Genomic DNA, 57671 nt, shown 5'->3' on the forward strand with positions numbered 1-57671 from the left:
TGTAGCTCTGTAGCTCTGTAGCTCTGTAGCTCTGTAGCTCTGTAGCTCTGTAGCTCTGTAGCTCTGTAGCTCTGTAGCTCTGTAGCTCTGTAGCTCTTATAAAAACGTAAATAAAAAATGATTTCTCCTGATTTTGGATACTCTATGGCTGTTCTCCAGCTTAGGCTTCTGAAGCATAATTTGATTTGAAAATATGTGGATTGATTAAATTTTTAAAAATAGTTCAAGCCTACTTAAAATGATGAAATTTTATTTCACTATTTTTATATACCCTAATACTTAAGATAAAAATAAAAGTTATTTTGTTCTTAAATTTTGAATCCTGTTAAATTTAGAATAGTAATGTATCTTATATTTACTTAAATAATGGTGATATGAGTCACAATTTAACTGTATTAAGTGTCTTTTTAAAAGCTATGCAAGTGAATAGATATAAATTACATATCAATTAATTATTTTATAATATTATATTTCAAATGTTTTTATTTTAGTATATTTTAAAATGTATATAAATATCAGTAGCTTGTATATTTTTTGGGTTTTTAAGGAATATACATCTTTTATTTACAATATAATTTAAAAAATTTTAACTATTACATTATTTAAAATAATTAATGTGATTTATATCACATGAAAATAGATAAATTCTTGATAATTTTAAATTAATAATTGTTTTTAAAGAAAAAATATTGTATCAAATAGATATAAACTATTTTATAAATAGGTATATAAAATGAAAAATAATATTTTTAAACTTCTAGTTATGATGGTGCTTTCCACTTCCCCATTATTTTGTTATGCAAATAGCACAATAATGATAAGAGGAAATATTGTTGAAGATACGTGTTCAAGAGAACATAGCGAGATAGAATGTACAGAGGTAAATAATTTAAATATTAAACTTGATAGTGAATATTTAAATAAAGATAGTCTTTTTAAATTAGCTCAACATACTGAGAAAATGGATACTAGCATTGAAAGCATAGGTTCCAATCATAAGGTTGTGCTTATCAATTATCACTAACCACACTGAAGTATTTGAGCTTATTTCAATCATAAGTTTAAATCAAAAGAGCAATTTGACGAGTTCATCACGACTTTTGATGAATTAATAAGAAAATTGCTCTTTTTTCATCAAAAATGCCCATTTGTATATTTTTTCTGTATACATATACACAATTTATTCTATATAATTGTATTCTAAGAATTTAAGCTTATTTTTTCACATAAATGGTTTAATTTTAGTCTATTTACCTCGTGTTCTTATGTAACTAGGTCATCTCTTTAGCTTCTCTTTTTCTGAAACAAAAAAATTATTTATAAACAGCTATATAGGCTGTTTACAGTAGCTTTTAACTACAAAACAATAGTGTGAACCAATTACTACTATGAAAAAATAATGTGATCTAGTTTGCATTTTGTTTGAAATGTGTTTAGGATTGTTACATTACTTTTCAAGATGTCAAACACTGGAAAAGTAAGGAATTAAACTTTTATCCAGACTTTTGAGAAAACACTATGAAAAAACTTGCTTTGATCGCTGCTCTTTCGGTTGTAGGGATTGCGAATGCTCAAGCTGCTGATGGTACAATTACAATTAATGGTTTAGTTACAGACAAAACTTGTGACATCGTTACCCCTGCTGGTAAAGACTTCACAGTTACTCTTCCAACTGTTTCTAAACAAACTTTAGCTGTTGCTGGGGATGTTGCTGGTCGTACTCCTTTCCAAATCAACTTAGCTAACTGTTCACAAGGTAAAGTAGCTACTTACTTCGAACCAGGTGCAACTGTTGACTTCAATACTGGTCGTTTACTTAACCAAGACGCTACTGGTGCTAAAAACGTTAACGTTCAACTTTTAGGTAGCAACAACAATTTCATCCCAGTACTTGCTGCGGGTGCAAACGGTGCTCAAGCTAACTCTCAATGGGTTGACGTAGCTGAAGGCGCAAGTGCTGACCTTAACTACTATGCTGAATACTATGCAACTGGCGCTTCTACTGCTGGTAAAGTAACTACTTCTGTTCAATACACAATTATCTATCAATAATTAATTGATAGCGGGGTTTCTGTGTCCGCATGGAAACCCTGTTTTGTGTAACACTTTCCTGAATCTTTCTTGGTTGAGAACTCGAAAAATGAAATTGAACAGTTATAATTTTTTGTTAGGTTTGGCATTTGCTTCGACAGTAGTCGCACCTGCTACTCAAGCAGAAATTGTAATTCATGGCACCCGTGTAATCTATCCATCGGATGCTCGCGAAGTTACGCTACAAGTTAGCAATAACGGTTCAAAGCCAGCACTTGTCCAAGCTTGGATTGACGAAGGTGACCCTAAGAGTACACCGGACCAATCAAAAGTTCCTTTTATGATTGCTCCTCCAATTTCTCGTGTTGAAGCAACGAAAAGTCAGACTCTTCGTATTACCGCTTTGCCAAATGCTTCTCAATTAAATCAGAAGCAAGAAACGGTTTTGTGGTTGAATATTTTGGATATCCCACCAAGACCTACTTCAAAAAGTGAAGATACGACACCTGATAACTTCTTACAACTTGCAATTCGTTCACGTATTAAATTCTTCTATCGTCCTTCATCGATTAAAGAAGATGCGAATTTAGCATCAGATAAACTTCAATGGGTTAAATCTGGTCAAAGTTTAATGGTAAAAAATCCTACCCCTTTTCATATCACTATGACTTCTATTTACCAAAAGGCAGGTGATAAAAAAGTTGATTTATTACCTCAAGGGCTAATGATTAAGCCTTTTTCTGAAGCGTCAGTTCAACTTAAGAATGGCAACCTTCAAGATATGAGTTTTATTAATGTCAATGACTACGGTGGTCGCGTTGAGCACCCAATAAAGCTCCAGTAATCAGATTTATCTTTTTAATAAATTTAAGCACCTATATGTGTAGGCGGACTTAGCTATGCCAAAAAAAAGGCAAGAATCTTATAAATTATTAAAACGCCATATTTGTTACTACTTGGCTTCTGGTGTTGTCACAATGACAATGCCTGTATTCGTGCATGCTGAAGAAACAACTACGAGTGCTCCAGTAGAGGCTGAATTTGATTCTGCTTTTTTAATTGGAGATGCGCAAAAAGTTGATATTTCTCGTTTTAAATATGGTAACCCCGTTTTACCAGGCGAATACAACGTTGATCTATATGTAAATGGGCAATGGTTTGGTAAACGTCGTATGGTCTTCAAAGCATTAGACCCTAATAAAAATGCAGAAACGTGTTTTACAGGTATGAACCTGCTTGAGTACGGCGTTAAACAAGACGTTTTGTCTAAGCACACTACCCTTCAAAAAGAAAATAATAGTTGTTATAAAATTGAAGAGTGGGTTGAAAATGCATTTTATGAATTTGATACCTCTCGTTTACGTGTAGATATTTCTATTCCACAAGTCGCTTTGCAAAAAAATGCGCAAGGCTATGTTGACCCAAGTGTATGGGACCGTGGTATTAATGCTGGTTTTTTATCTTATAGTGGTAGTGCCTATAAAACATTTAATCAGTCTGGTGACCGAAGCGAAACAACAAATGCATTTATGGGGGTTACAGCTGGTTTAAATATTGCTGGTTGGCAATTACGTCATAATGGCCAGTGGCAATGGCAAGATACACCTGCTGAAAATCAATCTAAATCAGACTATCAAGAAACAAGTACATACTTACAAAGAGCCTTCCCTAAGTACCGTGGGGTTTTAACACTAGGTGATAGTTTTACCAACGGCGAAGTATTTGATTCTATTGGTTATCGTGGTATTGATTTCTCAAGTGATGACCGCATGCTACCCAATAGTATGTTGGGCTACGCCCCTCGTATTCGTGGTAACGCAAAAACCAATGCAAAGGTTGAAGTTCGTCAACAGGGCCAACTTATCTATCAAACAACTGTTGCACCAGGTAACTTTGAGATTAATGACCTTTACCCTACTGGTTTTGGTGGGGAAATTGAAGTTTCTATTATTGAAGCAAATGGCCAAGTACAAAAATTTTCGGTTCCATATGCTTCAGTTGTACAGATGCTCCGTCCAGGCGTAAACCGTTATTCTTTAACTGTAGGTCAGTTCCGAGATCAGGATATCGACCTTAACCCTTGGGTAATTCAAGGTAAATACCAACAAGGTATTAACAACTATCTAACAGGCTATACGGGCATACAAGCTACAGAAAATTATGCTGCTGTATTGTTGGGTGCTGCTTTTGCTACACCAATTGGCGCTGTTGCGTTAGATGTTACCCATTCAGAAGCTGACTTTGAAAAACAGTCTTCACAATCTGGGCAAAGTTTCCGTTTAAGTTATAGTAAGTTAATTACTCCAACTAACACCAACTTAACACTAGCAGCTTATCGTTATTCGACAGAAAACTTCTATAAATTACGTGATGCTTTACTTATTCGCGATTTAGAAGAAAAAGGCGTAAATACCTATGCTGCTGCTGGCCATCAGCGCAGTGAATTTCAAATTACTTTAAACCAAGGACTTCCTGAAGGTTGGGGTAATTTCTATGTGGTTGGCTCATGGGTTGATTATTGGAATCGTAGTGAAAGTACTAAACAGTACCAAATTGGTTATAGCAATAACTACCATGGTTTAACCTATGGTTTATCTGCAATTAACCGTAAGGTTGAGTACGGTTCAAATGATGCGACGCATGATACTGAATATTTAATGACGCTTTCATTCCCAATTAACTTTAAGAAGAATTCAGTCAACGTCAACGTTACTGCTTCTGAAGACAGCCGTACTGTTGGTGCAAGTGGAATGGTGGGTGATCGCTTTAGTTATGGTGCCTCTGTTTCACATCAAGACTATGCAAATCCAACATTTAACGCTAATGGTCGTTATCGTACGAACTATGCAACTGTTGGCGGTTCTTACAGTATTGCTGATTCTTACCAACAAGCAATGGTTAGCTTAAGTGGTAGTGTGGTTGCACATTCAGATGGTATTTTATTTGGACCTGAGCAAGGCCAAACGATGGTACTTGTACATGCACCTGATGCAGCTGGGGCAAAAGTTAATAATACCGTTGGTTTAAGCGTAAATAAGGCTGGTTATGCGGTTATCCCATATGTAACGCCTTATCGCCTAAATAATATTACGCTTGACCCACAAGAGATGTCGAGCCAAGTAGAGCTTGAAGAAACAAGTCAACGTATCGCACCTTTTGCTGGTGCAATTGCGAAAGTAGATTTTGCGACTAAGACAGGTTATGCAGTCTACATTAATAGTAAAACTGCTGATGGCAACAGTTTACCGTTTGGTGCTCAAGTCTTTAACCAAAAAGATGAAGCTGTAGGTATTGTTGCGCAAGGTAGTATGATTTACTTACGTACCCCACTTGCTCAAGATCGTCTCTATGTAAAATGGGGCGACGAAAGCAATGAGCGTTGTTCGGTTGAGTACAACATCAGTAATCAGTTGCAAAGTAAGCAACAAAGCATGGTAATGACTGAGGCTGTCTGCAAATGAAAAGAATATTATTAACGGGTGCTCTATTTACGGCTGGCCTTGGCATGTATAGCGAAGCTAATGCTTACTGTACTTTAGACAATAAGAATGGAGGCTCATTTAGCACGGTTGGCATTTCCATGGCCGTAGGTCGCGTTGTGGTAAGACCAAGTGATCCTGTTGGAATGGTTTTAAGAAAAGCAACTTTTCCAATTACCGACAATGGTTCAAGAGCTAAATGTACGTCTTATAGTGATACTATTACTGCCGCACTTACTCAAGGTTATGCATTAAGCCCACTAGGGAATAATATCTATTCTACCAACATTCCTGGGATTGGTATTCGTCTTTACCGTGAAGCGGAAAATGCAACTAACTTTTCAGGGTATTATCCATATACTCGTAGTTTAACACCAAGCACTTATTATACTCTTGCTTCGGGATATTTTGTTGTCGAAATTGTGAAAACTGCTGCACAGACTGGTTCTGGTGCATTAGTGCCTGGTTTATATAGTCGATACTATGTAAGTGGTTATATGAATCGCCCTTTTTTAACTAGTACAGTTAACGGTGATGCAATTACCATTGCCTCTTCTTCATGTGAAATTCAAGGTAACATCAATAAAGTTGTACAGCTCCCGACAGTTACAAAGGCTGGTTTCAAAGGCGTTGGTTCCACTCAAGGCGAACAAACTTTTGATATGAATATTCTCTGTAATGGGGGTATCAATCCAACAGGTTATGAAGAGAAGAACCTTATTAGTTTAACTTACGACTTTATCCAAGACGGAACAAACAATCAGGTACTTGCAAATACTGCTCCGACATCTGAAAAAGCAAACGGCGTAGGTGTACAGTTACTCTGGAACTATCAAAATAAAAATCAGGTCATTAAAAAAGGTGACAAATTAGCATTAGGTACATTGTCTTCTAATCAGACACTTCAATATAACGTACCGATGACTGCCCGCTACTATCAAACTGCAACAAATGTGACTGCTGGTAAAGTGCGTGCAATGGCTACTGTAACTATTGAATATGATTAATCATATTCAATAGTTTTTAAACCTAATAATTTCAAATATTTAAATATTAATAATAAATTTTACTTTAACACTACTTTCTAAGAATTTCATACTTAACTAGATAGGAATGTTTATGAAAAAAATAGGTATATTTGCTGTTAGTGCAATTACATTATGCTGGGCCATGTATGAAGTATCTTCTGATAATACCAATACAGTAACGCATAGCGAGTCAAGCCAAAAAGTAGCATCTAAAAACTTTTCATCATCTGCAAAGGATGAAAAATTAACGTCTCAAACCCTTTTGGCCCAAACTAACTCACTTAATTCTTCTGCTCCAGTCTGCAAATATAATTTTGACTCGACTCAAGAAGATTATGAACTTTGGAATAATGAATACCCTGATTTTCCTAAAAAAATATTCCCTTCGATAAATGGTCAAAAATTTGGTTTTACAGTGGAGCCTAGGTTAGAAAGTGAGTATGGTTACGTAGATTATATAGCTAGAAGTAAAGTTAGTCTTAATTCTACTAACGATATTGGTGATTTAACGATACCCCACACAGGTATTATCGCATTAGAAATGGAGCTTAAAGTGCCAACATCAGCTCTTGGCAACTCATCATTTGGTAACTCTTCTTATATTTCTAATATTGGTTTTATGGGTGTAACAAATAATGGTTACACAGTTAGATCCAACTATTGGTTTGATATGGGGACTTATGATCCAGATTTTGGTGAGAATCCCCCTAGATTAAGCTATTCTGTAGATTACCGACTTAGTGATAATAGCGGACCTGATAATCCTTACATCAAAAGTCAGAATATGACAAATAATACAAAGGAATACCAACGTTTAGGTATCTATATTAATCAGAATACTGGGCAGGTCGGTTTCATTTTTAATGGGGTTGATCAAGGTTATAAAACTACATTACCTGCTCCACTTGAAAATATAAGTTTTTCTGTTTTAAGTGGTATATCAATTTATTCTCAACAATTATTTGGGAAAGAGTTTTCTAATGAACTCATTACTGACCGTAATGCGCTACAATTTAGCTATCCTCAGGGTACAACTGACATGTGCGGTAATGCCATTTAACATATAAAATCACAAGTTGTAAAAAAGGGCTGAATCACAGCCCTTTTTTTTATTTCGTTTAGAAATGAATGACTGTACGGATTGATTTACCTTCATGCATTAAATCAAAAGCTGTATTAATGTCTTGTAAAGGCATAGTATGCGTTACAAAAGGTTCAAGCTGAATCTCACCTTTCATGGCATCTTCGACCATTTTAGGAAGTTGTGAGCGCCCTTTTACTCCACCAAACGCAGTACCTAACCATTTACGGCCTGTAACTAACTGGAATGGACGAGTCGAAATTTCTTGACCTGCACCGGCAACACCAATAATAACGGATTGTCCCCAACCACGATGTGCACACTCTAGAGCCGAACGCATAACATTGACGTTACCAATACATTCAAATGAGTGGTCAACACCCCAACCTGTCATTTCTACAATGACTTGTTGAATTGGTTTATCGTAATCTTTTGGATTTAAGAAATCTGTAGCACCAAACTGCTTAGCAAGTTCAAACTTATCTGGGTTTGTATCTACGACAATAATACGTCCTGCTTTTGCTTGACGTGCACCTTGTACAACTGCTAAACCAATACCGCCTAGACCAAATACAGCAACCGAATCACCTTCTTGAACTTTTGCTGTGTTATGTACGGCGCCAATACCAGTCGTCACACCACATCCAAGTAAACAAACTTGTTCGTGATTGGCTTCAGGATTGATTTTAGCTAAAGAGACTTCTGCAACTACCGTATATTCACTAAATGTTGAACAACCCATGTAATGGTAAATCGGTTCACCATTATATGAAAAACGTGTGGTTCCATCCGGCATTACACCTTTACCTTGAGTCGCGCGTACTGCAACGCACAAGTTAGTTTTTCCGGATTTACAGAATAAGCATTCTTTACATTCAGCCGTATAAAGCGGAATCACGTGATCACCCGGTTGAACACTTGTTACGCCCTCACCCACTTCAACTACAACACCTGCTCCTTCATGTCCTAAGATGGCAGGAAAAACACCTTCTGGGTCATCGCCGGATAATGTAAAAGCATCAGTATGACAAACGCCTGTATGGGTAATTTTTATTAAAACTTCACCCGCTTGAGGTGGTGCAACATCAACTTCAACAATTTCTAAAGGTTTTCCTGGGGCAAAGGCGACAGCTGCACGAGATTTCATCTTTGGGTTTCCTTTAAATCATTCGGTATTTATAGTCGAGCAAAATAGATTATGTAACAGTAATACAAGAGCTTAATTTTGCTTAAATTAAAATTGGCTTTCATGACAATCCATCACAGCATAGCCAGTCATGTACCTCTAAGCAAGCCTACATTTAAAAAAGAAGAAAACCCCTTACTTAAAGAGGTTTCTTATTAAATCACTTATCTTATAAATGGTTTATGTTTACTTAGAGGTAAATATCCGGTGGATATGGTGTGTTATCACTAATTGGCGAGTAAAGTGTATTTTCAACGAAGAAGCCATTTGGAGCTTGAGTAGTATCAATCGTAATTGAATCAAACATAACTTGTGGATAGGCCCAAATAAATTGCTTCATTAAACCGAGAGGAACATTGTTTTTCATATCACCAAAAATTCGTTGCCAGATAGGTGTGCGATAAGGTTTGTTTTTGTCGAACCCATAGATATAAGCAATAGATTCATCAGGAACAAATCCAGATAAGTAAATGACTTTATTGGCAGGATAGCCTAGCCCTTGTATAGGTATTTGGGAAACTGCCTGATGGGCCAAGTCTAGGCGAGCTTCTAATAACCAGTCATAAGCTTCTGTCATCATGTAATCAAAATTAGGATATGAATAGTGTTGGCTTGGATAGTTAATATAAGTGGCTAATGTCTGAATTGGGGATTGAATAGAAGGAAAGAAAATAAGTGGGCTAACTTTGGCACTAGAATATTTTGCTTTGATAACGGTACGAATATTTTGACAGGTTTGTCCTAATTTATTTCTAAGCCATGTTTTAAACTCATCATACGGCGTTCCTGTTTTATTCATTGCTTCGTAAATAGTACCTAGATCTGGTGCATATAAACCTGTATCTGCATTAAATGCCAGTTTAGTTGGATAGTCATATACACAAGGTAGATTTGTACCCGTGTTATACCACCACCAAGGTTCACCAATCTGCATGTTTACATCACATCCCCCTGCAACCATTGCATCTGCAAACTCAATAAAGACTTTATGTAGATATGCCAAAGCATTTTGATGGCTTAAACTAAAGAAATAGCTAGGTGGCTCATAACCTGTCCGACCTAAGTTATTATTCCAGTCACGTTGTGCCCAATATTCATTGGCCCCCAAGGAATACATTTCAAAGCTGACCCCAAAGATGGGCTGCATACTGGCGTTATGTAAAGCCTGAGCATATTTCTCATGCCATTTACGAGTACATGAGTTAACGACCGCCTCACCTGTCACCATCGTATCTGGTATTTGCCATTTATTAATGTCAGTTTTCCAAGTCATTTCAGGATAATGCGACATTCCACAATAATGGTTCACCAAACCTTTATATCCCAAAGCCACCATATTGTTGACTAGGCGCTGGGGGTTTAAATCATAGTGGTCATCATAACTTGTACAGATACCATAATTGTGTTGAGGGACAACTACACGACTCAAATTTAACTTTGCATTTGTTCCAGTCACAACTGAATTGGTCACACGAATGTAGCCATCTTTTGGTTGGCTTAAAGGCGTGGCGGATTGGCTATTGTAGTCACTGGTAAATCCCGAAAATGAAATTCGCTGAATATTGGTTACCGGAAAGCTATCTGTAGCAGAAAAACCTGCTTTTACTGTGTCCCAGTTAATACGGATGTGCGCCGTTCGCGATGAAGGATTATTTGCGTAATTAAATAGAACAATATATGCAATTTTATCTATACCATTATCTTTATAGTACACCGTTAAAGTCGGTGTTAAACTCGGATTATTTAGCACTGGCATAGAAGCCGATAGTTCAATATCGAAATCCCAAACCACCCCTGCATAGCTATACTTGGTTTCATATGCTAAAAATTTATGGTCTTTAGTGTCAGAAGAATCCCAACTAATTCCTACTAAGTCATTTGCCATACGTGATCTAAAAGATGCCTCAAATCCATTCCCATAATTTGTAATGGCAAAAGACATGGTTTGCGGACCGTCTATTCTCCAGTAAATAGGACTAAACCGATCAATAAGTGTATTTTGAGTGATTGGATGAGGTGATGAATTAGAATTATTTTGCACATTTTGTCGATTAGTTATCATGTCTACATTCTCTTAATGCATTAAGAGGTTTTATCTTAAATAATAATTTTTATTGCATTGTTCAGATAAGTAACAATGGAGTTTAATTTATTTACAGTGATTATTTTTTATAAAGTTCAAAATGATCTTAAACAAGAAAACTTAATATTACCTAAAATATTTTTGTACTGAGGAGATAATAAATGGCAAATTTTATACAGCCTATAAACTTTAAGTTTTTGTATGTATTTACTCCTCTTGTATTTGTATTAACAGGTTGCAGTGAAACTTTACACTCTCAGACACCCTTATCAGTGAAGACTTCTTCAGAGAATATTGCTTATCCAGAGATTGATCCGATTTTAGGAGAAAAGTTACAACCGGATGAGGAGCTCATCGCCCACAATATAGCCCAAGTGATTGAAAAGTCGATCCGTGAACAATATAGGGCTGGAAATGCTTTACGTGATGCACATCCTAAAGCGCATGGATGTGTGCGAGCTGAATTTCATGTCTCAAAAGATATACCCACTCAATTGGCTAAAGGGATGTTTATTCCAGATCAAACTTATCAAGCATGGATTCGCTTTTCAAATGCCTCAAATGACGCCTCTAATGCGGACATTAATAAAGATGCGCGTGGTATAGCAATAAAAATATTGGGTGTATCTGGACAAAAAATTTTAGAAAGTGAAAAGCAAGCAACCACACAAGATTTTATTATGATTAATCATCCGGTCTTTTTTGCCAATGATGCTAAACGATATCTTTCTTTTATGAATGATGTGAATAGCCATAATATGATCAGAAAACTTCATATTCCGATTGCCCTAGGTTTTAAAGGAACCATGAATGCACTCGGAGCACGTAATTCGCAAATCGCAAACCCATTATATGCACGGTATTGGTCTATGGTTCCCTATCAGCTAGGGGTGGGTAATGATCGAAAAGCAGTTAAATATTCAGTTCGTGCCTGTTCAATGCCACCAAACAATCTACCTAAAAATCCTAACCATAATTATTTAAGAGAAGCTTTAAAGAACACTTTGCAAAGTACAGATGCTTGTATGGAATTTCTTATTCAGCCACGGACCTCAAGCCAAATGTTAGTAGAAGATTCAATGACAGAGTGGGATGAGAAAGTAGCTCCTTTCTATCAAGTGGCAACTATCCATATCCCAAAGCAAAACTTTGATACAGCTGAACAAAATAAGTTTTGTGAAAATCTATCTTTTACGCCGTGGCACGCCTTAGTAGAACATAGACCATTAGGTGCAGTAAATAGAATGCGTAAAGTCATTTATGAAAATATCAGCAGAGTTCGGCATGATATGAATTCAGCACCTAGACAAGAACCTTAAATACATTATCCATTAATGCCCTTGCTTGTATCTATAGTGATGCGATCGATGAAATCTGCCAACCATAAAATAAACTCATCTTCATTTTTATGTCGTGGAATCAAGCTCATGTCTAATCTAATGGGTAATTCATTTTTAACGCTAATTACAGTGCCTTCAAAATTCACAAAGTTATATAAAAATTTTAATTCTGTACCTGCAATAGCTTTTTTGATTTCTACAATAAGATTGTTTAAGTTCTTTAGATGATTGTTTGAATATTTATTTTTAATATTTTTATTAATTTTTTCTGCTAATAGTAAATATTTTGGCATTTCTACCTCCTTATTAATTATTTATAAGTATAAGTTTAAAGTTATAAAAATAAGTTTTTAATTTTTATTAAATTGTTTCTAGTTTTTTAATTTTAATTCACAAGTTGTGCCTAGTATAACTATTTATTGTTTTAAAATGTGATTTAGTTTGTTTTTTTATTCTGATTAAATTAGTAGGTTTTTAATATTGACTAAAATACTCGGATTTTTAAATTTGTATTAAATAGGCTCAATATAGTTAATCTATTAAGCCTATTTAATTTTTAATATTTACTTGAGACTAAAAATTACTTTTAAAATCTTAAGTAAGTTTCTGGAAAATTTTCATTTTATGAATTTTTCCACATTTCCTGCATTCTCTAATTTCATTATGAGCAATATCAAATTCATATTCCCAGACATGAATACAGAAAATTTGTCTAAGATTGTGGAGCATAGACGCCTCCTTATAAAAAACCGACTCAGCAGTAAGTTCTTTATCAATCTACTTAGCTTATTTTGATGAGTTTTCCTCTTTAGCTTTATCCTCCTTGTGTTTACAGCAATAACCGAAAACAGCACCAGCGCCAAAGAAAAACATAGCTTTAAACATACTTATCTCCAAAAGATAGTTAAGTAAATTTAAAACTAACATTGAAGGATGTATCTGTTTTTAGGCCAATGAGTCTGTTTCTGTGCGTTATGCAAACTTTTGTGAAAAGATATAACAATATATTTTTTAGCAACAAGACAAGCAAAATTAAAAAACCGCCCCAGTAGGCGGTTGCTGAATTTACAGCGACATATAGAAGTGTAGTGGACGATCGCTTCTATATTTTTTATGTACTTATTTTTCTTCTTTTATAATTTTAGTAAAATCATCTGATTTGAAATAATTGATAATCATCTCTCCATCATCTCGAGTCGAAGTAGAAGTTGATACTTTAGATAGTTCGTCATAATTAAATTTAAAATCAGGAGGTATAAATTTTGAGATAGGTGGAAGCTTGGTCTCTCCTCCTGTTGTAATTCTTTCAATAAAACCTGCGAGCCAAAGTATATATTCATCTTTATTTTTATATTTCGGCATAAGGCTCATGTCTAACTTTATGGCACACTCCTCTAAAGGCTTAGTTAGGCATTCCTCAAAATCTATAAAATTGTATTTAAGTTTAAATTTGGTGCCTTTAATTTCATTACGAATTGCACCCACTAGTTGATTTAAGTTTTCTGCTGAGCTTTCTGAAAATAAATTTTTGTCCTCAATCTTTTTATACACATTCTCAGCGATGATTAAATATTGTGGCATCTCTATTTTCTCCCTTTTATTGTTAAGCTACTCACTCAGCCTTTTAAGGAAGTATGATAGATATCATGTTTTCTAATGTAATTGTTGTGCTGCCAATTGTAATTAATGTGTTTTTGTGAAACTTGCAAGCATAACCATCCGAAAAAAATAAATTTAATGCAAACTAAGTCTCATTTTTTGGATAGGAATTTACTTTAATCAAAAAGTATTTTTAGTTCATTTAAAGTGGGAAGTTGATTATAGGACTCATCAGCCGCTATTGTGTTTGCCCAATTGGTTTTTGAAACCATACAAAAATTAAGTTTCTTTAGCACAACAATATCTTGATCTATCAATCCTAATGGAATCCACATAAAGTCGGTACTGCCCACTAAGTTCGGTACTGGCGATCCGCATTTGCTGCAAAATGAAGAAGTGAAGCCGGTTTCTTTTTTATAGGTGCGGACAAGTTCTAAACCTGATAACCATTCAAATCTATTCTTACTTACTAAAGTTGCTGCGTTTGATCCCGTTCCGGTTTGTTTACGGCAGAGACTACAGTGGCAATGATAAACCGTGTTTATTTCATTGCGAATAGAAAATTTGACTTCATTGCATAGACAAGAACCCACATGGCTCATCTCGAGTATCCTTTTTAAAATAATGTTGAATATAGCATTAGGCTTAAAAAGGGTTAAATTTAACTTTATATTTTTAAATAGATATGTTTTCGTAGAATTACCTATAAATATAAGAAATTGCTAGAGTTGAGACTTGGCAGAGTGTATTTATAACGTTTAATATGAATTTTGACATATAAATTGAATATAAAAATGCTGTGATGGATTTATCTTGGATGCGACTTAAAAGCTTACATGATTAATCAATTGTATCAGCAATATAGCCGTATGGCATTAAATGCTTGGGGCTTTACAAATACACCTTCGTATAACGGTACATACGACCCTGATGAGAATGATACAGTGACGAATAGCTTTAATTGGTTGAATGATGAGCAAGCTACGGAAAAAACGAAACAAGGTTTAACTGCTTTTGTCGCATTAGATGATGCCTTTATCAGTATCGCTTCTCGTATGTACCTCATTAGAAATGCAAAAGAAAAGATCGATTTACAATACTATATTTGGACCAATGATTTTGTTGGAAACTTAATGCTGCATGAGTTGCTAACGGCGGCAGATCGTGGCGTAAAAATCCGTTTACTCATCGATGATCAAAACGGAATAAAGCTCGATGGTGTTCTCCGGAGTCTTCTGCACCACCCTAACTTTGAAATTCGATTATTTAACCCATATAAATTTAGATATTTAAGAATCTTGGACTATATTTTTCGGTTCAAAAAAGTAAACCATCGCATGCATAATAAATTAATTATTGCAGATGGCATGATTGCTGTAACAGGCGGTAGAAATATCAGCAGTGAATATTTTGATGCAAGTAGTAAGTTTCAGTTTACAGATTTAGATATTTTATTTTATGGCCATACAGTACAGCATGCTCAAGTCGTATTTAATGATTTTTGGCAAAATGATTTAAGTCAAAATGCTACCGAGCTCATAGGTACATGTGCTGTCCACCACTTGCAAACACTCAGGCAGCACTATCATGATCTGCTTCACGAAAGTGAAAATCATATTCAAACTGAAGATAAGCTTTCCGATGCACAAACTTATTTAAAAGAGCTCCTACAAAATTATCCAATTCAATGGTCAAAAGCATATTTCGTTGCAGATTCACCTAAAAAAATCTTAGGGTTAGCCTCTAAGGAAGAGATGCTTTATGGGCAAGTCATAAAGATTATGGGTGAACCAGAGCAGCATATCGAATTAGCTTCTGCTTATTTTGTGCCGACTCAGCAAGGAACTTATTATTTAAAACAGCTAAAAGTACAAGGGGTTAAAGTCAGGGTTTTAACCAATTCTTTTGCTGCAAATGATGTAGCGATTGTGCATGCTTTTTATAGTCAATATCGAGTTGAAATGCTCAAAAATGGCGTAGAGCTATTTGAGTTTAAGCCATTTTTAGAACGTAGACGCCGAACATGGTATGAAGTAGTGACTGGAAGTGTAATCCCTGCAAAAGGTAAAAATAAATCGAGCTTACATGCCAAATTTTTTGACGTAGACGGTAAAGTATTTATTGGTTCATTTAATTTTGATCCACGTTCAACTTACTTAAATACTGAGGTTGGTCTTGTGATTGAGTCGAGTCAACTACAAGCTCAAGTTTCAGTCATGCTTGATCAACATTTACCTCAAGTCGCCTACCAGCTTAAGTTAAATAATGAAGGAAAGATTATTTGGTTAGATTATCAGTCAGATGGAAAAATTATTGAATATGACAAAGACCCAGATACGAGTCTTTTTCAACGTACCATGGTTAAAGCAGTTTCATATTTACCAATTGAATGGATGATGTAAAAGCGTTTTAGCTTTAATTATAAAATCCCAATTTCTTTAAAGAATTTTCGATAAGCCTCTGCTTTCTTTTCTAGTGCCAATGGATAAGCTCTAGAAGACGATGGTAGACGGTATAAATTAATGTTACGTCCTGCAAAGTAAGTCGAGGTAGACATTCCTATAAGCGGTTTTTCAGTGTGTTCCGGTAAAACAGAAATTAAGGTGTCAGTCGCTTTATCGCCAGTGGTCATAATGGTCTGACATAAAGGAATCTGCTGAAGCAAAACAGCAAGATCTGTGGGTGTTACAATTTCAAGAAATTTATCTGCAGCATTCCCCTTCAACCTTTTAATTTGGTAAGCGGTATCAAAGATTGCAATGCCAGTTTCAATCAAGAAATTTCGAATACGTTCTTCATTAAAATTTTTTTGGCTTTCACTTAAAAAGTAAGTTTTGTCTTGGAAAAAGATCAAACCGAAAATACGCCACATGTCATTTTGGAAATTTGGATAGTAAAAGTCCATCTTCCATTTATTACGTGGTGGTGGAAAACTACCTAACATGAGTAAACGAGCATTTTCAGGTAAAAATGGTTCAAGTGGATGTGTTTCTATCTCAATTATCATAAAAAATCAGTAGTTACTTAAAAGTCTTATAAATAAATTAACCTATTTTCTAGTTAATCACGAGTCATGAAATGCAATTTCTCTTCATTAAAGCATTAAAGGATGTCACAAAAGTAAGCATTGTTGAAGAATACTTATTTTAAAAATATTTTTTTCTTAAGTAAGTGCATTGAAGCGAAACATATTTATACTTCACCTCAATCACTTAGAAATATTAAAATGTTCTCACAGAAAAACGATTAAGAATTAAGGACTTTAAAAACTTTACCTGTTCTTGGATGAGCAAAAGTATTATCTTGGTCTAAATTGATGACTTTATCCGAAATCACAATTTTAGAAAGTGGTAACCAATTCTGCTCTTGTTCAGCTTGGACAAAGTTTTTTTCATAAATATTTTCATAAATTTGTTCAACAACGATTTCCATTCCACACATACTTTTAGCATTCACTTCTTTTAAAATATGGCGCTTTGACATTCTAGTCTCCATTTTTTTATTATCCGCATCGCTCATAATAAAGACTCCACTGATACAATATGTAAATTTTAATAATGAAAGTGTTTTTTTTGTTTTAATCATATTTTCGTAATAGTTAAATGAATAGTTGAGTAATTATTTAATTTAAAGATTATTTTTAAGTTAAACTATGAAAAGTAAATATTGCCGATAAATTTTTAATTTTAATAAAAATTGAAGGGTTCATTAACTGAACCCTTTTTTATTTAATTCTAAACTTGTACTACGTTATCAAGCGAACTATCGTCTTTATTTTTAGCAGTGTCTTTACTCATCATTGTGTCAGTATCGCTATCTGTGTTAAAGCTCTTACTATTTTTTTGCTTTTTCTTGTACATACACATGCCAATCGCAATACCTGTTCCCAACACTATAATTGATTTTAACATTTTGCACCTCTTTGATTAACGGAGTAACTTTTGAGCAATTAGTTTAAATTAATAGCACAAATTTTGTTATTTAAAGGCTTTCATTTGTCCGCTTTTGTAAGGTGTTTATTTTTTATGTTAATTGAAGAGTAAAATATTCTGAAAAAATAAATTTTGATACAAAGCAAAAAGCCTATTCTAAAAAAGAACAGGCTTTTTACTGTATTTCAGGATTAAGCAGTATTATGAATTGCTTTTAAGCAATCTTATTATCTTTAAATACAATACAACTGTATTTAATGCTGAACTTTTAGTCAAGATGGAATTGAGGGATTTTACTAATAATTAGTGATTATTGTGATGAGTGTCACTTTATTTTCTTAAGATAAGAAAAAACCCATTTCTACTTCTCATGAAGAAATGGGTGATGTGAAAACCACAAAAGACCTGAAATACCAAATGTTCTTACATTCAGTAAGGTTAAGTGTAGTGAATATACCGAATGGTTGACAATTAAACTATTTGTATTTTTTTTAGTCATTTCGGCCAATAAAAACAGTGAATGATTTTACAGATTAATTCTGTTTAGTCGTTCATTTCATTATTGACCAAAAATTCTATGAAGTACCCGTATCCAATTATTCATACATATATTTTCAATTAGCGTTTTAGAATAACCACGCTGTTGCATACCTTCAATTAAACGATGTAGGCCAGTTACATCTTCAAGTTCAGTACCAATAAGTGCACCGTCAAAATCCGATCCAAAACCTACGTGTTCTTCGCCTAAATGATCCATTAAATATTCTAGATGTTCCAAAATTACATCTATGGATGTATTCGCATTGCGTTGCCCGTCCGTCCGTAAAAAAGCAACATCGAAGTTTACCCCAACCATACCTTTACTTTCCCGAATTGCTTTGAGCTGTGGGTCAGTTAAATTACGGGCTTGAGGACATAAAGTATGTGCATTAGAGTGCGTTGCTACAATTGGCTGCTGCAATATATCTACAGTATTCCAAAAAGCTTTCTCATTCATATGAGAAACATCAATCACCATTTTTTTATCTGCGCAGCGTTTTATAAAATCTTTGCCATCACTCGTGAGACCTGCTCCTGTGTCGGGTGAGTGAGGAAACTTAGCATTTAAACCATGCCCAAAACGACTAGGTCTATTCCACAGTGGGCCAATACTACGCAGACCTTTTTCATAAAATATATCGAGTAAATCAGGATTTTCTTGTAAAGCTTCAGCTCCTTCCATATGCAACATAATTGCTAGCTTTTGCTCTACTAAGCAATCCTGAATATTTTGAACCGATGTGCAAATTTTAATATTTTTAGAGCGGTGACCAAGTTGCTGAGCTAAATCGAGTTGTTCCAAGCAAATTTGTTCAATTTGCTGTTGGGTAAAATCAGAAGCATTTTGATCAAATAGTTTATTGGCATGATGCTGTTGAACATAGCTATATGGAGGTAAAAAAATCGCAAACATTCCCCCCATAAAACCAGCTTGTTCACAGCGTTTTAGATCAAGATGGCCCGCTAGGCGTTCATGAATAAAAGCATGTACAGGATCTGAATGATCACTTAGCCATAAACGTGTTAGAGCATCATTATGCCCATCAAAAACTGGAATATGGCTAGGCTTCATAAGTATTCCTATTACTTGCTATATGTCTGTAATCCTGTGGACTGGAATATTTTGTGTGGCGCTTAAGGACTTAGAGTTTCGACTATTACGGAAAACTAACTGTTGTAGAGGTGCAGCCAACTGACTTTCTGCGCGTGCTTGTTCAATCATTTGATGATACGGCGATTTTCCGCATACAGGATCGGCATTAGCCGCGTCTCCAGTCAACATATAGGCCTGACATCGACATCCACCAAAATCACGATCTTTATCTGGGCAACTACGGCACCCTTCTGGCATCCACGCATCGCCACGGAAATGATTAAACCCCGTTGATTTGTACCAGATATCTGACAATTTATGTTCACGGACGTTTGGAAAGGAAATTGGTAATTGTCGTGCTGCATGGCAAGGCAGTGCCATACCATCTGGAGCAACTGTAAAGAAGATTTTACCCCAGCCATTCATACAGGCTTTTGGTCGTTCTTCATAATAATCAGGCACTACAAAGATTAGTTTGCAAGGATGGTTTTGCGCTTTTAATTTTTCTCGATATTCATTGGTAATCCGTTCCGCACGGGTCAGTTGCTCTTGGGTGGGTAATAAACCTTGGCGGTTTAAAAAAGCCCAACCGTAAAACTGACAAATTGCTAACTCAACTGTATCTGCATTAAGTTCTAGGCAAAGTTCAATGATTTGTTCTATCTGGTCAATGTTATGTCGATGAATAACAAAGTTAAGCACCATTGGGTAATCATACTTCTTAACTAGTCGGCACATTTCATACTTTTGTTCAAAAGCATGCTTTGAACCTGCTAAGGCATCATTTACCACAGGGTCACTCGCTTGGAAGCTCACTTGAATGTGATCTAACCCCGCTTGCTTTAAATCAGCAATGCGTTGTTCGGTAAGGCCCATACCCGAGGTAATTAAGTTGGTATAAAAGCCTTGTTGATGAGCATGTGCAACGAGTTGTTCTAAGTCCTGACGTACCAGCGGTTCACCGCCAGAAAAACCAAGTTGAACAGCACCCATCTGACGTGCTTGATCAAAAACATCGAACCACTCTTGGGTGGTCAGTTCATTTTTATGCTGAGCGTAGTCTAATGGATTTGAGCAATATGGGCATTGTAGCGGACAACGATACGTGAGTTCCGCTAATAACCATAAAGGTAGGCCAATACCTTCTGTCATACTAAATCAATCCAGTGTTGTTGCTTTGCGACTAGCATGTAATCCACTACATCCTGATCAATTTCAGCAATATCACCAAATTTTTGCTTTAACTGAGTAATAATTGCAGAAACATTTTGCTGCCCATCAATATATTGTCCGATTGCTCCTGCACTTTCGTTTAACTTGATCATGCCTTCAGGATATAAAATCACAAAACCATTTTGAGCTGGCTCGAACTGAAAACGGTAACCTTGGCGCCATATCGGCACAAGGTTTAAATCAAACTGCTCTTTATTCATTTAAATAGTCCTTTGTGCCAAACCCGTTTACTTGTCACACTGTGATACGGCGCTTCATTGTGAACATATGCCAAAGTTAAAGCATCTAAAATGCTCCATAAAATATCCAGCTTAAACTGCAATATTTCAAGCATTCGTTCTTGTTGCTCAAAAGTTGTAAATGAATCAAGCGTAATTGTTAAACCATGTTCAACATCACGGCGCGCCTGACTTAAACGAGAACGAAAATACTCATAGCCTTTATCATCAATCCATGGATAGTGCTGTGGCCATGAATCAAGACGTGATTGGTGAATTTGTGGGGCAAAAAGTTCAGTTAACGAGCTGCTTGCTGCCTCACGCCATGAGGCACGGCGTGCGAAATTTACATAGGCATCTACTGCAAAACGGACACCAGGTAATACCAGTTCTTCAGAAATAACTTGTTCACGACTCAAGCCCACAGCTTCGGCTAAGCATAACCATGCTTCTCGACCACCGCCATCAGGATATTCACCATCTTGATCGATCATGCGTTGAATCCATTCTTGACGGACTCGTTGGTCAGGGCAATTTGCCATAATGGCTGCATCTTTAAGCGGAATATTAATTTGATAGTAATATCGGTTTGCCACCCAAGCTTGAATTTGCTGTTGAGTTGCTCGGCCTTCATACATCATCACGTGAAATGGATGATAGATATGATAATACTGGCCTTTTTCGATAATGGCTTGTTTGAATTGCTCGGTCGTTAAAGCTTCAGGTGTTTGAGTCATGTTTCACCTTAGAGTTCAATCTGCATGCCATCATAGGCAACCTCTACACCATTTGCTTTAAGCTCAGCAAACTGGCTAGAGTTTTCATTTAAAATTGGATTGGTATTGTTAATATGAATCAGCACTTTTTTAGGTGTGGTTAGCTGATTTAAATAAGACAGTGAACCACCTTCGCCACTAATATATAAATGCCCCATTTCACGGCCAGTTTTCGTTCCAACCCCTGTCTGTTGCATTTCATCATCTGTCCAAAGCGTACCATCAATCATGACGCAGTCTGAACTCTGCATAATCTGCATGATTTGATCGTCAATTTTTCCAAGACCCGGTGCATAGAACAACTGCTTTTGTGTTTTATGATCTTTGATAATTAAAGCAATATTGTCGCCGTCATGTGGGTCATGTCGATGCGGTGAATATGGCGGTGCAGCACTTTTAATAATTAAAGGTAAAAATTCTAAATTTTCGAAACCATCAACTTTAAAGGCTTGCGTAGGATTAATCTCATGGTATTGAAGACCACCATTCCAGTGTTTGAGCATATTAAAAACTGGAAAGCCGCTCGTTAAATCTTGGTGGACCATTTCTGTACACCATACATTCATTGGGCAACCTTCACGTAAGGTTAAAAGCCCAGTGGTATGGTCTAACTGACTGTCCATTAAAATAACGCTCGTTATTCCTGTATCACGCAATTTACGTGCTGGTTGAGCTGCTTTAAATTCGAAAAGTTGCTGCCGAATATCAGGTGATGCATTTAATAAAACCCAGTCTGTCCCATTTTCAGAAACAGCAATTGATGATTGAGTACGGGCTTTGGCTTGGATTGTACCTGTGCGCACCCCATGACAATTCGGGCAATTACAATTCCACTGCGGGAACCCGCCTCCAGCAGCTGAACCTAAAACATAAATATACATAAAATTAATATCTTATTAGAAAGAGATAAGCCCTAGAGCAAGACTAGGGCTTATAACATATTTGGATGAAACTGATTAACGTGCTTCGAAGTACATTGTAACTTCAAAACCAATGCGTAAATCAGTAAAAGCTGGTTTAGTCCATTGCATAAATTATCTCCAGTTCATATTAATCTTGTGAAATGAATCACTTGATTAAGATTTTAAGGCAATTAAAAATTTATTTTAAATAATAAAAGTAGTTTTGTAGATAATCTCTAGACAATATATTGTTCGATAATTGTGTTTTTTGTCCAAATTTTAGCAATCTTATTATTTTGGAAAAATTATTTTATTAATATTTATAGTTTTTTTAAAGAAATTAAATTTAATTTTATTAACTATAAAGATTAGCTCGATATTTATTATATCTTTGATAATTATGTGAAAATTTTAATTGAAAAATTATGTATTTAATATTTAAGATATTTTTTTAATAGTGCTATTTTATTAAGTATGCTAATTGTCCAAATTTTATTCTCTTCTAGGTTATATTCATTTTTCATCAAATATTCATACTAAAAACGTATTTTTTATGCGTCTTAATTGAGCAAATGATAAAAAAATGAAAAATTTAACAACACTATTTAAAGTAACAGCACTTTCTCTAGCAATAGCGGTATTGGCGGGATGTAATGACGATGATGATAACGACGCAGCACCACCTGCCCAAAGAAGCAATCAGACTGTAAATATTTTAGCTTTTAATGACTTTCACGGAAATCTTGAACCCCCCAAGCGTTATGTTGAGGCACCAAATCCAAATGAGGCTACTCAAACTGTTCGTATTCCTGTGGGTGGGGTGAGTTACTTTGCCGATGCCATTAAAAAACTTAAAGCAGAAAATCCAAATAATGCAGTAGTTTCGGCAGGCGATTTAATTAGTGCTTCGCCTCTAACCTCTTCTTTATTTTTAGATGAACCAACCATTGAAGTCATGAATGATATTCAAATTGACTTTAATGCTGTCGGCAATCATGAATTTGACCGTGGTACAGATGAATTACGCCGTTTAAAGAACGGCGGATGTCAGCAATATACCAGCACTGCCCCATGCCAAATTAATAAAAACTTTAGTGGTGCAAAATTTGATTTCCTTGCTGCCAACGTAGCAATGAAAAGTGATGCCAGCAAAACAATCTTTCCTGCTTATAAAGTCAAAACTTATGGTGGAATTCCAGTCGCATTTATTGGTTTAACTCTTAAAGCGACCCCAAGTATTGTTTCTGCTGCTGGTATTAAAGACGTTGAATTCCGTGATGAAGCAGATACGGTAAACGCTTTGATTCCTGAGTTACAAAAACAAGGCATTGAAGCCATTGTCGTAGTTGTGCATGAGGGCGCAGCGCCAAGTACGAAGCTGAATGAAAAAACATGTGATGGCTTAAGCGGCCCAATTTTAGGAATTTTGGATAAATTAAATCCGGCAGTTGATATTGTTGTTTCAGGCCACACACACCAATCTTATATTTGTGACTATTCTACAAAAAATCCGGCGAAACCGTTCTTACTTACTTCGGCTGGACAGTATGGCACACTCATTACTGACATCAAGGTTGAGCTAGATGGTAAAACTGGGGATGTGATTAAAAAGGATGCTAAACAAGTCCCTATACAAAGTGAAGCCTATATGTCTGGTACAACCACTGTAAGCCTTACAGACCTCTATCAAAAATTTAGTAAAACCCCAAGCATTGAAGCCATTTTAGATAAATACCGCCAAGCTGTGACCACTATTTCAAGCCGTGTGGTTGGAACTGCGACAGCAGTAGTCAGTCGTACTCAAGTTGAAAGTGGTGAAAGTCCGCTCGGTATTATGATTGCCGATGCTCAACAAGCGGCTGCATTAAAGGCAAGTAATCAAGGCTCTGATTTTACGTTAATGAATCCAGGTGGTGTACGTGCTGATCTGCTCATCAATAGCAGTAATCAGATTACCTTTGGTGATGTTTTTGCAGTTCAGCCCTTTGGCAACTCGATTGTGACTTTGAGCTTAACTGGCAAACAGATTAGAGATGTGCTTGAGCAGCAATGGTCAGGTGCAAATGCAAACTCACCTAGAATTTTACAACCCTCTAAAGAATTAAGTTATCAATATGCGGCAAATGCGGCTGTTTCACCAAGAGCAAGTATCATCATGGTCGCTGGTTCACCGTTGGTTGACACTAAGGTATATCGCGTGACGGTAAATAGTTTCTTGGCAGATGGAGGTGATAACTTCACCGTATTAAAAGAAGGTCAAAATCGTGTAGGTGGTGGTCAAGATATTGATGCCCTTGAGAGCTATGTTGCTAAGAATTCACCTTTAATTATTCCAACTACAACACGTATTAAAGTCATTAAATAGTAAATTTAATAGAAAAGGACAGTTTAGGCTGTCCTTTTTTATTTGTAGTTCTTATTCTGTATAGAGATTAAGTTCAATACTACTGATATTGGTTCCTGTATTCGCAAAAATAACATCTATGACTTCATGCAGTAACTCTTTTACTTTTTCATGTTCATAACTGGTTGCTTCTGCCGTTTTTAGACAAATCAAGTTACAGCTCATTTTATCTTTTCTGATCTTATAAATACTTTTACTTTTTCCTAAGAACACCCTTTTGATGAGTTTGCGATTTTCAAATTCAGACAAGATTCGATAAATTGTTCCAAGCGTGATTTTATGTTCATTTTTAATTTGTGCATAAATACTTACCGCGCTTAAGCCTTGTGGATTTTGATTTAAAATTTCAAAAACCTGAATTCTCGATTTTTTTATTGGTAGTCCATTTAATAATGATTTTGAAGTTGCCGTCATGATTAATTAGCCTTAATGTTGAGAAGTATAGAAATTTTTAAAATTATTTTGTCTATACTTACTTGAAAATTATGGATATTTGTACGTTAAAAAGCAAAGCCTACTCCCCTATGAATAGGCTTTGCCCTTCGTTTTACCTTAGAAACTATAAGTCGCTTTTACAAAATAATTACGGCCATAAAGTTTGGTATTAAAGGTTTTATTTTTATCTTCTAGATCAACATCGGTCAGGTTTTTCACACCATAGTCCAATGTTAAGCGTGGTGAAAGTGGTGAAGTAAATGTCACGTCATAAGTGGTATAAGCTGGTAACTCTTTAGTTGCGGAGTACATTTGCTTACCAACGTAGCTTACCCCTGCATTTACACGAAAGTCTTCAACGGGTGCCCAAGAAATTGAACCATTAGCCAGCCATTCTGGTCGTTCAGTTAAATCTTGACCTGTCGTTTTATTTTTTGCATCAAGATAAGTGGCATTTGCCTTAACACCTAAATTATCTGTGAAATCATAACCACCTGTAAGTTCAACACCTTTAAGCTCTGCACGACTTACATTAGTCCAGATTTTTCTAAAATCACCCACTAAACGCGGGTCTCCATTACTTAATGTAATGGCTTCGATCAGGTTCTTCACATCATTTTGGAAAACGGTAACACCAGCATTCCAGTTTGGACGGGTTACAATTAAGGATGCTTCATAGTTGGTGCTTTCTTCTGGTTCTAAGTCAGGATTACCTCGAATGTGACAACTACCACCACATGAAATCATTGAGTAATTGATGTCTAACTGTGCAGGAGCCGGAACTTTATAAGCTTGGCCTACACCACCTTTTAGCACAACACCTTCCGCGAGTTGATAAGACAAATAGGCTTTACCAGTCGTTTTACCATCAAAGTCATCAAAGTCGTCGTAACGGCCGCCTAAAGTTAAAGTCAGTGCATCATTAATATGGGTATCGTTTTGAACAAATACTCCGTAACTCTTCTGCTGGTTTTTTCCCGTGCCGATATAGCTCACAACGTCTGTAATTTTTTGGTCTTTATAATCAAAACCTGCTGTAGTGTTATTCATCAGCCAATCAAAGTTAGCGAAGGCACGACCAATTAAATTTTCTTGCTTATATTGACGGTTTTGTGGCGCATCATATTCGCTATCGTAGTCAGAAATTTTAGCTGTTTCTTTACCAATGTAAGCTTCTGTTTTACCCCAACCCCATTTTCCACGGTGAGCAATTCCCACATTGGTTCGTTTCATTTCTGATTCTTGAATTGAAGTTGCCGCATCTTGAGTCAGTGGGCGTTTATCGTTGTTATAACCCAAATCTAGGTCTAAAGTTTGTTGGTCATTAATATTCCAACTTAATGTACCGTTTACGTTTTTAGTATCTTTTTCTACAAAGTAAGCCCCATCTGGATCTGGTTTGCCATTTCGGTACCATGCATCACGGTTATAGGCATCTCCTGCCAAAGTAAAACTTAGATTATCGGTTAAACCGCCGTATAAGTTAAATCCGTAACGGAATTGCTCTTTACCATTTCCGCGGTCTGCTCGGTTATATTGGCCAAAGACCGAACCATGCAGCTGCCCATCCTCGGCTTTCTTGGTAATAATATTGATGACTCCGCCCATAGCATCTGCTCCATAGAGCGACGACATTGGTCCTCGAATCACTTCTACTCGTTCAATACTATTTAAAGGGATTGCACTCCAATCAAAGTCATTACCTCGCCACATGGCACCATTAGATGACATGCGCTTACCGTTAAGTAGGATGAGTGTGTAGTTTCCCGATGTATTTAGCATTCCCCGTATAACGATTTTATCTTGTCCGCTGTTGTAGTTATAAACCCCAGCTTGTTTTTGTAAAACATCAGCAAGGCTGAGCGCCGCACTACGTTCAATCTCTTCACTCGTGATCACACTAATGGATGCAGGTGCTTTATCTACATCTTGTTCTTTTAATGCAGCGGAAACCACAATAGTTTTAAGTTTTTGAACTGATTCATTATTACTTGGCTGTTCACTATCTGTATTTGCTTGAACTGCAAACGGAAGCAGTGTTGAGATGGCGACCACCAGCGCCTTTTTAGTTAACGTCATTTCTCGGCCCTTATTCTGGATAATAATTACCATATGATAATTGTTATCATTTATGATGTGCCGAGCATCATATACTCATGACTTTTTCTGTTCAAGATAAAAATAATTATTAGTTATATAATGATAATCATTATTGTTTGTGATTTAAAAAAGCGTTAACATGGCACTTTCGTGTGCCTAAAAACCTATTTAAAACAATCTTAAAGTAGACATAACAATGCTCTCTCGATTTTTTATCTACCACCCTATCTTTGTTTCTGTCATTGCAATTACTATTCTTATTTTTGGTTTTTTTGCCACTTTAGCCATGCCGGTCGAACGCTATCCGAACCTTGCACCACCCGGTGTCACGGTCGTGGCGAACTACCGTGGTGCAGCTGCTGACACTGTAGAAGAAAGTGTGACCCAAATTTTAGAACAACAAATAAAGGGTCTGGATAATTTGCTGTACTTTACATCCCATAGTGAATCGTCCGGAACGAGCAGCATTGATATTCATTTTAAAATTGGCACAGATATTGATAAAGCGCAGCTTCAAGTACAAAACCGAATTAATGGTGCTTTAAACCGTTTACCTGAGGAAGTTCAAAGACAAGGCGTAAACATATGGAAAACCACCGGCGATATGCTGCTGATTGTGGGGCTATATGATGAAACTGGTAAAACCAGCAATATTGATTTGTCTGATTATATGGTGAATCACTTTGAACAACCTTTAAGTCAATTACAAGGGATTGGTGAAGTTGATGTTTTTGGTTCAAGTTATGCCATGCGCATTTGGTTAAACCCAAATCAGCTTAGAAATTACCAACTTGTGCCGAGTGATATTGAAAAGGCCCTCGAAGATTATAATACCCAAATTGCTGCTGGTTCGATTGGTGCAATGCCCTCTGCTTCTGATCAAAATATTTATGCAAAAGTAAAAGCAGGTTCGCGCTTAAAAACAATTGATGACTTTAAATCGGTGGTGGTTAAAGCAAATGTTGACGGTAGTCTTGTTTATTTAAAAGACGTCGCGAGAGTCGAGTTAGGCGCAGAAAATTACGAAAGCATTAATACACTTAATGGCTATCCGTCGGCAGGTTTAGGAATTTCTTTAAGCCCCGATGCCAATGCAATCGAGACTTCTGCTCTTATTAAAGAAAAAATGGCTCAGCTTAGCCAACATTTACCAGCTGGATATAAAGTTGTTTATCCACGAGACAATACGCCATTTATCGAAGAATCTATTAAGCAAGTCATGATCACTTTGCTTGAAGCAATCGTACTTGTCGTTATTGTCATGTATCTCTTTTTGCAAAATTGGCGTGCAACTCTTATTCCAACCATTACGGTTCCCATCGTCATTAGTGGAACATTTGTAGTGTTATATCTCTTTGGGTTGAGCATTAACACGCTTACGCTATTTGCACTGGTTTTAGCAATTGGATTATTGGTTGATGACACGATTGTAGTCGTAGAAAACGTTGAACGTCTCATGCACGAACAACAGTTAAGTGTACGTGAAGCTTGTTTAATGTCGATGCAAGAGATTAGCGGCGCATTGGTAGGTATTACGCTGGTCTTAACCGCGGTATTTATCCCAATGGCTTTTTTTAGTGGTTCGACCGGTATGATTTACCGTCAGTTTTCTATTACATTAGCAGCAGCGATGTTGTTATCGCTATTTGTAGCCATGACCATTACGCCAGCAATGTGCGCAGTTCTGTTAAAAAAACAGCATAAAAAACCAAAATGGGGACAAATGCTTGAGCTTGCTCTTCAAAAAGTCAGATCAGCTTTTAGTTTTTTATCGGTTCGCTTAACCCAATTTAAAGTATTTTCCAGTCTATTGGTTGTGGGTATAGCGGTTATTTTATTTATGATTTACCGCAGTTTGCCTACAAGCTTTATTCCAAATGAAGATCAAGGACTGCTGGCTGTGCCTTATAGTTTGCATAACAGTGCTTCAATGAGCCAGACGGAAGAAGTTGGAAGACTCGTCAATAATTATTTTTTTGAACATGAAGCCAAAAATATTAATACCGTACTGGTCGTAAATGGACAAAACTTTTCAGGGAGTGGTCCAAATTTGGGTATGGCCTTTGTTTCGCTTAAACATTGGAATGAGCGTAAAGGAGAAGCCAATACGGCGAGTGCTATTCGTGAACGTGCCCAAGCATATTTACAAAAGAATTTACCCGCTAAAGTCATGGTAGGTATGCCGCCAAGTGTATCTGGTTTAGGTCAGTCTGATGCTTTAGAACTTTGGCTTAGAGATGTAAATGGTCAAGGGCGCGATGAATTAATTAAACAATATAAAGCCTTAGAAAAAGAATCTCAGAATTATTCGGCCTTTGAAAATCTAAGCCCTCTTGTGAGTGAAGATAAAGCCGAAGTATTTATTCAACTCGACCAAAATAAAGCCAAAATGTTAGGAATTGACCAACAAGCAATTCGTTCAACCCTATCGACGGCTTGGGGTGGAAACTATGTGGGCGATTTTGTTGAACGAGGTCGAATTAAGAGAATCATTATGCAAGGCGATGCAGAATTCCGTTCTAAACCCGAAGATTTAGCATATTGGCATGTGCGAAATAACTCAGGTGGCATGCTTTCTCTCGCCCATTTTGCGCAAAGTCAGTGGAAAGGTGGCCCAGAAGCACTTACCCGATTTATGGGACTAACTGCCATTCAACTCGAAGCCAATGTAAGTCCAGGCTTTAGCTCAGGTCAGGCAATGCAACAGTTAAGTGATATGGTCAGTAAACAATCTGGTATAGATGTCGCATGGAGCGGTCTTTCATTACAAGAGCAACAATCTAGCCGCCAAGCAATTTATTTATATCTTATTTCTATTTTGTTTATTTTCTTATGTTTGGCTGCCTTGTATGAAAGCTGGAAAGTTCCTTTTATTATTTTATTAGGGCTTCCCTTAGGTATTACAGGCACTATTATTTTTGCTTGGATTTTTAAGTTACCTAACGATGTTTACTTTCAAATTGCCCTATTAACAGGTATTGGTTTATCTTGTAAAAATGCGATTCTCATTGTTGAGTTTGCGACTCAAGCACTCAAACAAGGAAAAAGTAAAATCGATGCGGCAAGTGAGGCTTTGAAACTGCGTTTACGTCCGATTTTGATGACATCTCTTGCCTTTGGTGCTGGTGTGGTTCCTTTGATTTTTGCAACTGGTGCAGGCGCTGCGAGTAGATATGAAATTGGAATGAGCATATTCGGTAGTGTTGTGTTTGGTACATTACTGGTACCGCTATTTACTGTGTTCTTCTTTGTTGTGGTTCATAGTTTACCGAGTTTTCAGTGGTCAATGAGCAAACTATGGTTGAGCCGAACTTTGAGATTTAACAGCCGTATAAAAAAGAATAATACCTCCTTTTAAAGATTAAAATAAAAAATGGCAGATATTAAATCTGCCATTTTTTATTCTTTAAATTTAAGCTACCAGCTTATCAATCCAAACTTCTAAGGTTGGTTGTTCAGCCAAATCTTCAAAACTCACCTGTGCGCCGTAAGCTTGCCATTTACCCACTAATGTCATGAGTCGTACCGAATCAAGCCCAAGCATGAGCAAATCATCATTTAACTGAATGTCTGATGCAGGAATCTGAAGCTGTTCGCTCACCGCCAAAACAATACCTTCTTCAGTGAGTGGTGATGCCGCTTGTTCAAGCGCCCAAGCTCGTGTGACTTGCTGAGTTGTCATGACTTGCCCACAACGAGTACTTGCGTATTTTAAAGCCATATCGTGTTCTTCACGGCTAAAATCAGCGAGCGCATCTCCACATAAAAATGGCTGGATATTTAGCATAAAGGCTTCCGCTGCACTCATAAGACAGCCGATATGAGCATAAACACCACAAATGATGAGCTGGTCACGGTTTGACTCACGCATGAGTTGTTCAAGTGGAGAAAACTTAAATGCGCTATAACGCCATTTTGTTAAGACAGTATCATTTTTTTGAGGAGAAATTTCCGGCAAAATTTGAGTGATTTTCGGATCATCTTTTAGGCCAGTTCCCCAAAAGTCAGTTAATAACTGGCGATGTTCCGGTGTCTGGTTACCAGGCTGTGCCGTATACACCACAGGGATATTAAACTTACGCGCAGTTTCAATTAGTTCTTTGGTATTTTTAATAAGTTCTGGAATAGGCGCTTGAGTTTGATCATAAAAATCTAAAAAATATTGCTGCATATCATGTACTAATAAAACAGCGCGACTGGTATGCAACTGCCAAGATGTTTTATTCGCCGTAAATTCGTGGGCTTGTGGCATGCTGTAACTAGCAATTTTAGGAATACTCATCAAATTTTTCCTTTTTTATCTTTAAGCAAGAACATTGGTGTTAGTTTCAAGTTGTTGACGTAATCTTTTTTTGTCGATTTTTCCAAAGGCTGTATATGGAAATTGCTCGATAAATTCGACCCGATCGGGAATTTTGTAGGTAGCAAGTCCATAGTCTTTCAGATGTTGACGAACTGACATTGCAAGGCGAATTTGGCTTGGGTCATCACTTTGTGCTTGCCATGCAATAAAGGCACAGCTTTTTTCCCCCATAATCTCATCAGGCATAGCAACTAGTGCTGCCAAACGGATTTGTGGGTGAGTTAATAAAGCTTGTTCAACCTCTTCAGTCGCAATTTTTTCACCAGCGCGATTGATTTGTTCTTTTGAACGCCCTTCTACCACAATGCAGCCATCTTCGCGAATACGCACTAAATCGCCTGTTCGATAAAAACCATCCGGTGTAAAAGAACGTGCATTATGCTCTGGTGCTTGATAATAGCCGCGAATGGTATAAGGCCCACGAGTCAGCAAATGCCCTACTTCTCCAGCGTCTACTGGCTGATCGTTATCATCCAGCACCAAGATTTCATCATCTTGTGAGATTTTTAAACCTTGGGTATGAACGATTTGCTCTTTCGTCATGTCAAAACGGGTGTAGTTCACCAGTCCTTCAGCCATACCAAAGACTTGTTGTAGATTGACTTGAAATTCATCAATTAGGCGTGAGGCAACGGCATTGGGTAAACGTGCTCCTCCGACTTGCAAACAACGTAAAGTCGATAATATTGGATCTTGATCTTTTGCTGCTTTATCCATCCAAGGTCGGACTAAAGCAGGAACTAAACAGGCATCGGTTACGCCGTGTTTCTTGATTAATGAAAAAGCAGTTTCAGGACTTGGATCAGTTCCTAAAACCACAGCTCCGCCCGAATAAAAAATGCCTAAAGAACCGGCCGAGCTCATTGAAAAGTTATGTGCCGCGGGTAAAACCATGAGTAAGCGTGATGACTGATTGAGACGGCAGATTTTTGCGCTTTCGCGTACGCTATATAAGTAGTCGTCATGGGTACGTGGAATCAGTTTAGGAACACCAGTACTTCCACCTGAAAGTTGTAAGAAAGCAACCTGATCTGCCGTAGTAGGCGAAATCGCTGTATCCAAAATACTGGTTTCTTTTAATAGATCTTGAATGGCTATAAATTTGCCGGCATTTCCAAGGACAAATACATGTTGTAAGCAAGGAGCAGTTTGCTGAAGCTTTTCGGCAAGTTCTCGGTAGTCAAATTTTTGTGCTCCAAAATCAGCACAGAAATAAGCTTTTGCTTGAGTTTGTTTAAAAAAACTGCTGAGTTCTGCATAGCGATGTGCAGGTAAAGACATCACAGGTAAAGCACCAAGCCGAATCAGTGCAAAAAATAAAATATAGAACTGATAGTGATTCGGCATCTGTACAACCGCTTTATCACCCGCTCTTAGTCCATGTTGATATAAGTGGCTGGTACAGTAATCAACTAAATGATCAAACTGAGCGTAACTGACGGCTTTTTCCCCATCATATACAGCAATATTTTCTGGGTATTTTTGAGCACTTTCACGCAAGAAATCACTCAAGTTTTGCCCAAGCCAATAACCTTTTTTACGGTAAATCTTAGCAAATTCTGCTGGATATGGCACGGCACCATCCAGATAAACCTGTGTTGTCATGTGTTTGGTCCTTGTATTGGCAATTGATTGGGTGAAATCTGGAATCCATCCAGTACAGTACGAAATTTAGCGGCAGTTTCAGCATGTTCAGCTTGCGGACTAGAAGCTTCCACAATCCCTGCACCAGCAAATAAACGGGCAATATTTTGATAAATTCGGGCACAGCGAACAGTCACCGACCATTCACCATTACCTTGTTCATCTGCCCAGCCCATGGTTCCTGCAAATAATTCACGGTTGAATGGTTCAAGTTGCTGAATTAATTCTTTAGCAATTGGACTAGGCTCTCCACAAATTGCGGGTGTTGGGTGTAAGCGTTCAATTAAGTCAAAAACATGTGTATTGGCTTTCTTAAGTTCGCCGGTGATATGGGATGCCAAGTGCCAGAGGCGTTTGGTACGAATGAGGGATGGTTGTTTTGGTACTTGTAATTGCTTGCAAAAAGGTGTGAGCTCATCGGCAATCATTTCGATGACGAGTGCATGTTCACGTTGATCTTTTTGTGAAGCCAGTAATGCTCTGGCATTGTTTTGGTCTACGGTTGGGTCATCATCACGAGCCAATGTACCGGCAACCGGTTTACTCCAGATTTTTGTATTTTGCTTTGCAATTAAGAGTTCGGGGCTTGCACCGACAAACCACCCTTCACTTTGAGGATGCCTCGCAACTGCATAGTTATAGCCTTCGGGATTATGCTTAGCTAAGTTATAAAATAAGTCCGAGACAGGAATATTTTGTTCAAATTCAAGTTGTAAAATACGAGCAAGTACGGCTTTATCGAGTTTTTTTGCTTGCATTTGTTGAACTAAATACTCAACTTGCTGTTGGTAATGTTCACCTAAAGGGAAATAATCCGCCTTTTCTAAAGATAAAAAACCAAAATCAATATCAGACTGTGCATAGAGTGCTTTCTGATAGATTTTTGCATTTTGCATGAGCATTAAATTGACATCGGCTGCCGAGCAAAATGGTAGTCCACCCATAATTTTGACGTCTTTATAACCGTCATTTATTGCATGCTGTAATTGAGTTCTCGCTTCATCTAACCAATCTTTTAAAAGGCTATTTTTAGCGACTTGAATATCTCGTAATTTTTGATGACTATTGATGGTGTATTCTGGCGTGGTAAAAATAAAACCTGCGTCATTTCCACAATTTAAAATTTCTTGCGCTAGTGCAACGCGGCTTTCAGTAAAATTTTCTCGTTGGATAAAATACGGATGCTGTGCCGACATCTCGCAACTCCTTATCAGTTATTTTGTTGTAATGAATGGATGTTTAAACACCTAAAGTGGCTCCTCCATCAACCACAATTTCTTGCATGGTAATTTGTGCAGCTTGATCAGAAAGTAAAAAACTTACCGTATTGGCAATATCTTCAGGTTGGGCTAATTTCCTTAAGGGAATGCCTGTACGGTATTGGCTTAAATCTCCATCGAGTACTGCAGGCGGAGGCGAATTATCGGTCCAAAGCTGCTGCTGCATTTGAGTTAGCGTAGAGCCCGGTGAAACAATATTAAGCCTGACTTGATGAGGTGCAATTTCAAGCGCAAGATTACGGCAGTAATGGCTCAATGCAGCTTTTGTAGTTGCGTACATGCCAAGTTGTATACGTGGCATCCGTGAACTATTTGAGCTAATCGTGACAATACTTCCCTGCTTTTTTTCACAAAAATGCTTAGCCATTTGTTGACTAATCGCAATAGGTGCCATGACATTTACTGCGAAAAGTGTTTGCCAGTCTTCTGTTTTTGCTTCAAGCATAGAACGCATAATCAAAACGCCCGCCGCATTCACTAAACCCGTCACGCTATATTTGTTTAAAATATTGTTAATGAGCTTTGCTGTTGTTTCTTGATCAGTAATATCTTGCTGAAAGCCTTGCCAACGTGAAATTTCACGTTCTTCTAGCTTTTGAGTAATTTCCCATTGTTCTGGGTTTTCCTGTCGGTCGATGCCGATGACTTGATACCCTTGCTGCAATAATTTTTTTGCAATAGCAGCTCCAATACCTCTTGCAGCACCTGTGACTACGATGGTAGAGCTCATGTTTTACTCCAGTTTGACTCGAATATTAAATTGCGCCACATAATTGCAAATAATTATCATTATTATCAAGTGCGATAAATAACAAACATAAGATTACAATCTAAATCAAGTTATTTATTAACCATAAATCTAACTTAAATTATTGTTTCTAATAAATATTAATAAAACTCATCTTTTTTTATTGATTATAATGATAATTGTTTTCATTTACTAATGATAATCATTCTGATAATTTGACCGCGCTTTCTTGTCGAGATGGACTCAAAATGAAGCCATTTTCTCAACCCTTACATCCCCTATTTCAACAACTCAATGTTGGGAGTGAAGTCTGGTGGAATACCGTAAAAAAACTAGGTAGCCCGCTAGTCACCCTACAAAAAAATAAAGCGCTATGTACCTTTATTTGGCGTAGTTCTGAACTCAAAGAAAGCCTTTTTATTTATATCGATATCTATTCACAAAGCCCTTCTATCTATCAAAAGTGGAATCGTTTTAGCCGCGTAGCTGGGACAGATGTGTACTTTTTTGAAATAGAGTTGCCTCTAGCTTGGGCTGGTAGTTACGTGGTCGTGACATCTAGTGAGGAGGCCCCAGAAACAGATTGTGCAGCAACACGACGCGCATGGTGGCAAACCCAGCTTAAACAGAATGCTCAAATTGATCCATTCAATCAACATCGGTTTTACACGGGATATCTGGCTCGATATATCAACCAAATTCAACTTGAAAACACAAAATCTTTAATAGCCGATTGCCCGATTACAAAAACATTTCAATGGTCAAGTCGCTTATGCCAGCAGGACTATTTAGTCGACGTTTTTATTAGTCATCAATCAACTCAAGAAGATTTGCCACTCATCATTTTGCTTGATGGCCAAATCTGGAGCCGAGAGCTTTCGATTATTCCCGATCTTCAGCATTTAACTGTTGAAGATAAGATTCGCCCAGCAGTTTATATTTTTGTTCATAGTTTAAATAGTCAACAACGCCAACGAGATTATGGTTGTCATGATGCATTTAGTCAGGCGTTGGTTTATGAACTTATTGAAACGCTTCTAAAAGAATATTCCTTTATTTCTAAAACAGACATTACCTTATGTGGTCAAAGTTTAGGTGGATTATGTGCTTTACATAGCGCCTTGTTGTTCCCGACCATTTTTACTTCTCTGATTTTACAGTCTGGATCTTATTGGTGGTCAGATTTTTCGAACAGTACGTTAGGTCAAAAATATAAAGGGAATATTTTAGAACTGTTTCAAAACCTATCTCATCCATTATCAAAAACAACTCAAATTTATATCAGTGCCGGCACGTATGAAACCGATATGCGGGACGATGCCCTACAGCTTTATCAACAATTGCAATCATTCAATCAAGTGAGCTTTCACAGTTTTTCAGGCGGACATGATGCCGTGAACTGGCGTACCGACTTGCTTAAGGCATTGCAAAAAACTCTTTCACTATAACCATTTGTTTCATCAAGGATAACAATATCATGAGCAACTTACAGGAAAACTATATTAATCCTTTCGATAACGAAAGTTTGTCTTTTCAGGTTTTAAAAAATCAACAAGGTGAGTTCAGTTTATGGCCTGCTCAACATCAGGTGCCATCGGGGTGGGATGTTCAGCATGGACCGGATACACGGGCTTCGTGTATTGCATATGTGGAAAAGCACTGGGTTGCGATTAACCCCTTTCAACAAGCATAAAGGAGTATTGTCATGAATCAGGCATTAAACAATGAATTTACTCCGGACCTTTCACAACCCGCTCGTTTTGAATTGGCCTCTACTCAGCTCGGCATTTTCCTTGCCGATCATTTAAGTTCAATTGAAGATTTATATACCATTGCGCATTGTTTGGAACTACCAAAAACTGTCGACATCCCCACATTTAAAAAAGCAATTCAAATCGGCTTAAATGAAGCCGACACGGTCATTGCTTCATATTCATCTGACCCGTCTCAACCATTTATTGAGCTTAATAATCAAGTTCAGTTTCAAATCGAAGAATTTGATTTTTGTCATTTAACGCCTAAAAAAGCTCAACAACGCTTATGGGACTGGATGCCATCAGATCGTCAATGTGCTAAATCACTTAAAGCTGGTGAATCTCAACTGTTCCGTCAGGTGCTATTTACGACACACGACAAAGTGTATTGGTATCAACGTTATCACCACATCATGCTTGATGGCTTTAGTATGATTAACCTAACCAAACGTATTGTTGAGCTATATCAACAATTACAAGAAGGAAAAGATCTTTCGGTTTCCCCGTTCATTGGTGTGAATGACGTTATTTCGGAACGTCAGGCTTATGAAAATAGTCATCAATTTAAAATAGACCAAGCTTTCTGGAAAGCTTACTGTGAAGATTTACCGAGTCCAATTAGTTTAAGTACTCATCATTTAGCGGCAAAAACTACAGCAACATTTGTTAAGCATCAGCTGCGTTTTTCGACAGGAATTTTAGAGCAAATTCAGGCTTTAGCTGCGCAAACCAAGTTGGCTTTAAATGACATGATGATGTCATTGTCATTACATTATATTTACAAAATGACTGATAAAGCCGAGTTGGTTAACGGTATTCCATTTATGCGCCGTTTAGGTTCAAAAGCGATTCGCTCAACCTTACCTACGGTAAATGTCCTACCTGTGAAGTTTAAAGTTGCTGAAAAAGACAGTTGGGTGAGCTTGGCTCAACACGTACAAGAGCAATTACGAGAAATTCGTTCGCATCAAAAATACGATGCAGAACAAATTTTAAGAGATTTAAATAGTATCGATATTCATGAACGAATGTACGGCCCTATTTTAAATTATAAAGCTTTTGATCAAGACTTGGTTTTAGACGGTGAAAAGGTCAAAACACACCATATTTCTACAGGACCAATTGATGATTTTGAGTTTTCCTTTATTGTTCAAGATCATGAACTCATTATTGAACTGCGTGCAGATTCGCAGCGTTATACACAAGATGAGCTATTTAACCACGGTCAACGCTTAACGTTATTGCTCGAACAAGCCTTGATTCGTCCAGAACAGCCATGTAGCAATTTTAATATTACAACACCACAAGAGCTTACTGCCCTGACCCAAAGTGGTATTGGTCCGCGTGTTAGTCATCCTGAACAATATAATAATGTTTTAGATATTTTTTATGAGCAAGTGAAAAAATATCCTGAACGTACCGCCATTGTGAGTGGTGAACGTCCAAACCTTCAGCATCTCAGTTTTGCTGAGCTTGCAGTAAAAGTGAATCAACTGACTCGTTTTTTACAAGAAAATGGGGCCAAAAAGCAAACTGTGATTGCGGGAGCTATTCCTCGTTCGATTGACTCAGTTGTGGTGATGTTATCTGTACTCAATTCTGGTGCGAGTTTCTTACCTCTCGATTTAGATTATCCAATCGATCGTATGCAAATGATGTGTGAAGATGCAAATCCATTATTTGTATTAACTACACAAGCTCTTGCACAGCAACTACCACAAAATATTCAGCAGTTATATCTTGATCATGAAGATGTTCAAACGCAAATTCGAAAGCAAGATGCGAGTGATATTCCTGCCGAAAATCGTAAATTTGATTTCCAAGATGTTGCATATGTAATTTTTACCTCAGGAAGTACGGGTCGCCCTAAAGGAGTAATGAACACACATGGTTCTTTACTCAACCTCATTTTGTCGCATAAACCAACCATTTACTGGCCTGTATTAGAAGCGGTAAATGAGCGTTTCCCTGACCGTCCGTTACGTGCAGCGCATACCCACTCTTTCTCGTTTGATTCATCTTGGTTGCAAGTTTTCTGGATGTTATGGGGCCAAGAGCTACATATTTTTGATGAAAACATGCGTCGTGATGCATTTGGCTTAGTGCAAGAAATTCAACAACGACAAATCGATACACTGGATTTACCGCCATCTTTTTGTGCGCAAATGATGACAAACGGCTTATTTCTTGAAAATCAGCATCATCCAAGTCTTATTTTGATTGGTGGTGAAGCTGCACCTCTAGCCTTATGGCAACAGCTCAATGCTCAGCCAGCGCTTTTTGCTCATAACTTATATGGCCCAACAGAATATACAGTTGATACTTTCCGGGCAGAGTTAAAACAGACCGCTCGCCCTGTCATTGGTAACCCTATTGGTAATACACAGGCCTATGTATTAGATCGTCATTTACAACGATGCCCGACTGGCGTCATTGGTGAGCTGTATATTTCTGGCTTTGGGATCGCCAATGGTTATTTAGGTCGCGCTGACTTAAGTGCTGCCCGCTTTGTAGCGAATCCATTTGAACATGGACAGCGCATGTACCGTACGGGTGATTTAGTCCGCTGGAATAGTGCGGGTAAACTTGAGTTTATGGGGCGCTGTGATGACCAGATTAAAATTCGTGGTTATCGAGTCGAGATTGGTGAAGTTGAAAATGCACTTTCGATTTTAACCAATGTTGAAAGCGCAGTCGTGATTGCAGAACCGATTAATAACAGTCATCGTTTACTTGGTTACTGTGTAGTCAAAGACATTGAACTTGATGAAAAAACCAGTGAACAATTAAGTCAGCAATATTTAAGTCAGTTACGTCAAAACTTACCTGAATATATGGTGCCTTCTGCCCTAACTGTTATGTCTGAGTTTCCACGAAATGTAAGTGGTAAAGTCGATAAAAAAGCATTGCCGAAACCTCAAATTCGTACCCATAGCCGAATGGCTGAAACGCCTGAACAACAGCTTTTATGCCAAATTACTGCATCTGTTCTTAAGCTTGACGCTATTGGGATTGATGACGACTTCTTTATGACAGGTGGCGATAGTATTTCGGCTATTATGCTTTGTACTCAATTGCGCCAACGTGGTTACGGCGTAAGACCAAGTGATGTATTCCAATTTAAAACAGTCGCCGCTATAGCACCGCAACTTACCCGTTTAGATGAGCAACAAGCGGCCGTTTCAAAACCGTTATTTTCAGCGGACCTAGAACAAAAAGTTCAAGAAAAATATGGAAAAAACAGCACGATTTTGCCTTTGCTTCCTTTGCAAAAAGGCATGTTATTCTTATCTCAAGTAGAAAATCAATCAAATTATAATGCCTTTACTCGGCTTAGTTTAAATGGAGAAATTGATCCGGTACGCCTACAGCAAGCATTGATTACCGTATTAAAACGTCATCCTCAATTAGGTGGACATTTTGATAGCGAATTAGCTGAAGAACCTGTTTTTATCTATTCATTACACCCTACTCAAGCTTGGCCAGTTCAGTTTTGCTCAGTCACTCGCGATCTGCTTGAGCAAACTATTCAAGAGGCATTACAGCAACCGATTCACCTTGACCAACCCTATGGCTTAATTCGGGCAACCTTAATTCAACATGCTCCTGAACAATCCGAATTATTGATTATGGTGCATCATCTTTTAACAGATGGTTGGTCAACTCCACTGTTTTTACAAGACTTTATTAAAGCCTATCAGCAAACGAACCAACCACTGCCAGTGCTTGAACATAGTTATGAAACGGTGATTAAAGCTTTATCTGGGCGTGATCATGAAACGTCAAAAGCGATATGGCAACGTGATTTAGCTGATTTACAACCACTTATTTTATTTAATCAACCACAGCAAGCTGTACAGGAAACTTCCTATCGTTTAAGTGCCGAGTTGGGTGCAAAACTTCAACATAAATTACGCCAACAAGGCATCACGCTCAATGTCTTCATGCAAATGATTTGGGCAATGACTTTAAATATTTATGCTCATCGTGAAGATATTGTGTTTGGTACTCCTGTTTCGGGGCGTTCGGCACCTATCAATGGTTTAGAGCAGCAGATTGGATTGTTTTTAAATACGATTCCGGTGCGTGTAAAACTCAACATGCAACAAACACTTTGGGAACAATTGCCTCAGTTACAGCAATTGCATGTTGAACATTTAGAACATGATGGTTTAGGACTAAGTACAATTCAGCAATTGATAGCTCAGGGCAATCTTTTCGATAGTTTGTTAGTCGTAGAAAACTACCCAGATAACCAGTATTTACAGCAAAAACTTGGTGATGCTGCTATTTCCAAACTTACAAATCGCGGTTATAGCCATTACCCGCTTGCTTTGTTGGTTATTCCTGATCATCAAATTGAGTTATTGCTCGAACAGCGTGGTGTAATTGATCAGCCAGAACATTTCTTAGAGCGAATGGTTCAATTGATTGAAATTGCACTAAATGAACCAGAGACGTCTCTAAGTCATTATCGCTTACAGCTGGCTGAAGAACACGATTTAGTCCAGAAAACAAATCAAACTCAATACTATGTTCGCCAAAGCACGTTACAGCAATTACTCAGAGAACAAGCTCGAATTACGCCTGAACAAACGGCGTTATCTGATGAAAATCATCAGCTCAGTTTCAGTGAAGTGCGTTTGCAAGTTTGTGCATTAGCACAGCAATTGCAAAGAACGGGCGTACAGGCGGGAGATATTGTTGCGGTTGCCCTCCCAAGATCAGTCAAATTGAGTATTGCGATTTTAGCGGTGATTGAAGCAGGTGCAGCTTATTTACCTATTGATTTACAACATCCGTCTGAACGCATCAAATTTATGTTGCAAGATGCTAAATCTAAACTTGTGATTGGTGAACAAAAAGATTTAGCAGCTATTGTTCACCCATCAATAGCTACCTTTGCTTTTAATGAATTATTTGATGAAACCAAGGTTGATTTAAGTAGCTATAAAACGACAGTTATTACCCCACAGCACCCGGCATATTTAATCTATACATCGGGTACAACAGGCCAGCCAAAAGGTGTCATGGTTTCTCACCAAGCCATTGTGAACCGTATTTTATGGATGCAATCAGAGTATCCGCTGTCAGCCAACGATACGATTTTGCAAAAAACGCCATGTACTTTTGATGTTTCAGTATGGGAGTTTTTCTGGTCATACTTAGTGGGTGCAAGATTGGTTATGGCTCCTGTGGATGCACACCGTGACCCATTGGCATTATTAAGTCTCATTCAAAAATATCAGGTAACAACATTACATTTTGTACCGTCAATGTTGGCTGTTTTTGAAAATGCTGCTACCGAAATTTTGTCATCTGCTCAGCGTCAAAGTTTACCAATTCGCCGAGTGTTCTGTAGTGGTGAGGCATTACCAACAGCTCTAGCAAAATCATTTACCGAGCACTTTAGCTGTGAGCTACATAACTTATATGGCCCAACAGAAGCGGCCGTAGATGTGAGTCATATGGATGCAACACTAGGTTTACACCCTGAAGAAAGTAGCGTCGCAATTGGTTATCCAGTCTGGAATACCCAGCTTTATATTTTAGATCAATACTTACGCCCTGTTCCTGTTGGAGTGGACGGTGAGCTTTATTTAGCTGGTCATCAACTTGCCATGGGTTATTTACATCGGCCGGACTTAACCGCATCACGTTTTGTGGCAAATCCATTTACAGCAGGTCAACGCATGTATCGTACTGGTGATATTGCCCGTTGGCATGCAGACGGCAGTATTCAATATGTGGGCCGTGCTGATGACCAGTTAAAAATACGGGGTCAACGTATTGAACTGGGTGAAATTGAACAGCAATTACGCTTACTCAGTGGTCTTGATGCGGTTGTACATCCTATCTCTTCTGAGCAAAATAAAGCAGATGTTCAATTGGTCGCTTACTTGCAAACAACTGCACCTGTGGACATCGACCAGTTAAAGAAACAATTGGCGAAACAGCTTCCAACTTATATGGTGCCTACACACTATATGCTAGTTGAGAAATTCCCATTAAGTCATAATGGGAAGCTGGACCGTAAAGCACTGCCACAACCACAGCTTGATCTTTCAAATATAGAAAAACAGTACGCCACTAGTGCTTTTGAGCATGAACTGACACGTATTTTCCAGCAAGTTTTAAACACCGATCAAAATATTGGTGTGAACGAAGACTTCTTTGCTATTGGTGGACATTCCATTTTGGTAATGAAACTTGCAATTGAAATCCGAAAAGTATTTAAGCGGACTATTCCAATTGGCCAGTTGATGAGTCATGTCACGATTCAACGTTTAGCAGCTTTACTTCTTACACAAGAACGTTTGGCAGAAGTTGAACAAACTGGCATGCAGCCTATTTTACCAATCCGTACAGGTTCTGGGCATCCATTGTTCTGTTTCTACCCGGGTTCTGGTTCGGCATGGCAATATACAGTGCTGAATCGTTATCTACACTCTGAATTACCCATTATTGGGTTGCAGTCTCCTCGACCTGAAGGCCTATTGGCAAATAGCGCTGATATGGACGAACTGGTTGAAAAACAACTTGAGATTATTCGTAAGCAACAACCAACAGGACCTTATACGTTACTAGGTTATTCACTTGGCGGCACTGTGGCTTATGCCGTTGCAGCGAAGTTAACTGAACAAGGTGAAAAAGTTGATTTTCTCGGCTTATTAGACACTTATCCTGCTGAAATTCATCAGTGGTTAGATTTATCGGTAGAGGAAATGAATGCTGAAGCTGAACAAGAACAGCTTCAATTCTTCAATGATATTTTAGCCGATGCAGATACGGCATTAAGTGTAGAAACCCGTCGTTTACAAGAAGATATTTTCGCGAACTACCGTGATGCCGTCCGTTTATTAAAACCGTATAAAATGCCGCACTTTGATGGTGAACTACACTTAGTTGTCGCTGAAAAAGACTTGCTGCCGTATATCCAACCAGAACAACAATGGTCACCTTTAGTTAAAAAACTCAATATTGTTCGACTCAGCGAAGCGGACCATACCGATATATTGTCTCCACAGCAGCTTGAAACACTTGGTCCGATTTTAAACCGCATGATTTGTCAGGCGCGCGGTTTAGAGGAGCACACGCCATGAGCTTCAAATCTGTATTGACCGATTTTAGTCTTTTAAAACGTAATACTCATTTCCGACATGTATTTATTGCCCGTACATTGTCATTGTTAACCATTGGCATGTTGGTTGTGGCTATTCCAAAACAAGTCTATGACATTACGGGTAGTTCGTTAAATGTTGCAGTTGCAATGGCTTTTGAAGGCATTGCCATGTTTATTGGCCTGTTACTTGGTGGTTTGCTGTCAGATCGCAAAGACCGAAAATGGCTAATTTTATTGGCACGTGGTGTGTGTGGTTTAGGTTTTGCTGGTCTCGCCATCAATGCCATGTTTGAGCACCCTTCGCTCTATGCCATTTATTTTCTATCCGCATGGGATGGTTTCTTTGGTGCACTCGGTGTAACCGCAATGATGGCAATCATGCCTGTGATTGTAGGGCGTGAAAATATCGTACAAGCCCGTGCAATCAGTATGGTATCCGTACGGCTTGCAACCGTTATTTCACCGGCAATCGGCGGTATATTAATTGCTGCTAGCGGTGTTGCGACCGTGTATTGGGTCTCAACCGTAGGTACTTTACTCACTGTGTTTTTATTAATGGGACTACCTGCGCTTAAACCGCAACATGTATCAAATGGCGAGAGCCCTCTTCGCCAATTAGTTCAAGGTTTTAAATTCGTTTTTAAAAATAAAGTAGTCGGTAGCACGATTTTAATTGGCACATTGCTTAGTTTCAGCAGTGCTATTCGAATTATTTTTCCGCAAATGGCAGATGAAATTTTTCACGGCGGTGCGTTCGAACTCGGGCTTATGTATACGGCAGTGCCTTTAGGCTCGACTTTAGGAGCTTTACTCAGTGGCTGGACAACACGTTTACTCAGACCCGGCTTGGTCATGCTCTATACATGTTTAGGTGTTTTTAGCTGCATGATTATGATTGGACTTTCACCGTGGTTAATCGTGACTTTGCCCATTTTATGTGTATTTGGATATTTGATGTCGATTGCCAATTTGCTTCAATACAGCATTGTGCAAGGACATACGCCTGATGAATATTTAGGACGTATTAATTCAATCTGGCTTGCACAAGATGCGTTAGGCGATTCGATTGCCACCACAACTTTAGGTCTTTTAACTCGGTTCTTACCAATATCCGGAAGTATCCTCTTCTTTGGCATATTAAGCTTTGCAGTCGGTTTTATGTTCTTATTCAACTCTCAAGATATGCGGGAAACAGGATTCCAAGATCCTAAGTTATAAGAAAATTAATCTCTAAATAAAAAAGAAGGCAATTCGTTGCCTTCTTTTGCTTTAAGCAGAATGACGTGCCTGAAAAACCCAAGTCATAATATGGTCTTGTTCTATGGTCCAGCCACCGTCATAGTATTCTAAGAGTTGATAGCGCTGCTGAATTTCTGGCAAAAAAGTTAGCATTAATGTTTGATTTTCAAAATTAATATCAACTATAGATGCTTCTAAAAAATCAATATATTGCTTTGCAGTGGGATAAACCGCTTTATATAGACTTTCTTTTATAGAAAAAATTAAACTCACATAACAGGCAAAATCAAAAAACTCAACCGCTTTATTTTTCCATAAATCAAACTCAGATGGTGTTAAAACAAGATGTGCACTTTCTTGAGCAAATTCTGAGGTCACCCAGTGTTCAATATCAATTCCCAAATAATTCGCGTTGTTAGATAACGCAACAATTAACTTATTTTGTGAATGACTAATACTCCCCAAAACATGGGATGGCCAGATGGGTAAATGTTCGTGCATCGAGGTTATTGACTGATCTAAACCAAAATGATGACTTAAAACAGCCTGAGCCAATACTCTCCCACAAAGGTATTCTTGTTGACGTTTTGGATGTGCTTGAGCAATTTTTAGGGGATGCTCTAATTGCTGGTCTATATGCAAATGATGCGTTTTTGATAAATCTAGACCATAACAAAATAGCTCGGATGTAAAAAAAATAGGGTGCGAAATTTCATAAATTGATTTACTGAGTGGTTCAGGAATGTATAGATAATGACTCACTGGATTCGGCTTCAAAATAAATATTTTTAATGAGTTATCTTCTATATTAACTTACATACTGCAAATCTATAAATAATTATATTTATCATTTGATAATAATTATTATTTACTTATACTGTTGGGTAAATTTTGACTTTAATTTACTTATAAACATCGATTATGAAACTTATAGGACTTTTTTTGACCCTGTTAGGAGCGGTCAGTATCTATTGTAGTCATAGCAACCAGAATCTGTTGTCTCAACATCTTCCTAATTTCTTTAAGTATTTAGGTCTAGTGCTATTAGGCATTGGATTTATTACGCTCTTTGCAAGCTTACCAAAAGTAGTTGCCGCTTTTTGCTGGTTCATGCTCATCATTTTTGCGTGGTCGTTTCTTCCCTTTATGGCGCTTTTTAAACGGAAACTGGTCTCATGAAAGCTAAAATTCAGTCTCCTATCCAGCCAGACTGGTGGAGTAAAACTTTTGCTGGTGGTGTTTTTGGTCTAAGTCTTTCTATCGCGATTGGTAATTTGATTGTTTTATTAGGCCAACCTTATATAGCTATGGATTTATTGGTGCAATTGGGGATGTGGAGCGTTCCGTGGTGTTGGATGCCTATTATGTTTGGCAGTTATTTTTTTACATCTGGGCGAAAAGCGCTTATCTATTTATTGATTGCCAATACCCTAGCGTATAGCTGTATTTTTGTATTACGGGGTTAAACATGAAAGTACGTTCAGACATCATGAAATTAGCAAAAAGCATGCATACTTGGGTGGGTGTATGTGCAGGGATTTTGCTTTTTATCTGTTTCTTTGCTGGTGGGCTCAGCATGTTTCAGCACCATATTAGTAAGTGGGCTACCCCAACACAGCAAGTTTTACCGAAAGTCTCACCCGATCAATATAATGAACTCATTCAAAAAGTACAGACAGCCTATCCTGCTGCGCAAAAGAATTTCACACTAAATTTATCGTCTAATGAATTTCACTATGCGCCCATTACGTGGAGTGAACATGAACGTGGAGAAGGCTTTAATGCTGCTCAATCTACGTGGATGGCAAGCTTAGATGAAAAAGGTCAGTTAATCGTTGCTCAAGAAAACCTATCTAAAGCTGGCTGGCTAATCGAACAGTTACATGAAACAGCAGGCATACCGGGCATGGCAGGTCATCACGGATTAGGTCTCTATGTGATGGGCGTGGTTTCAATTTTATATTTTCTTGCCCTGCTTTCAGGAGTGATCATACTTTTACCAACCTTGGTAAAAGATTACTTTGTTATTCGCCCTGGTAAAAATAAAAAGCGATTTTGGTTAGATGCGCATAACGTGATTGGAATTACCAGCTTACCTTTCCACATCATTATTAGTATTAGCGTTATTGTCTTTGCTTTTCATGACTTTTTTTATGATGCGATTGGACAACTTGCACTCAAAGGACAGCCTGTTTTTCAGCGCTCTGCGCCTGCACTTATTCAGCCTAAACAAACACAAATCGATGTTCAGCAAATATTAGCTCAAACTAAAAAAGTAGCACCTGAATATTCAGTCGACTATATCCAGTTCAGTGGTCTAGATAAGCCTGAAAAAGCCAATGCACGTATTGCTCTCTATAGCGCAGATCAGATGTTGCGCGGTGCGAATCATGACTTTATGCGTATGAACCCATATGCAGTTGAGCACTTTAATCATAAAGGCATTAACACAAAGACTGATGCTGGGAATAAGTTAATCAACGCCATGTTTAGTCTACATTTTGGAAGTTTTGGCGGTACGGGCGTACGCTGGATTTATTTTGTTTTAGGTGTTGGTGGCGCTTTCTTGTTTTATACAGGTAACATCCTTTGGGTTGAAACTCGTGCACGTAAGCAAAAGCGTGCTGAAGATCCAGTTCCTGTTCAACGTAAAGATGTAGTGTTCCTTGCGAACTTAACGATAGGCGCATGTTTAGGATGTGTTTTAGCAGTCGTGGGCACAATGTTAGCCAGTCGTTGGCTTTTCGCTGCTTTCAATATTGAAAGTATGAATCACCTCTTTATGTATGGTTATTATGCGATTTTCCTACTGAGTTTGATTTATACCTTTGTGATTGGCTATGCAAAAGCTTTACCACAATTACTCTTAACCTTAGTTTTTGTGTTATTCGCAATTCCACTAACCTCTTTTGTGGCCTATTTCATTCCTCAAAGTGGCTTATGGGTACATGGCGGAGAAATCTTAGTGGTTGATTTCTTAGCTATCATTTTTGCTTTCGCTTTCTGGCGTTTTTATCAACAAGCCCAAGATCGCCTAAAATCTGCTCCAACAGGCAGTTTATGGGCTAGCTAACAACCTTGAATTAACCAGACTGAAATAATGTGTGGAATATGAAAAATTATAAAACCCATATTGTTTCGGTCAGTTGTTTAATTTCTTGAATATCATGACTCACATAAATCATCGGAATTTTTATTTCCTGTTTTACCTTTTGAAAAAAAGGAATAATTTCAGCTTTATGGTTCGCATCAAGTGCTGATAAAGGCTCATCAAGCAGTAATAGCTTAGGTGAATATAACAATGCTCGTCCTAGAGCTACGCGCTGTTTTTCCCCTCCAGAGAGTTTAATCGGCATACGTTGTAATAAATGCTCTAACTTTAATAATTCAATAATATAATCTGCTTCAAAGTGACGTTCTTGTTGGGATAGATGTTTAAGACCAAATAATAAATTTTGCTTTACCGTTTTATGCGGAAAAAGCTGAGCATCTTGAAAAACCAAACCAACATGTCGCTTTTGCGTGCTCAAATTAATTTTCTGATTTGAATCAAACCATGTTTGATCCTGTATTTTAATGACTCCACTGCGTGGTGTATTTAATCCTGCAATGGCATGTAGAATTGATGTTTTACCTGCCCCAGAGGCACCGAATAAGCCAATAACAGAAGCATCTGACTGGAAACTAGGTTCAATATGAAATTGACCCATTTGTAGCTGAAAACGGCATTCAATCAACATAATCTCACCGTCCTAAACGCTTCTTTTGATAACGATGAAACCACTGTGCAAACCATAACGCTAAAAAAGCCACGCTTAGCGACAAAACAATAAGCCTTTGAATAGCGGTCTCGGTATCGGGTTGTTGCATTAGGCTATACATGGCTAGAGGCAAAGTACGTGTTTCATTTGAAATATTACCCACAAAGGTAATGGTAGCCCCAAACTCACCTAAACTGCGACAAAAACATAAAATAGCACCAATTAAAATACCACTGCTGGCAAGAGGCAATGTGACATGAAAAAAAGCCCCTAAAGATGAGGCACCTAATGTTTTTGCTGCCATTTCTAAACGCTGATCGACCAGTTCAATCGCTAGACGAATAGATTGAACCAATAGCGGGAAACCCATCACTGCAGAAGCAAGAACGGCGCCTTTCCAGTTAAATGCAAGATCAATTCCAAGCGGTGCCAAATATTGTCCAATAAAGCCGCGACTCCCAAAAACTTGTAATAGTAAATAACCCGGTACAACTGGCGGTAACACCAAAGGTAAAAATACCAATGTTTCAATGAATGACTTACCCCAAAACTCTTTACGCGCCAAAAACCATCCCACACAAATCGCAGGAATAATACTGATCACAAGGCAACTTGCTGCAACCTTACAAGAAAGTTGCAGAACGCTGAGCTCTTCTGGGGTTAAAGAAAACATCATGGTTTAACTGGAACCAACACGCTAAAACCATATTTTCTAAATACGGCTTTAGCTTGGTTGCTTTGTAAAAATTGATAGAACTTTGTTGAGTTCGGATTCTTTTTAATTATCCCTATAGGATAAGTAATTGGCGAATGCAAATTTTCCGGAAATACGCCAGCTACTTTCACGTCTTTACTAATCGCTGCATCAGTTGCATAGACAATCCCAACCTGACATTCACCACGCGCAACAAAGTTTAATGCAGCTCGAACATCTTCTGTTTCAACTAACTTTGGCTCAATACGGCTCCACCAACCTAAATTGGTAAAAGCTTGTTTAGCATATTTGCCTACAGGTACACTTTTAGTATCCCCTGTACAAATCTTTCCGATAAACACTTTGCTTGGATCGGTGGTTTTATCTAGTTTTACGTTTAGTGACTGCCCTTTTGGAGTAATTAGAACCAAACGATTGCCTAATAAATTTATACGGTCATTAGCGGCTACTCGTTTTTTGTTTTGCAGATAATCCATCCACTGTATATCTGCTGAAATAAAAATATCTGCAGGTGCCCCAGCTTCAATTTGTTTCGCTAATGTCGATGAGCCTGCATATGAAGTTTTGATTTCTATATTATTTTGTTTTTTATAATTTTTTTCCAAATCACCAATCGCATTCGTTAAACTCGCTGCTGCATAAATAGTAACTGATTCAGCCTTAGCGGAAATATTAAACATCAATCCTATGCTGAGGACTGAATAAGCCAGAACTAATTTTTTTATCTTTCTATCACTTACCATTATGTCTTACCTTATTGTCGTTTTTTGCAGCGATATATACCCAAGAATATAGCGCCATACAAAAATTATGAAAAGCATAATTCGTCAAATATAAATGATCGGAATGAAGGTAAATAGCGCAATTTGTATTTAAAACTTCATTTTGGTGCATTCCGTAGTGAGGCTAACCATTTAAGAGCACTATATAAAACTTATTTTCTTTAAATATTAGTGAATAATTTAATTGGTTTTATGGTCATCCCTATGCCAAAAATCACATAGAGATAACCATAAAGATCAGTCGTTTATGCCAGCTACTTTTTTAGATACGCAATAAAAAACGTCTATTCCAGACCATCTTTTACGATCGTGCAGAATAGACGCCATTGTCTGTGTAACTGAAAATTGCAGCAGTGCTTTTTCAGCGTGCAATTTATATTAAGCAAAAGCTATACCACATTAAAAAATTGAGTCACTATGAAAGTTTTCATTTAGCCTTTTAAATAGCTACTCATGATTTGATAATCATGTTCTAAAGCTTGTCGAGTATTAATTTCCATTTGCCGATAATGCTGTAAGACTTTTTGGCCCAGAGCTGTGATGGCTGCCCCACCACCATGTGTTCCGCCCGTTTGAGTTTCCACTAAAGCCGTTTGAAAGCACTGATTCATTGTGTCGACCAATTGCCATGCACGGCGGTAGCTCATATCCATAGATTTTGCAGCTTGTGAGATCGACCCCGTTCTTTCAATTGCTTCAAGTAAGTCTGCCTTACCCGGACCAAATGCAATATTCTGCTCTAAAAGAATTCTAATTTGTAATTTTAAGTTTTTTTCTTTCATGGGCTTAGTTCACAAAATTTCATTTTATGCTCATTAATATTATAAGGAACTTTAATAGGTTAAAACACATACAATTTTAAATCTCTACTCTTTCATAAAAAGAGTTCATTTAAAAAATCAAATCTGCACAAAGTGGATAAAGATCTGGAAAAAACGGATAGAGGCCATGGCTTAATCGCGGTTCAATCAGTTAAAAGCTGAATGAATGGAGGATTGAGCAAATGACCTCATCTAATTTAAAACAATGGAATGATTTTATAGATGGATGTATCGACTTCCGTCCTAACGATGGCGTGTTTCGTATTGCACGTAATATGTTTACCGAGCCTGAACTATTTGACTTGGAAATGGAACTTATTTTTGAAAAGGTTTGGATTTATGCATGTCACGAAAGTGAAATTCCAAACAATCATGATTTCCTAACAGTCCAAATTGGTCGTCAGCCGATTATTGTGAGCCGTGATGGTAAAGGCGAATTACACGCGATGGTCAATGCTTGTGAACATCGTGGCGCAACCTTAACACGGGTTGCTAAAGGCAATCAGTCTACATTTACTTGTCCATTCCACGCATGGTGCTATAAGTCAGATGGGCGCTTGGTTAAAGTCAAAGCCCCAAGCGAATATTGTGAAGATTTTGATAAATCAAGCCGTGGTTTAAAACAAGGCCGTATTGCCAGCTATCGTGGATTTGTATTTGTAAGCCTTGATACTCAAGCAACAGATTCTCTAGAAGACTTTTTAGGCGATGCCAAACTGTTCCTTGATTTAATGGTCAACCAATCACCAACAGGTGAACTCGAAGTGCTACAAGGCAAGTCATCTTATACCTTTGCGGGTAACTGGAAGCTACAAAATGAAAATGGCTTAGATGGCTATCATGTCAGCACTGTTCACTATAACTATGTCTCTACAGTTCAACACCGTCAGCAAGTCAATGCATCAAAAGGTGAAGAACTTGATACGCTTGACTATAGCAAGTTAGGTGCCGGTGACTCAAAAACTGACGATGGCTGGTTTAGTTTTAAAAATGGTCACAGTGTTTTATTTAGTGATATGCCAAACCCAACAGTGCGTCCAGGTTACAGCACAGTTATGCCATATATGGTCGAAAAATATGGCGAAAAATATGCTGAATGGGCAATGCATCGTTTAAGAAATTTGAACTTGTACCCTAGCCTATTCTTTATGGACCAGATTAGTTCACAGCTTCGTATTGTTCGTCCTGTGGCATGGAATAAAACCGAAGTCATCAGCCAATGTATTGGGGTTAAAGGCGAATCTGCGGAAGCACGCCGTAACCGTATTCGCCAGTTTGAAGATTTCTTTAATGTGTCGGGTCTTGGTACACCAGATGATCTAGTTGAATTCCGTGAACAACAAAAAGGTTTTCAGGCACGACTTGAACGTTGGAGCGATATTTCTCGCGGTTGTCAGTCTTGGGAATATGGCACGACCAAAAACTCACAAGATTTAGGCATTCAACCTGTCATTACTGGCCGTGAGTTTACCCATGAAGGACTCTATGTAAATCAGCATGGACACTGGCAACGTCTCATGCTCGACGGCTTAAACAAGAAAGCATTGAAAATGCAAGATATTACTTTTGAAAACAATGCCGTAATGGATGAGGTGTAACCATGTCACAAGAACTACATTTTGCTGTATCTCAGTTTTTGTACAAAAAGGCAGAGCTTTGCGATGCTTATGACTGGGATGCCTACCTAGAGCTTTACGATGAAGATAGTGAATATCATATTCCACAGTGGATTGATGATCATAACTATGTTCAAGATCCAAATCAGGGTTTGTCTTATATTTATTATGCAGACCGTACAGGGCTTGAAGATCGTGTATTCCGTATTCGTACCGGAAAAGCGGCATCTGCAACACCATTACCACGTACTTTGCACAGCATAAACAACATTCGAGTTAAAACACTAGATGATGGATTAATTGAAGCAAAAGTTGCATGGCAAACGCTTTATAACCGTCAAGGCTTAGAAGGCTGTTTTTACGGACACGCGACTTATCTTTTACGTCAAACCGCAGATGGTTTCCGTATTCGTCGTCAACACAGCATTTTGCTGAATGACAAAATTGATTCCGTTTTAGACTTCTATCACGTTTAAGGGGAATGAAAATGGGACATTCAGTTGCACTTAACTTTGCCGATGGCAAAACCTTTTTCATTTCGGTAAATAACGACGAATTGCTGCTTGATGCAGCAGTTCGCCAAGGAATTAACCTGCCGCTAGACTGCCGCGAAGGTGTTTGTGGTACTTGTCAGGGACAATGTGAAACCGGAATTTATGAACAAGAATATGTTGATGAAGATGCATTAAGTGAGCGTGATTTGGCTGAGCGTAAAATGTTAGCTTGCCAGACGCGTGTAAAATCAGATGCAGCTTTTTATTTTGATCATGATTCTGCTATTTGTAACGCTGGTGATACTTTAAAAATTGAAACCAAAGTAACTGCGGTTGAGTTGGTTTCTGAAACAACAGCAATTTTGCATCTTGATGCGAGCAGTCATACTGCACAACTTCAGTTTTTACCGGGTCAATATGCTCGTTTGCAAATTCCAGATACTGACGACTGGCGTTCTTATTCTTTTGCAAATAGACCAAATGCAACCAATCAATTACAGTTTTTAATTCGTCTTTTGCCAGACGGTGTGATGAGCAATTACTTGCGTGATCGCTGTAAAGTTGGACAAACCCTGCTCATTGAAGCACCTCTGGGTAGTTTCTATTTACGCGAAGTACAGCGACCACTCGTTTTTGTAGCTGGTGGAACAGGGTTATCGGCTTTCTTGGGAATGTTAGATAACTTGGTTGAGCAGCCTAACTCACCTGCTGTTCAGTTGTATTACGGCGTAAATAATGAAACCGACTTGTGCGAACAACAGCGTTTACATGCCTATGCAGAACAGCTACCAAACTTTAGTTATCACCCGATTGTGACTAAAGCAACAGAAACTTGGCAAGGTAAAGCGGGTTATATTCACGAGCACTTAAATAAAGATCAACTGGCTGAACAGGCTTTTGATATGTATTTATGTGGCCCACCACCAATGATTGAAGCTGTTAAAAATTGGTTAGATGAACAAGCTTTGCAAAACTATCGTATTTATAGTGAGAAGTTTTTACAGAGCAATACATCACGTTAAAAGTATAAATAGCTTAAAACCACTAAACCTGAAATGATTCAATATACTCTTATAAGGGGTATATTGAATTTTTGTTTTTGAATTAAAAACTATTATATATCAATAATATAAAATAAAAGATTCCGATAAAATAAATTGACCAATTCGCTCGGATTTGCTATAAATTTTGATAGATCTTAAGGAATAAGATCATGATGAGATTAACTTATAGCACCTTTTATATTCCCCTATTCTATTTCTCAAATGTATTAAATTGATGGACAAAATCCGACTTAAAATTTGAGAAAATCACATTAATTAGCGGTTAAATTGGTCTGTATTTTGCTTATATCTCATTGTAATTTGTGAGTAACTTAATTTTTTAAGTGCCGTATTTACGTGTTGCAAAGCTATGATTTACATATTTTGCACAGTAAATACAGGAGTGAGCCAAAAGGGATATATATGAACCAAGCCAACTCCCCCGAACTCAGTGGGCGTCATTTTCAAAATGAGTCTATCTTTACCAATCATAATTTGGTGTTTGATCATCACGATTTAAGTGAAACCTGCCGAAATGTAGGTCAAATTTTTAAACCACATGATCTTAAAATCTCTCAGCAGAAGCGAGATTTCAGTGCAATCATGCACCATGTTAAAACAGGTGCATTGTCTATTAGTCGTTTGGAATATGGCGCTGATGTCATTATTGAACCAGATCACCTTGATAACTTTTACTTAATTCAAATTCCAACTCAGGGCTATGCAGAAATCGAGTTTGGTTCACAAAAGTTTATTTCTTATTCTCAAGTCGCTTCTCTTATTTCTCCTCAGCAATCTTTACGTATGCGCTGGCACGCGAACTCACCCCAGCTCATTCTAAAAGTTTCAAAGGATGATTTTACTTACCATTGCCGTCAGCACATTACTGATTCAGACAATAACTTACTCGTTTTTGATCCTAAATTAGACTTTGCTACACAAAGTGGAGCCTACTTTTTACAGCTCGTTAGAACATTGATGGACGCTTTAGCATGTGATCAACATCCACTCCATCACCCTTTAGCCTTTAAACAATTTGAGTCAAATCTATTTAATGCACTTATTTATGGTCAACCCAATAATGCATTACATAAAATTGATCATTATAAAGAAAAAACCGTCTCACCTTATTTCGTGAAGCGTACAGAAGCCTATATTAAAGAACATTTACATGAACCACTTAACGTCGAAATTTTAGCTGAACATGCGGGCGTGAGTGTGAGAACACTATTTACTGGCTTTAAAAATTATTTGGGGACTACCCCAATGTCTTATCTTAAAGAATTACGCTTTGAACAAGCTCATTTAGAGCTCATGCATAATGAAAATCTCTCTGTCACAGACGTTGCGTTTAAATGGGGATTTACTCATTTAGGCCGTTTTTCTCAAGAGTACAAACGTCGTTATGGTGAGTTACCTTCGTCTACTCGCCGATCTGGACAGAGTGAAGGTGCAGGCTTAATTACTTCAATTTTTTCTTAAAAAAAAATAGAGTAAGCCTTTTATATTTATTGATATAAAAGGCTTTTTTATAAATTGTTTATAGATTAGAAATGGTGAACATAGCGAACTTGCAGTCGTGTTCCCTCTGGGCGGTTTTCAGCATCTTGCTCAAAATAAGCATTTGCAACCAAGTGATCATTTTTAGAAAAACTATACATCGCACCAGGACCAATTGCCCAGACTTGCTCACGTCTACCTTTGACTTTTTCACCATCAACTTCAGTGTCAGTGACTTGTTTTAGCCAATAACCATTTAGTCCTAAGCGGAATTGTTCGGTAATGGCATAGTCTGTTGCAAAGTTTGCATGAATCGCTTGACCAGCTTTCATATCATTTGCTCCAGCAAATGCATAGCTTGGGTCATCATTTTTAAAGTTATAGAGATAATGGATACGCGTTGAAGCTGTCCACTTGGGATTAAACCAATACGTTGCAGCCCAATAAGGATCAAATGAAACAGCGTTATTACTTGGGTTAATATCTTTTTGTTGATCGTATTCGCCAGTAGGTAAATTCACCTGAAACTCAAAACGATGTACAAACTTCGGCCCTTGTGCCCCCATAACTGGATCGAACTGAATAAAAGGTCCAATCATGATATCCCCAAAGCCACTTTGGGCCTTAATAGCAGCATTATTCGAGCCATCATCCATGTCCATTTTGCTGACAAAAGGAATTAAAAAATTCATACCTAGACTGGCTTTATCTTTTACTCGGACATTCGATAAATAACTAATCTGTTCAACCAGTACTTGATAATTTAAATCAGTTTTAGGTAAACCGAGTTTTTGTCCATTGGCATCGACCAATTTATTGCTATCATAATTTTGAAAATAGGTTTGAGCATACCAACCGGGCCCTGCGGGTAAGCCGCCATCGAGAAAGCTGGTCATACCTAAGTTTACGGTCGGTAAATCATAGGCATGTGTAACCAATGGCAAACCCAACAATGTCCCTGCTAAAAAACCATGTTTAATTAAAGTGCTTTTCATCTTCTTATTTCCTATAAAAAAATCACGACCGGATTGATCGTGATTGTGGTGAATTAATGTGCTAATTCTGGATGCTCTGCGGCAATCCGATACTTTCCTGCGTGGAATACCAATGGTTCACCTTGGCGTTGTTGGTATTGTTCAATTTGACCAATAAAAATCAGGTGATCTCCCCCTTCATACTGATTTACATTGCGGCAAACCAAGGTTGCGAGTGCATCGGTCAAAATTGGAACACCTGCATTGCATTGCTGATGTGCAATGCCGGCAAACTTGTCTTCAGCACCTCGAGCGAAATGTCCCGAAAGTTGATGATGCTCCTGTGCCAACATG

47 protein-coding genes and 1 pseudogene (1 of these 48 cut by a window edge) are annotated in these 57671 nt (G+C 37.7%); 20 read left to right on the forward strand and 28 right to left on the reverse strand.

Translation table 11 applies throughout. From position 1 onward, the window contains the following. Positions 1-733: 733 nt before the first annotated feature. The 6 genes from F931_RS08765 to F931_RS08790 all read left to right on the forward strand — a co-directional run bounded on the left by F931_RS08765 (position 734) and on the right by F931_RS08790 (position 7598). Positions 734-1024, forward strand: coding sequence for a hypothetical protein (locus tag F931_RS08765; RefSeq protein ID WP_016141028.1), 291 nt, complete (start codon positions 734-736; stop codon positions 1022-1024). Positions 1025-1518: 494 nt separating this feature from the next. After that, positions 1519-2052 carry a fimbrial protein gene (pilin, locus tag F931_RS08770; RefSeq protein ID WP_000731819.1) on the forward strand — a complete coding sequence of 178 codons (534 nt, stop codon included), beginning with the start codon at positions 1519-1521 and terminating at the stop codon, positions 2050-2052. Positions 2053-2140: 88 nt separating this feature from the next. Then, positions 2141-2875 (forward strand): fimbrial biogenesis chaperone, encoded by a 735-nt coding sequence (locus F931_RS08775; RefSeq protein WP_016141029.1) that lies wholly within the window; start codon positions 2141-2143, stop codon positions 2873-2875. A 55-nt stretch (positions 2876-2930) separates the two neighbouring features. After that, entirely contained in the window at positions 2931-5492 is a 2562-nt protein-coding gene (locus F931_RS08780; protein WP_016141030.1) for a fimbria/pilus outer membrane usher protein, read from the forward strand. Further along, positions 5489-6517 carry a fimbrial protein gene (locus tag F931_RS08785; RefSeq protein ID WP_016141031.1) on the forward strand — a complete coding sequence of 343 codons (1029 nt, stop codon included), beginning with the start codon at positions 5489-5491 and terminating at the stop codon, positions 6515-6517. Before F931_RS08780 ends, F931_RS08785 begins: the two co-directional genes overlap by 4 nt. 112 nt (positions 6518-6629) lie before the next feature. Continuing rightward, a complete protein-coding gene (locus F931_RS08790) occupies positions 6630-7598 on the forward strand; it encodes a DUF4882 family protein (RefSeq protein WP_016141032.1) in 969 nt (322 codons plus the stop codon). Positions 7599-7656: 58 nt separating this feature from the next. Here the strand turns inward: F931_RS08790 and adhC are convergent, their stop codons facing one another. Beyond that, positions 7657-8766: an S-(hydroxymethyl)glutathione dehydrogenase/class III alcohol dehydrogenase gene (gene adhC, locus F931_RS08795; RefSeq protein WP_016141033.1), complete on the reverse strand. Its 1110-nt coding sequence runs from the start codon at positions 8764-8766 to the stop codon at positions 7657-7659. Between the two features lie 229 nt (positions 8767-8995). Then, positions 8996-10867 carry a non-contractile tail sheath protein gene (locus F931_RS08800; RefSeq protein ID WP_016141034.1) on the reverse strand — a complete coding sequence of 624 codons (1872 nt, stop codon included), beginning with the start codon at positions 10865-10867 and terminating at the stop codon, positions 8996-8998. Between the two features lie 182 nt (positions 10868-11049). On the opposite strand from F931_RS08800, the gene F931_RS08805 reads away from it, so the two are divergent. Then, on the forward strand, positions 11050-12207 hold the full coding sequence (locus tag F931_RS08805; protein WP_016141035.1) for a catalase family protein: 1158 nt from the start codon (positions 11050-11052) through the stop codon (positions 12205-12207). 5 nt (positions 12208-12212) lie between these two features. Here F931_RS08805 and F931_RS08810 read toward each other — a convergent pair whose 3' ends face one another. The 3 genes from F931_RS08810 to F931_RS08820 form a co-directional block, all read right to left on the reverse strand. Then, the gene (locus F931_RS08810) at positions 12213-12521 is read right to left on the reverse strand and encodes a hypothetical protein (RefSeq protein WP_016141036.1); all 309 of its coding nucleotides are present in this window, start codon (positions 12519-12521) and stop codon (positions 12213-12215) included. 826 nt (positions 12522-13347) lie between these two features. Next, positions 13348-13809, reverse strand: a complete 462-nt coding sequence (locus F931_RS08815) for a hypothetical protein (RefSeq protein WP_016141038.1) — start codon at positions 13807-13809, stop codon at positions 13348-13350. Positions 13810-14003: 194 nt separating this feature from the next. Further along, positions 14004-14438, reverse strand: a complete 435-nt coding sequence (locus F931_RS08820) for a GFA family protein (protein ID WP_080649457.1) — start codon at positions 14436-14438, stop codon at positions 14004-14006. Positions 14439-14663: 225 nt separating this feature from the next. Here F931_RS08820 and F931_RS08825 point away from each other — a divergent pair, with 225 nt between their 5' ends. Beyond that, entirely contained in the window at positions 14664-16229 is a 1566-nt protein-coding gene (locus tag F931_RS08825) for a phospholipase D family protein (RefSeq protein ID WP_016141040.1), read from the forward strand. A gap of 17 nt (positions 16230-16246) precedes the next feature. On the opposite strand, the gene F931_RS08830 is transcribed toward F931_RS08825, so the two are convergent. The 9 genes from F931_RS08830 to pqqA form a co-directional block, all read right to left on the reverse strand. After that, positions 16247-16834 carry a hypothetical protein gene (locus F931_RS08830; protein ID WP_016141041.1) on the reverse strand — a complete coding sequence of 196 codons (588 nt, stop codon included), beginning with the start codon at positions 16832-16834 and terminating at the stop codon, positions 16247-16249. Between the two features lie 239 nt (positions 16835-17073). Continuing rightward, positions 17074-17310 (reverse strand): hypothetical protein, encoded by a 237-nt coding sequence (locus F931_RS08835; protein ID WP_025470304.1) that lies wholly within the window; start codon positions 17308-17310, stop codon positions 17074-17076. Positions 17311-17561: 251 nt separating this feature from the next. Then, positions 17562-17738, reverse strand: a complete 177-nt coding sequence (locus F931_RS08840) for a hypothetical protein (RefSeq protein ID WP_016141043.1) — start codon at positions 17736-17738, stop codon at positions 17562-17564. Positions 17739-18318: 580 nt separating this feature from the next. Further along, positions 18319-19371 carry a dipeptidase gene (locus F931_RS08845; protein ID WP_016141044.1) on the reverse strand — a complete coding sequence of 351 codons (1053 nt, stop codon included), beginning with the start codon at positions 19369-19371 and terminating at the stop codon, positions 18319-18321. Between the two features lie 18 nt (positions 19372-19389). Continuing rightward, complete coding sequence (gene pqqE / locus F931_RS08850) at positions 19390-20544, reverse strand: pyrroloquinoline quinone biosynthesis protein PqqE (RefSeq protein WP_016141045.1); 1155 nt, start codon at positions 20542-20544, stop codon at positions 19390-19392. Further along, positions 20541-20825 (reverse strand): pyrroloquinoline quinone biosynthesis peptide chaperone PqqD, encoded by a 285-nt coding sequence (gene pqqD / locus F931_RS08855; protein ID WP_016141046.1) that lies wholly within the window; start codon positions 20823-20825, stop codon positions 20541-20543. Before pqqD ends, pqqE begins: the two co-directional genes overlap by 4 nt. Further along, positions 20822-21580: a pyrroloquinoline-quinone synthase PqqC gene (pqqC, locus tag F931_RS08860; RefSeq protein ID WP_016141047.1), complete on the reverse strand. Its 759-nt coding sequence runs from the start codon at positions 21578-21580 to the stop codon at positions 20822-20824. Before pqqC ends, pqqD begins: the two co-directional genes overlap by 4 nt. Positions 21581-21588: 8 nt before the next feature. Then, on the reverse strand, positions 21589-22500 hold the full coding sequence (pqqB, locus tag F931_RS08865) for a pyrroloquinoline quinone biosynthesis protein PqqB (RefSeq protein ID WP_016141048.1): 912 nt from the start codon (positions 22498-22500) through the stop codon (positions 21589-21591). A gap of 75 nt (positions 22501-22575) precedes the next feature. Next, complete coding sequence (gene pqqA / locus F931_RS21955) at positions 22576-22650, reverse strand: pyrroloquinoline quinone precursor peptide PqqA (protein WP_001982218.1); 75 nt, start codon at positions 22648-22650, stop codon at positions 22576-22578. A 454-nt stretch (positions 22651-23104) separates the two neighbouring features. Here pqqA and F931_RS08870 point away from each other — a divergent pair, with 454 nt between their 5' ends. Then, positions 23105-24886, forward strand: a complete 1782-nt coding sequence (locus F931_RS08870) for a bifunctional metallophosphatase/5'-nucleotidase (protein WP_016141049.1) — start codon at positions 23105-23107, stop codon at positions 24884-24886. Between the two features lie 51 nt (positions 24887-24937). Here the strand turns inward: F931_RS08870 and F931_RS08875 are convergent, their stop codons facing one another. Together F931_RS08875 and F931_RS08880 are read right to left on the reverse strand one after the other, a co-directional pair. After that, positions 24938-25339 carry a transcriptional repressor gene (locus F931_RS08875; RefSeq protein WP_005305185.1) on the reverse strand — a complete coding sequence of 134 codons (402 nt, stop codon included), beginning with the start codon at positions 25337-25339 and terminating at the stop codon, positions 24938-24940. 138 nt (positions 25340-25477) lie between these two features. Further along, on the reverse strand, positions 25478-27439 hold the full coding sequence (locus F931_RS08880; protein WP_016141050.1) for a TonB-dependent receptor plug domain-containing protein: 1962 nt from the start codon (positions 27437-27439) through the stop codon (positions 25478-25480). Between the two features lie 217 nt (positions 27440-27656). Between F931_RS08880 and F931_RS08885 the strand changes: the two genes are divergently transcribed. Next, entirely contained in the window at positions 27657-30818 is a 3162-nt protein-coding gene (locus tag F931_RS08885) for a multidrug efflux RND transporter permease subunit (RefSeq protein WP_016141051.1), read from the forward strand. A gap of 54 nt (positions 30819-30872) precedes the next feature. Here F931_RS08885 and F931_RS22585 read toward each other — a convergent pair whose 3' ends face one another. The 5 genes and pseudogenes from F931_RS22585 to F931_RS08905 form a co-directional block, all read right to left on the reverse strand. Continuing rightward, positions 30873-31061, reverse strand: a complete 189-nt coding sequence (locus F931_RS22585) for a phosphopantetheine-binding protein (RefSeq protein ID WP_235823111.1) — start codon at positions 31059-31061, stop codon at positions 30873-30875. Between the two features lie 30 nt (positions 31062-31091). After that, positions 31092-31742 (reverse strand): annotated as a pseudogene (locus F931_RS08890) (isochorismatase family protein); the annotation flags it as partial. A 21-nt stretch (positions 31743-31763) separates the two neighbouring features. After that, entirely contained in the window at positions 31764-33428 is a 1665-nt protein-coding gene (locus F931_RS08895) for a (2,3-dihydroxybenzoyl)adenylate synthase (protein ID WP_016141053.1), read from the reverse strand. Beyond that, positions 33425-34663, reverse strand: a complete 1239-nt coding sequence (locus tag F931_RS08900) for an isochorismate synthase (RefSeq protein ID WP_016141054.1) — start codon at positions 34661-34663, stop codon at positions 33425-33427. Before F931_RS08900 ends, F931_RS08895 begins: the two co-directional genes overlap by 4 nt. A 43-nt stretch (positions 34664-34706) precedes the next feature. Continuing rightward, entirely contained in the window at positions 34707-35477 is a 771-nt protein-coding gene (locus F931_RS08905) for an SDR family oxidoreductase (protein WP_016141055.1), read from the reverse strand. A gap of 266 nt (positions 35478-35743) precedes the next feature. Between F931_RS08905 and fes the strand changes: the two genes are divergently transcribed. The 4 genes from fes to entS are packed head-to-tail and all read left to right on the forward strand — an operon-like array spanning position 35744 to position 45590. Next, on the forward strand, positions 35744-36943 hold the full coding sequence (gene fes / locus F931_RS08910) for an enterochelin esterase (protein WP_016141056.1): 1200 nt from the start codon (positions 35744-35746) through the stop codon (positions 36941-36943). 29 nt (positions 36944-36972) lie between these two features. Then, on the forward strand, positions 36973-37188 hold the full coding sequence (locus tag F931_RS08915; RefSeq protein WP_003651732.1) for an MbtH family protein: 216 nt from the start codon (positions 36973-36975) through the stop codon (positions 37186-37188). 12 nt (positions 37189-37200) lie between these two features. Further along, the gene (locus tag F931_RS08920) at positions 37201-44352 is read left to right on the forward strand and encodes a non-ribosomal peptide synthetase (protein WP_016141057.1); all 7152 of its coding nucleotides are present in this window, start codon (positions 37201-37203) and stop codon (positions 44350-44352) included. Continuing rightward, a complete protein-coding gene (gene entS, locus F931_RS08925; RefSeq protein WP_016141058.1) occupies positions 44349-45590 on the forward strand; it encodes an enterobactin transporter EntS in 1242 nt (413 codons plus the stop codon). The genes F931_RS08920 and entS overlap by 4 nt, the downstream gene beginning before the upstream one ends. A gap of 51 nt (positions 45591-45641) precedes the next feature. Here entS and F931_RS08930 read toward each other — a convergent pair whose 3' ends face one another. Then, positions 45642-46373, reverse strand: a complete 732-nt coding sequence (locus F931_RS08930; RefSeq protein ID WP_016141059.1) for a 4'-phosphopantetheinyl transferase family protein — start codon at positions 46371-46373, stop codon at positions 45642-45644. A gap of 413 nt (positions 46374-46786) precedes the next feature. On the opposite strand from F931_RS08930, the gene F931_RS08935 reads away from it, so the two are divergent. After that, positions 46787-47077, forward strand: coding sequence for a hypothetical protein (locus F931_RS08935; RefSeq protein ID WP_016141060.1), 291 nt, complete (start codon positions 46787-46789; stop codon positions 47075-47077). Positions 47078-47079: 2 nt separating this feature from the next. Continuing rightward, on the forward strand, positions 47080-48684 hold the full coding sequence (locus F931_RS08940; RefSeq protein ID WP_016141061.1) for a PepSY-associated TM helix domain-containing protein: 1605 nt from the start codon (positions 47080-47082) through the stop codon (positions 48682-48684). Between the two features lie 46 nt (positions 48685-48730). Here F931_RS08940 and modC read toward each other — a convergent pair whose 3' ends face one another. From modC to modE, 4 genes are all read right to left on the reverse strand, one after another. Next, positions 48731-49351: a molybdenum ABC transporter ATP-binding protein gene (gene modC, locus F931_RS08945; RefSeq protein WP_016141062.1), complete on the reverse strand. Its 621-nt coding sequence runs from the start codon at positions 49349-49351 to the stop codon at positions 48731-48733. 4 nt (positions 49352-49355) lie between these two features. Then, a complete protein-coding gene (gene modB, locus F931_RS08950) occupies positions 49356-50048 on the reverse strand; it encodes a molybdate ABC transporter permease subunit (protein WP_016141063.1) in 693 nt (230 codons plus the stop codon). After that, positions 50045-50830, reverse strand: a complete 786-nt coding sequence (gene modA, locus F931_RS08955) for a molybdate ABC transporter substrate-binding protein (protein ID WP_016141064.1) — start codon at positions 50828-50830, stop codon at positions 50045-50047. The genes modB and modA overlap by 4 nt, the downstream gene beginning before the upstream one ends. 470 nt (positions 50831-51300) lie before the next feature. Continuing rightward, complete coding sequence (gene modE / locus F931_RS08960) at positions 51301-51651, reverse strand: winged helix-turn-helix domain-containing protein (RefSeq protein ID WP_016141065.1); 351 nt, start codon at positions 51649-51651, stop codon at positions 51301-51303. Between the two features lie 221 nt (positions 51652-51872). Here modE and antA point away from each other — a divergent pair, with 221 nt between their 5' ends. The 4 genes from antA (at position 51873) to eutR (ending at position 56325) form a co-directional block, all read left to right on the forward strand. After that, positions 51873-53288, forward strand: coding sequence for an anthranilate 1,2-dioxygenase large subunit (gene antA, locus F931_RS08965; protein WP_016141066.1), 1416 nt, complete (start codon positions 51873-51875; stop codon positions 53286-53288). 2 nt (positions 53289-53290) lie between these two features. Continuing rightward, positions 53291-53782, forward strand: coding sequence for an anthranilate 1,2-dioxygenase small subunit (antB, locus tag F931_RS08970; RefSeq protein WP_000076809.1), 492 nt, complete (start codon positions 53291-53293; stop codon positions 53780-53782). A gap of 5 nt (positions 53783-53787) precedes the next feature. Then, positions 53788-54822, forward strand: coding sequence for an anthranilate 1,2-dioxygenase electron transfer component AntC (gene antC, locus F931_RS08975; RefSeq protein WP_080649458.1), 1035 nt, complete (start codon positions 53788-53790; stop codon positions 54820-54822). 444 nt (positions 54823-55266) lie between these two features. Further along, positions 55267-56325: an AraC family transcriptional regulator gene (gene eutR, locus F931_RS08980; protein ID WP_016141068.1), complete on the forward strand. Its 1059-nt coding sequence runs from the start codon at positions 55267-55269 to the stop codon at positions 56323-56325. 65 nt (positions 56326-56390) lie between these two features. Here eutR and F931_RS08985 read toward each other — a convergent pair whose 3' ends face one another. Both F931_RS08985 and F931_RS08990 read right to left on the reverse strand, forming a co-directional pair. Continuing rightward, the gene (locus F931_RS08985; protein WP_016141069.1) at positions 56391-57338 is read right to left on the reverse strand and encodes a SphA family protein; all 948 of its coding nucleotides are present in this window, start codon (positions 57336-57338) and stop codon (positions 56391-56393) included. A gap of 53 nt (positions 57339-57391) precedes the next feature. Next, positions 57392-57671, reverse strand: partial view of a flavin reductase family protein gene (locus F931_RS08990; protein WP_016141070.1) — the 3' portion only. Its footprint extends 251 nt past the window's final position; the window shows 280 of its 531 coding nt (coding positions 252-531); its start codon lies beyond the right edge, outside the window; the stop codon is at positions 57392-57394.

Source organism: Acinetobacter pittii ANC 4050 (assembly GCF_000399685.1).
GTDB classification, from domain to species: domain Bacteria; phylum Pseudomonadota; class Gammaproteobacteria; order Pseudomonadales; family Moraxellaceae; genus Acinetobacter; species Acinetobacter pittii_E.

Coding starts and splice junctions, on each gene's coding strand:
- F931_RS08765 (WP_016141028.1), top strand. CDS start 734: ATGAAAAATAATATTTTTAAACTTCTAGTTATGATGGTGCTTTCCACT.
- pilin (WP_000731819.1), top strand. CDS start 1,519: ATGAAAAAACTTGCTTTGATCGCTGCTCTTTCGGTTGTAGGGATTGCG.
- F931_RS08775 (WP_016141029.1), top strand. CDS start 2,141: ATGAAATTGAACAGTTATAATTTTTTGTTAGGTTTGGCATTTGCTTCG.
- F931_RS08780 (WP_016141030.1), top strand. CDS start 2,931: ATGCCAAAAAAAAGGCAAGAATCTTATAAATTATTAAAACGCCATATT.
- F931_RS08785 (WP_016141031.1), top strand. CDS start 5,489: ATGAAAAGAATATTATTAACGGGTGCTCTATTTACGGCTGGCCTTGGC.
- F931_RS08790 (WP_016141032.1), top strand. CDS start 6,630: ATGAAAAAAATAGGTATATTTGCTGTTAGTGCAATTACATTATGCTGG.
- adhC (WP_016141033.1), bottom strand. CDS start 8,766: ATGAAATCTCGTGCAGCTGTCGCCTTTGCCCCAGGAAAACCTTTAGAA.
- F931_RS08800 (WP_016141034.1), bottom strand. CDS start 10,867: ATGATAACTAATCGACAAAATGTGCAAAATAATTCTAATTCATCACCT.
- F931_RS08805 (WP_016141035.1), top strand. CDS start 11,050: ATGGCAAATTTTATACAGCCTATAAACTTTAAGTTTTTGTATGTATTT.
- F931_RS08810 (WP_016141036.1), bottom strand. CDS start 12,521: ATGCCAAAATATTTACTATTAGCAGAAAAAATTAATAAAAATATTAAA.
- F931_RS08815 (WP_016141038.1), bottom strand. CDS start 13,809: ATGCCACAATATTTAATCATCGCTGAGAATGTGTATAAAAAGATTGAG.
- F931_RS08825 (WP_016141040.1), top strand. CDS start 14,664: ATGATTAATCAATTGTATCAGCAATATAGCCGTATGGCATTAAATGCT.
- F931_RS08830 (WP_016141041.1), bottom strand. CDS start 16,834: ATGATAATTGAGATAGAAACACATCCACTTGAACCATTTTTACCTGAA.
- F931_RS08835 (WP_025470304.1), bottom strand. CDS start 17,310: ATGTCAAAGCGCCATATTTTAAAAGAAGTGAATGCTAAAAGTATGTGT.
- F931_RS08840 (WP_016141043.1), bottom strand. CDS start 17,738: ATGTTAAAATCAATTATAGTGTTGGGAACAGGTATTGCGATTGGCATG.
- F931_RS08845 (WP_016141044.1), bottom strand. CDS start 19,371: ATGAAGCCTAGCCATATTCCAGTTTTTGATGGGCATAATGATGCTCTA.
- pqqE (WP_016141045.1), bottom strand. CDS start 20,544: ATGACAGAAGGTATTGGCCTACCTTTATGGTTATTAGCGGAACTCACG.
- pqqD (WP_016141046.1), bottom strand. CDS start 20,825: ATGAATAAAGAGCAGTTTGATTTAAACCTTGTGCCGATATGGCGCCAA.
- pqqC (WP_016141047.1), bottom strand. CDS start 21,580: ATGACTCAAACACCTGAAGCTTTAACGACCGAGCAATTCAAACAAGCC.
- pqqB (WP_016141048.1), bottom strand. CDS start 22,500: ATGTATATTTATGTTTTAGGTTCAGCTGCTGGAGGCGGGTTCCCGCAG.
- F931_RS08870 (WP_016141049.1), top strand. CDS start 23,105: ATGAAAAATTTAACAACACTATTTAAAGTAACAGCACTTTCTCTAGCA.
- F931_RS08875 (WP_005305185.1), bottom strand. CDS start 25,339: ATGACGGCAACTTCAAAATCATTATTAAATGGACTACCAATAAAAAAA.
- F931_RS08880 (WP_016141050.1), bottom strand. CDS start 27,439: ATGACGTTAACTAAAAAGGCGCTGGTGGTCGCCATCTCAACACTGCTT.
- F931_RS08885 (WP_016141051.1), top strand. CDS start 27,657: ATGCTCTCTCGATTTTTTATCTACCACCCTATCTTTGTTTCTGTCATT.
- F931_RS08895 (WP_016141053.1), bottom strand. CDS start 33,428: ATGACAACACAGGTTTATCTGGATGGTGCCGTGCCATATCCAGCAGAA.
- F931_RS08900 (WP_016141054.1), bottom strand. CDS start 34,663: ATGTCGGCACAGCATCCGTATTTTATCCAACGAGAAAATTTTACTGAA.
- F931_RS08905 (WP_016141055.1), bottom strand. CDS start 35,477: ATGAGCTCTACCATCGTAGTCACAGGTGCTGCAAGAGGTATTGGAGCT.
- fes (WP_016141056.1), top strand. CDS start 35,744: ATGAAGCCATTTTCTCAACCCTTACATCCCCTATTTCAACAACTCAAT.
- F931_RS08915 (WP_003651732.1), top strand. CDS start 36,973: ATGAGCAACTTACAGGAAAACTATATTAATCCTTTCGATAACGAAAGT.
- F931_RS08920 (WP_016141057.1), top strand. CDS start 37,201: ATGAATCAGGCATTAAACAATGAATTTACTCCGGACCTTTCACAACCC.
- entS (WP_016141058.1), top strand. CDS start 44,349: ATGAGCTTCAAATCTGTATTGACCGATTTTAGTCTTTTAAAACGTAAT.
- F931_RS08935 (WP_016141060.1), top strand. CDS start 46,787: ATGAAAGCTAAAATTCAGTCTCCTATCCAGCCAGACTGGTGGAGTAAA.
- F931_RS08940 (WP_016141061.1), top strand. CDS start 47,080: ATGAAAGTACGTTCAGACATCATGAAATTAGCAAAAAGCATGCATACT.
- modC (WP_016141062.1), bottom strand. CDS start 49,351: ATGTTGATTGAATGCCGTTTTCAGCTACAAATGGGTCAATTTCATATT.
- modB (WP_016141063.1), bottom strand. CDS start 50,048: ATGATGTTTTCTTTAACCCCAGAAGAGCTCAGCGTTCTGCAACTTTCT.
- modA (WP_016141064.1), bottom strand. CDS start 50,830: ATGGTAAGTGATAGAAAGATAAAAAAATTAGTTCTGGCTTATTCAGTC.
- modE (WP_016141065.1), bottom strand. CDS start 51,651: ATGAAAGAAAAAAACTTAAAATTACAAATTAGAATTCTTTTAGAGCAG.
- antA (WP_016141066.1), top strand. CDS start 51,873: ATGACCTCATCTAATTTAAAACAATGGAATGATTTTATAGATGGATGT.
- antB (WP_000076809.1), top strand. CDS start 53,291: ATGTCACAAGAACTACATTTTGCTGTATCTCAGTTTTTGTACAAAAAG.
- antC (WP_080649458.1), top strand. CDS start 53,788: ATGAAAATGGGACATTCAGTTGCACTTAACTTTGCCGATGGCAAAACC.
- eutR (WP_016141068.1), top strand. CDS start 55,267: ATGAACCAAGCCAACTCCCCCGAACTCAGTGGGCGTCATTTTCAAAAT.
- F931_RS08985 (WP_016141069.1), bottom strand. CDS start 57,338: ATGAAAAGCACTTTAATTAAACATGGTTTTTTAGCAGGGACATTGTTG.